The organism is Nonomuraea sp. 3N208 (assembly GCF_052245935.1).
In the GTDB taxonomy this organism is placed as follows: Bacteria; Actinomycetota; Actinomycetes; order Streptosporangiales; family Streptosporangiaceae; genus Nonomuraea.
Genome location: NZ_JBQQBR010000037.1, coordinates 55,993 through 110,517, shown reverse-complemented (window position 1 = coordinate 110,517; position 54,525 = coordinate 55,993). Strand labels below are relative to the sequence as shown.

At 68.5% G+C, this 54,525-nt stretch carries 60 protein-coding genes and 2 pseudogenes (2 of these 62 cut by a window edge); 22 read left to right on the top strand and 40 right to left on the bottom strand.

From position 1 onward, the window contains the following. From ACTWPT_RS43190 to ACTWPT_RS43180, 3 genes are all read right to left on the bottom strand, one after another. Window positions 1-137: the 5' end (the start) of an extracellular solute-binding protein gene (locus tag ACTWPT_RS43190; protein WP_443183367.1), read on the bottom strand. 1,126 nt of this gene lie to the left of the window's left edge; the window shows 137 of its 1,263 coding nt (coding positions 1-137); the start codon lies at window positions 135-137; its stop codon lies off the left edge, out of view. Window positions 138-337: 200 nt separating this feature from the next. Then, window positions 338-2,209 carry an acyl-CoA dehydrogenase family protein gene (locus tag ACTWPT_RS43185; RefSeq protein ID WP_443183344.1) on the bottom strand — a complete coding sequence of 624 codons (1,872 nt, stop codon included), beginning with the start codon at window positions 2,207-2,209 and terminating at the stop codon, window positions 338-340. 67 nt (window positions 2,210-2,276) lie between these two features. After that, the gene (locus ACTWPT_RS43180; protein ID WP_443183343.1) at window positions 2,277-3,491 is read right to left on the bottom strand and encodes an APC family permease; all 1,215 of its coding nucleotides are present in this window, start codon (window positions 3,489-3,491) and stop codon (window positions 2,277-2,279) included. A gap of 93 nt (window positions 3,492-3,584) precedes the next feature. Between ACTWPT_RS43180 and ACTWPT_RS43175 the strand changes: the two genes are divergently transcribed. After that, window positions 3,585-4,052, top strand: a complete 468-nt coding sequence (locus tag ACTWPT_RS43175) for an Lrp/AsnC family transcriptional regulator (protein ID WP_443183342.1) — start codon at window positions 3,585-3,587, stop codon at window positions 4,050-4,052. 98 nt (window positions 4,053-4,150) lie between these two features. On the opposite strand, the gene ACTWPT_RS43170 is transcribed toward ACTWPT_RS43175, so the two are convergent. Then, window positions 4,151-4,354 (bottom strand): hypothetical protein, encoded by a 204-nt coding sequence (locus ACTWPT_RS43170; RefSeq protein WP_443183341.1) that lies wholly within the window; start codon window positions 4,352-4,354, stop codon window positions 4,151-4,153. A gap of 218 nt (window positions 4,355-4,572) precedes the next feature. Continuing rightward, window positions 4,573-4,989, bottom strand: a complete 417-nt coding sequence (locus tag ACTWPT_RS43165) for a prevent-host-death protein (protein WP_443183340.1) — start codon at window positions 4,987-4,989, stop codon at window positions 4,573-4,575. A 252-nt stretch (window positions 4,990-5,241) separates the two neighbouring features. Between ACTWPT_RS43165 and ACTWPT_RS43160 the strand changes: the two genes are divergently transcribed. Next, window positions 5,242-5,382: a hypothetical protein gene (locus ACTWPT_RS43160; protein WP_443183339.1), complete on the top strand. Its 141-nt coding sequence runs from the start codon at window positions 5,242-5,244 to the stop codon at window positions 5,380-5,382. Between the two features lie 74 nt (window positions 5,383-5,456). Here ACTWPT_RS43160 and ACTWPT_RS43155 read toward each other — a convergent pair whose 3' ends face one another. From ACTWPT_RS43155 to ACTWPT_RS43140, 4 genes are all read right to left on the bottom strand, one after another. After that, complete coding sequence (locus ACTWPT_RS43155) at window positions 5,457-6,602, bottom strand: acetyl-CoA C-acetyltransferase (protein ID WP_443183338.1); 1,146 nt, start codon at window positions 6,600-6,602, stop codon at window positions 5,457-5,459. A 72-nt stretch (window positions 6,603-6,674) separates the two neighbouring features. Next, the gene (locus tag ACTWPT_RS43150) at window positions 6,675-7,328 is read right to left on the bottom strand and encodes a hypothetical protein (protein WP_443183337.1); all 654 of its coding nucleotides are present in this window, start codon (window positions 7,326-7,328) and stop codon (window positions 6,675-6,677) included. Window positions 7,329-7,351: 23 nt separating this feature from the next. Then, window positions 7,352-8,113 carry a class F sortase gene (locus tag ACTWPT_RS43145; RefSeq protein ID WP_443183336.1) on the bottom strand — a complete coding sequence of 254 codons (762 nt, stop codon included), beginning with the start codon at window positions 8,111-8,113 and terminating at the stop codon, window positions 7,352-7,354. Between the two features lie 5 nt (window positions 8,114-8,118). Further along, a complete protein-coding gene (locus ACTWPT_RS43140; protein WP_443183335.1) occupies window positions 8,119-8,301 on the bottom strand; it encodes a hypothetical protein in 183 nt (60 codons plus the stop codon). Here ACTWPT_RS43140 and ACTWPT_RS43135 point away from each other — a divergent pair. Continuing rightward, a complete protein-coding gene (locus ACTWPT_RS43135; RefSeq protein WP_443183334.1) occupies window positions 8,291-8,737 on the top strand; it encodes a hypothetical protein in 447 nt (148 codons plus the stop codon). The genes ACTWPT_RS43140 and ACTWPT_RS43135 overlap by 11 nt on opposite strands. 373 nt (window positions 8,738-9,110) lie before the next feature. Here the strand turns inward: ACTWPT_RS43135 and ACTWPT_RS43130 are convergent, their stop codons facing one another. Beyond that, a complete protein-coding gene (locus ACTWPT_RS43130; RefSeq protein WP_443183333.1) occupies window positions 9,111-9,896 on the bottom strand; it encodes a class F sortase in 786 nt (261 codons plus the stop codon). Beyond that, window positions 9,896-11,152, bottom strand: coding sequence for a hypothetical protein (locus ACTWPT_RS43125; protein ID WP_443183332.1), 1,257 nt, complete (start codon window positions 11,150-11,152; stop codon window positions 9,896-9,898). Before ACTWPT_RS43125 ends, ACTWPT_RS43130 begins: the two co-directional genes overlap by 1 nt. A gap of 304 nt (window positions 11,153-11,456) precedes the next feature. Between ACTWPT_RS43125 and ACTWPT_RS43120 the strand changes: the two genes are divergently transcribed. Both ACTWPT_RS43120 and ACTWPT_RS43115 read left to right on the top strand, forming a co-directional pair. Beyond that, window positions 11,457-12,602, top strand: a complete 1,146-nt coding sequence (locus ACTWPT_RS43120) for an acyl-CoA dehydrogenase family protein (RefSeq protein WP_443183331.1) — start codon at window positions 11,457-11,459, stop codon at window positions 12,600-12,602. 44 nt (window positions 12,603-12,646) lie between these two features. Further along, on the top strand, window positions 12,647-12,808 hold the full coding sequence (locus ACTWPT_RS43115; RefSeq protein WP_443183330.1) for a hypothetical protein: 162 nt from the start codon (window positions 12,647-12,649) through the stop codon (window positions 12,806-12,808). Between the two features lie 4 nt (window positions 12,809-12,812). Here ACTWPT_RS43115 and ACTWPT_RS43110 read toward each other — a convergent pair whose 3' ends face one another. Then, entirely contained in the window at window positions 12,813-13,244 is a 432-nt protein-coding gene (locus ACTWPT_RS43110) for a MarR family winged helix-turn-helix transcriptional regulator (RefSeq protein ID WP_443183329.1), read from the bottom strand. A 20-nt stretch (window positions 13,245-13,264) separates the two neighbouring features. Between ACTWPT_RS43110 and ACTWPT_RS43105 the strand changes: the two genes are divergently transcribed. Continuing rightward, window positions 13,265-13,621, top strand: coding sequence for a MarR family winged helix-turn-helix transcriptional regulator (locus tag ACTWPT_RS43105; RefSeq protein ID WP_443183328.1), 357 nt, complete (start codon window positions 13,265-13,267; stop codon window positions 13,619-13,621). Here ACTWPT_RS43105 and ACTWPT_RS43100 read toward each other — a convergent pair. From ACTWPT_RS43100 to ACTWPT_RS43090, 3 genes are all read right to left on the bottom strand, one after another. Beyond that, complete coding sequence (locus ACTWPT_RS43100; protein WP_443183327.1) at window positions 13,616-14,392, bottom strand: alpha/beta fold hydrolase; 777 nt, start codon at window positions 14,390-14,392, stop codon at window positions 13,616-13,618. The two genes, ACTWPT_RS43105 and ACTWPT_RS43100, sit on opposite strands and share 6 nt — an antisense overlap. Window positions 14,393-14,408: 16 nt before the next feature. Beyond that, window positions 14,409-16,631, bottom strand: coding sequence for a SpoIIE family protein phosphatase (locus tag ACTWPT_RS43095; protein WP_443183326.1), 2,223 nt, complete (start codon window positions 16,629-16,631; stop codon window positions 14,409-14,411). Between the two features lie 123 nt (window positions 16,632-16,754). Continuing rightward, window positions 16,755-17,456 (bottom strand): metal-dependent transcriptional regulator, encoded by a 702-nt coding sequence (locus ACTWPT_RS43090; RefSeq protein WP_443183325.1) that lies wholly within the window; start codon window positions 17,454-17,456, stop codon window positions 16,755-16,757. A gap of 137 nt (window positions 17,457-17,593) precedes the next feature. On the opposite strand from ACTWPT_RS43090, the gene ACTWPT_RS43085 reads away from it, so the two are divergent. Continuing rightward, window positions 17,594-18,211 (top strand): UdgX family uracil-DNA binding protein, encoded by a 618-nt coding sequence (locus tag ACTWPT_RS43085; protein ID WP_443183324.1) that lies wholly within the window; start codon window positions 17,594-17,596, stop codon window positions 18,209-18,211. A gap of 48 nt (window positions 18,212-18,259) precedes the next feature. Here the strand turns inward: ACTWPT_RS43085 and ACTWPT_RS43080 are convergent, their stop codons facing one another. Next, window positions 18,260-19,528 carry an MFS transporter gene (locus ACTWPT_RS43080; RefSeq protein ID WP_443183323.1) on the bottom strand — a complete coding sequence of 423 codons (1,269 nt, stop codon included), beginning with the start codon at window positions 19,526-19,528 and terminating at the stop codon, window positions 18,260-18,262. Window positions 19,529-19,538: 10 nt separating this feature from the next. After that, the gene (gene pdxH / locus ACTWPT_RS43075; protein WP_443183322.1) at window positions 19,539-20,192 is read right to left on the bottom strand and encodes a pyridoxamine 5'-phosphate oxidase; all 654 of its coding nucleotides are present in this window, start codon (window positions 20,190-20,192) and stop codon (window positions 19,539-19,541) included. 280 nt (window positions 20,193-20,472) lie between these two features. Here pdxH and ACTWPT_RS43070 point away from each other — a divergent pair, with 280 nt between their 5' ends. Beyond that, window positions 20,473-21,579, top strand: coding sequence for a citrate synthase 2 (locus ACTWPT_RS43070; protein WP_443183321.1), 1,107 nt, complete (start codon window positions 20,473-20,475; stop codon window positions 21,577-21,579). Window positions 21,580-21,813: 234 nt separating this feature from the next. Next, on the top strand, window positions 21,814-23,385 hold the full coding sequence (locus ACTWPT_RS43065; protein WP_443183320.1) for a peroxidase family protein: 1,572 nt from the start codon (window positions 21,814-21,816) through the stop codon (window positions 23,383-23,385). A 15-nt stretch (window positions 23,386-23,400) separates the two neighbouring features. On the opposite strand, the gene ACTWPT_RS43060 is transcribed toward ACTWPT_RS43065, so the two are convergent. Beyond that, entirely contained in the window at window positions 23,401-24,258 is an 858-nt protein-coding gene (locus tag ACTWPT_RS43060; protein ID WP_443183319.1) for a response regulator transcription factor, read from the bottom strand. 168 nt (window positions 24,259-24,426) lie between these two features. Here ACTWPT_RS43060 and serC point away from each other — a divergent pair, with 168 nt between their 5' ends. Continuing rightward, on the top strand, window positions 24,427-25,536 hold the full coding sequence (serC, locus tag ACTWPT_RS43055; protein WP_443183318.1) for a phosphoserine transaminase: 1,110 nt from the start codon (window positions 24,427-24,429) through the stop codon (window positions 25,534-25,536). A gap of 152 nt (window positions 25,537-25,688) precedes the next feature. Here the strand turns inward: serC and ACTWPT_RS43050 are convergent, their stop codons facing one another. The 8 genes from ACTWPT_RS43050 to ACTWPT_RS43015 all read right to left on the bottom strand — a co-directional run bounded on the left by ACTWPT_RS43050 (window position 25,689) and on the right by ACTWPT_RS43015 (window position 32,950). Then, complete coding sequence (locus ACTWPT_RS43050) at window positions 25,689-26,309, bottom strand: rhomboid family intramembrane serine protease (protein ID WP_443183317.1); 621 nt, start codon at window positions 26,307-26,309, stop codon at window positions 25,689-25,691. A gap of 236 nt (window positions 26,310-26,545) precedes the next feature. Further along, a complete protein-coding gene (locus tag ACTWPT_RS43045) occupies window positions 26,546-27,310 on the bottom strand; it encodes a crotonase/enoyl-CoA hydratase family protein (protein WP_443183316.1) in 765 nt (254 codons plus the stop codon). A 6-nt stretch (window positions 27,311-27,316) separates the two neighbouring features. Continuing rightward, window positions 27,317-28,090 carry an SDR family NAD(P)-dependent oxidoreductase gene (locus tag ACTWPT_RS43040; RefSeq protein ID WP_443183315.1) on the bottom strand — a complete coding sequence of 258 codons (774 nt, stop codon included), beginning with the start codon at window positions 28,088-28,090 and terminating at the stop codon, window positions 27,317-27,319. A gap of 48 nt (window positions 28,091-28,138) precedes the next feature. After that, a complete protein-coding gene (locus tag ACTWPT_RS43035) occupies window positions 28,139-28,477 on the bottom strand; it encodes an STAS domain-containing protein (protein WP_090946873.1) in 339 nt (112 codons plus the stop codon). 93 nt (window positions 28,478-28,570) lie between these two features. Continuing rightward, window positions 28,571-29,305 carry an energy-coupling factor ABC transporter ATP-binding protein gene (locus ACTWPT_RS43030; protein ID WP_443183314.1) on the bottom strand — a complete coding sequence of 245 codons (735 nt, stop codon included), beginning with the start codon at window positions 29,303-29,305 and terminating at the stop codon, window positions 28,571-28,573. Then, complete coding sequence (gene cbiQ / locus ACTWPT_RS43025) at window positions 29,302-30,057, bottom strand: cobalt ECF transporter T component CbiQ (protein ID WP_443183313.1); 756 nt, start codon at window positions 30,055-30,057, stop codon at window positions 29,302-29,304. The genes ACTWPT_RS43030 and cbiQ overlap by 4 nt, the downstream gene beginning before the upstream one ends. A gap of 3 nt (window positions 30,058-30,060) precedes the next feature. Continuing rightward, window positions 30,061-31,065 carry an energy-coupling factor ABC transporter permease gene (locus tag ACTWPT_RS43020; protein WP_443183312.1) on the bottom strand — a complete coding sequence of 335 codons (1,005 nt, stop codon included), beginning with the start codon at window positions 31,063-31,065 and terminating at the stop codon, window positions 30,061-30,063. Window positions 31,066-31,138: 73 nt separating this feature from the next. Then, window positions 31,139-32,950 (bottom strand): glycosyltransferase family 2 protein, encoded by a 1,812-nt coding sequence (locus ACTWPT_RS43015; RefSeq protein ID WP_443183311.1) that lies wholly within the window; start codon window positions 32,948-32,950, stop codon window positions 31,139-31,141. A 322-nt stretch (window positions 32,951-33,272) separates the two neighbouring features. On the opposite strand from ACTWPT_RS43015, the gene ACTWPT_RS43010 reads away from it, so the two are divergent. Both ACTWPT_RS43010 and ACTWPT_RS43005 read left to right on the top strand, forming a co-directional pair. Then, window positions 33,273-33,629: a hypothetical protein gene (locus ACTWPT_RS43010; protein WP_443183310.1), complete on the top strand. Its 357-nt coding sequence runs from the start codon at window positions 33,273-33,275 to the stop codon at window positions 33,627-33,629. 18 nt (window positions 33,630-33,647) lie between these two features. Further along, window positions 33,648-33,785: pseudogene (locus ACTWPT_RS43005) on the top strand (ClpX C4-type zinc finger protein); the annotation flags it as partial. A 463-nt stretch (window positions 33,786-34,248) separates the two neighbouring features. Here ACTWPT_RS43005 and ACTWPT_RS43000 read toward each other — a convergent pair. After that, a complete protein-coding gene (locus tag ACTWPT_RS43000) occupies window positions 34,249-34,731 on the bottom strand; it encodes a CHRD domain-containing protein (protein WP_443183309.1) in 483 nt (160 codons plus the stop codon). Window positions 34,732-34,757: 26 nt separating this feature from the next. Then, window positions 34,758-34,919, bottom strand: a pseudogene (locus ACTWPT_RS42995) (hypothetical protein); the annotation flags it as partial. A gap of 163 nt (window positions 34,920-35,082) precedes the next feature. On the opposite strand from ACTWPT_RS42995, the gene ACTWPT_RS42990 reads away from it, so the two are divergent. Both ACTWPT_RS42990 and ACTWPT_RS42985 read left to right on the top strand, forming a co-directional pair. Beyond that, window positions 35,083-35,508 (top strand): archease, encoded by a 426-nt coding sequence (locus tag ACTWPT_RS42990; RefSeq protein WP_443183308.1) that lies wholly within the window; start codon window positions 35,083-35,085, stop codon window positions 35,506-35,508. A 190-nt stretch (window positions 35,509-35,698) separates the two neighbouring features. Then, on the top strand, window positions 35,699-35,974 hold the full coding sequence (locus ACTWPT_RS42985; protein ID WP_443183307.1) for an isoamylase early set domain-containing protein: 276 nt from the start codon (window positions 35,699-35,701) through the stop codon (window positions 35,972-35,974). A gap of 27 nt (window positions 35,975-36,001) precedes the next feature. Here the strand turns inward: ACTWPT_RS42985 and ACTWPT_RS42980 are convergent, their stop codons facing one another. From ACTWPT_RS42980 to ACTWPT_RS42960, 5 genes are all read right to left on the bottom strand, one after another. Next, window positions 36,002-36,202, bottom strand: coding sequence for a DUF5713 family protein (locus tag ACTWPT_RS42980; protein ID WP_443183306.1), 201 nt, complete (start codon window positions 36,200-36,202; stop codon window positions 36,002-36,004). A 43-nt stretch (window positions 36,203-36,245) separates the two neighbouring features. Next, the gene (locus ACTWPT_RS42975; protein ID WP_443183305.1) at window positions 36,246-36,701 is read right to left on the bottom strand and encodes a hypothetical protein; all 456 of its coding nucleotides are present in this window, start codon (window positions 36,699-36,701) and stop codon (window positions 36,246-36,248) included. Window positions 36,702-36,840: 139 nt separating this feature from the next. Further along, window positions 36,841-37,482 (bottom strand): hypothetical protein, encoded by a 642-nt coding sequence (locus ACTWPT_RS42970; RefSeq protein ID WP_443183304.1) that lies wholly within the window; start codon window positions 37,480-37,482, stop codon window positions 36,841-36,843. A gap of 156 nt (window positions 37,483-37,638) precedes the next feature. After that, window positions 37,639-38,313, bottom strand: coding sequence for a hypothetical protein (locus ACTWPT_RS42965; protein WP_443183303.1), 675 nt, complete (start codon window positions 38,311-38,313; stop codon window positions 37,639-37,641). A gap of 937 nt (window positions 38,314-39,250) precedes the next feature. Continuing rightward, complete coding sequence (locus ACTWPT_RS42960; RefSeq protein ID WP_443183302.1) at window positions 39,251-39,712, bottom strand: MarR family winged helix-turn-helix transcriptional regulator; 462 nt, start codon at window positions 39,710-39,712, stop codon at window positions 39,251-39,253. Window positions 39,713-39,806: 94 nt separating this feature from the next. On the opposite strand from ACTWPT_RS42960, the gene ACTWPT_RS42955 reads away from it, so the two are divergent. Further along, the gene (locus ACTWPT_RS42955) at window positions 39,807-40,175 is read left to right on the top strand and encodes a VOC family protein (protein WP_127939518.1); all 369 of its coding nucleotides are present in this window, start codon (window positions 39,807-39,809) and stop codon (window positions 40,173-40,175) included. Window positions 40,176-40,722: 547 nt separating this feature from the next. On the opposite strand, the gene ACTWPT_RS42950 is transcribed toward ACTWPT_RS42955, so the two are convergent. Both ACTWPT_RS42950 and ACTWPT_RS42945 read right to left on the bottom strand, forming a co-directional pair. Next, the gene (locus ACTWPT_RS42950) at window positions 40,723-41,922 is read right to left on the bottom strand and encodes an aminoglycoside phosphotransferase family protein (protein WP_443183301.1); all 1,200 of its coding nucleotides are present in this window, start codon (window positions 41,920-41,922) and stop codon (window positions 40,723-40,725) included. A gap of 4 nt (window positions 41,923-41,926) precedes the next feature. Next, window positions 41,927-42,319: a hypothetical protein gene (locus tag ACTWPT_RS42945; protein WP_443183300.1), complete on the bottom strand. Its 393-nt coding sequence runs from the start codon at window positions 42,317-42,319 to the stop codon at window positions 41,927-41,929. Window positions 42,320-42,451: 132 nt separating this feature from the next. Between ACTWPT_RS42945 and ACTWPT_RS42940 the strand changes: the two genes are divergently transcribed. Beyond that, complete coding sequence (locus ACTWPT_RS42940) at window positions 42,452-43,180, top strand: FadR/GntR family transcriptional regulator (RefSeq protein WP_443183299.1); 729 nt, start codon at window positions 42,452-42,454, stop codon at window positions 43,178-43,180. Here ACTWPT_RS42940 and ACTWPT_RS42935 read toward each other — a convergent pair. Continuing rightward, on the bottom strand, window positions 43,153-44,460 hold the full coding sequence (locus tag ACTWPT_RS42935) for an L-fuconate dehydratase (RefSeq protein WP_443183298.1): 1,308 nt from the start codon (window positions 44,458-44,460) through the stop codon (window positions 43,153-43,155). The genes ACTWPT_RS42940 and ACTWPT_RS42935 overlap by 28 nt on opposite strands. 190 nt (window positions 44,461-44,650) lie before the next feature. On the opposite strand from ACTWPT_RS42935, the gene ACTWPT_RS42930 reads away from it, so the two are divergent. Together ACTWPT_RS42930 and ACTWPT_RS42925 are read left to right on the top strand one after the other, a co-directional pair. Further along, window positions 44,651-45,676, top strand: coding sequence for a zinc-dependent alcohol dehydrogenase (locus ACTWPT_RS42930; protein WP_443183297.1), 1,026 nt, complete (start codon window positions 44,651-44,653; stop codon window positions 45,674-45,676). Next, complete coding sequence (locus ACTWPT_RS42925) at window positions 45,673-46,434, top strand: SDR family oxidoreductase (RefSeq protein WP_443183296.1); 762 nt, start codon at window positions 45,673-45,675, stop codon at window positions 46,432-46,434. Before ACTWPT_RS42930 ends, ACTWPT_RS42925 begins: the two co-directional genes overlap by 4 nt. 228 nt (window positions 46,435-46,662) lie before the next feature. Here the strand turns inward: ACTWPT_RS42925 and ACTWPT_RS42920 are convergent, their stop codons facing one another. After that, on the bottom strand, window positions 46,663-47,130 hold the full coding sequence (locus ACTWPT_RS42920) for a substrate-binding domain-containing protein (protein ID WP_443183295.1): 468 nt from the start codon (window positions 47,128-47,130) through the stop codon (window positions 46,663-46,665). A gap of 70 nt (window positions 47,131-47,200) precedes the next feature. Here ACTWPT_RS42920 and ACTWPT_RS42915 point away from each other — a divergent pair, with 70 nt between their 5' ends. From ACTWPT_RS42915 to ACTWPT_RS42900, 4 genes are all read left to right on the top strand, one after another. Further along, the gene (locus ACTWPT_RS42915) at window positions 47,201-47,800 is read left to right on the top strand and encodes a helix-turn-helix domain-containing protein (protein ID WP_443183294.1); all 600 of its coding nucleotides are present in this window, start codon (window positions 47,201-47,203) and stop codon (window positions 47,798-47,800) included. Beyond that, entirely contained in the window at window positions 47,793-49,088 is a 1,296-nt protein-coding gene (locus ACTWPT_RS42910) for an MFS transporter (RefSeq protein ID WP_443183293.1), read from the top strand. The genes ACTWPT_RS42915 and ACTWPT_RS42910 overlap by 8 nt, the downstream gene beginning before the upstream one ends. 96 nt (window positions 49,089-49,184) lie before the next feature. Continuing rightward, a complete protein-coding gene (locus tag ACTWPT_RS42905) occupies window positions 49,185-49,577 on the top strand; it encodes a hypothetical protein (protein WP_443183292.1) in 393 nt (130 codons plus the stop codon). After that, the gene (locus tag ACTWPT_RS42900) at window positions 49,570-49,932 is read left to right on the top strand and encodes a hypothetical protein (protein WP_443183291.1); all 363 of its coding nucleotides are present in this window, start codon (window positions 49,570-49,572) and stop codon (window positions 49,930-49,932) included. The genes ACTWPT_RS42905 and ACTWPT_RS42900 overlap by 8 nt, the downstream gene beginning before the upstream one ends. A 185-nt stretch (window positions 49,933-50,117) precedes the next feature. Here ACTWPT_RS42900 and ACTWPT_RS42895 read toward each other — a convergent pair whose 3' ends face one another. The 3 genes from ACTWPT_RS42895 to ACTWPT_RS42885 all read right to left on the bottom strand — a co-directional run. Then, on the bottom strand, window positions 50,118-50,300 hold the full coding sequence (locus ACTWPT_RS42895) for a hypothetical protein (protein ID WP_443183290.1): 183 nt from the start codon (window positions 50,298-50,300) through the stop codon (window positions 50,118-50,120). 218 nt (window positions 50,301-50,518) lie between these two features. Then, complete coding sequence (locus tag ACTWPT_RS42890; protein WP_397117064.1) at window positions 50,519-50,998, bottom strand: peptidase inhibitor family I36 protein; 480 nt, start codon at window positions 50,996-50,998, stop codon at window positions 50,519-50,521. 465 nt (window positions 50,999-51,463) lie between these two features. Further along, window positions 51,464-54,525: the 3' portion of a protein kinase domain-containing protein gene (locus tag ACTWPT_RS42885; protein ID WP_443183366.1), read on the bottom strand. The gene runs 430 nt beyond the window's last position; only the last 3,062 of its 3,492 coding nucleotides appear in the window; its start codon lies beyond the right edge, outside the window; its stop codon occupies window positions 51,464-51,466.

Here is a 54,525-nt window from a genome sequence, read left to right as displayed (position 1 = left end):
GCCGCCACCATCTTGAGCGTGACCTGACCGCCGCCCGATGCCTGGGTTCCGCCGCCGTCGCCGGAGCCGCCGGAGCCGCAGCTGGACAGGACCAGCATCGTGGCAAGGCCGAGAGCGGCGCCGCCCACAAGCTTCATGTTCACTGGAGATACCGCCTTCTCGTCGGACGGGTGACGCTGGTCCGTACCAGCTACCGGACCCCGCCCTGGGGGGATGGGCACGCGCGACGCGCGTTTGCGCCAGAGTAGGCCAGCGTTCAGGAGGCGGTCTATACCGGCTTGTCTCGATTTGAAAACACTCTTACCAGTAAGTGCTCACAACCGGTCTAGACCGGACGTCAGAGGATCTTCCTCCGGACGTTCTCCCCGCCCTCCGGCGCGCCGATCCACGGCCCCTCGATGGACGGGTCGAGTATGCCTTCCTCGACGAAGCCGTAGCGGCCCTCCAGCACATAGCCGGCCAGCCGCGCGTCGTGGGCGTCACTGTTGTCCCAGAGCCGATCGAACAGTCCCTCCACGCGGCGTCGCGCCTGCTGGCAGAAGGTGTCGGCCAGCTCGTACGGCCTGCGCCCCAGGTCCTTGGCGTCCTCCTCGGCCTTGACGCAGGCGGCGGTCATGGCGAACAACTCGGCGCCGATGTCGACGATCCTTCCCAGGAAGGACTGCTTGTGCTCCAGCCTGCCCTGCCAGCGGGACATGCCGTAGAAGGTGGACCTGGCCAGTTTCCTACTGGTCCGCTCCACGAAACGCAGGTGCGCGGCCAGCGGGCCGAAGTCGGCGTACGCGGTGGGCAGGTTGCCGGTGCCGGCGACCAGCGTGGGCAACCACTTGGCGTAGAAGCGGCTGGCCCGCTTGAGCGCCTGAGTACGCTCCTGGCGGGACGCCTCCGGGTTGATCAGCTCGCCGGCGGCCGACAGGTGCGCGTCCACGGCCTCCCTCGTGATCATCAGGCGCATGATCTCGGAAGAGCCCTCGAAGATGCGGTTGATCCGCGAGTCGCGGAGCATCTGCTCGGCGGGCACGCCCCGCTCGCCGCGGGCGGCCAGCGACTCGGCGGTCTCATAGCCACGCCCGCCCCTGATCTGGACCAGTTCGTCGAGCGCCTGGTACGACATCTCCGTCGTGTAGAGCTTGGCCAGCGCGGCCTCGATCCTGATGTCGTTGCGCTTGTCGTCGGCCAGGCGGCTGGTGAGCTCCATGACGGCCTCCAGCGCGTACGCGGTGGCCGCGATGAAGGCGATCTTCGTGGCCACGGCCTCGTGCCGGCCGATCTTGTGCCCCCATTGCACGCGGGCGTTGCCCCACTCGCGGGCGATCTTCAGCGCCCACTTGGCGTTGCCCGCGCACGTGGCGGGGAGCGACAGACGGCCGGTGTTCAGCGTGGTGAGCGCGATCCGCAGCCCGTCGCCCTCGCGTCCGATCAGGTTCTTCGCAGGCACTCTGACCTGGGAGAACTCGGTGACGCCGTTCTCGATCCCGCGCAGCCCCATGAAACAGTTGCGCCGTTTGACCGTGATGCCCGGCGAGTCGGCCTCGACCACGAACGCGCTGATCTTCTTACCGGTCCTGGCCATGACCACGAGCAGGTCGGCGACGACGCCGTTCGTCGTCCACAACTTCACGCCGTCGAGCACGTAGTCGTCGCCGTCGCGGACGGCGGTCGTGGACAGGCGTGCCGGGTCGGAGCCGACGTCCGGCTCCGTCAGCAGAAATGCCGAAATTTCGCCCGCCGCGCACCTTGGCAGGAATTCTCGCTTCTGTTCTTCCGTGCCGAACAACTTCAGCGGCTGTGGCACGCCGATCGACTGGTGCGCCGACAACAACGTCGCCAGTGCCGGGCAGTACGAGCCCACCAGCATGAGGGCCCGGCAGTAGTACAGGTACGGCAGGCCGAGCCCGCCGTACTCCTCCCCGATCGTGATCCCGAACGCGCCGAGCCCTGCCAGCCCTTTGACGACCTCGTCGGGCACCTGCCCGGTCCGCTCGATGAGCGCCGGATCGACGTGCGCGTCGAGGTAGCGGCGCACCGTGCGGACGAACTCCTCGCCGCGTTTGGTCGCCTCGTCGGGCAGCGTGGGCGCCGGATACACCAGATCCAGCCGGAAGTCGCCCAGGAACAGCTGCTTGGCGAAGCTCGGCAGGGTCCATTCCTTCTCGCGGGCCTGTTCGCCGACTGCCCTGGACTCCGCGTACTTGGCGTGCTCGGTCATAGCACCTCCCGACGTTGCGCCGTCCTGTGCTTATGAGTAGTGCCCGCCTGACGGCGCCTTCCGCCGTTTATATGCCCTTTTTTAACAGACGGCGAGCGCCGGCCGCCTGCACGGCCGTCGCCACGAGCGCGAGCACGGCGGGAAGCACCAGGTAGACGCCGCAGAACGCAAGCGATGCGACCGACATCACGGCACCTACCACGGCCGTGTTCCTGTGCCGGCCCGCGGGCAACATCCGCACCGCCGCCACCACGCCCGCCGCCGTGACGGCGGCCAGGCACGCCGAGGTCGCCCGCATCAGCAGGTCCAGATCCACCGCCCACACGAGCACGGGCAGGCACAGGACGGCCAGCAGCCCGAGGCTCCGGTACGGCACGCGCCCGGGCGCCCCGCCTGCCTCGAACCAGCCGGGCAACGCCCCGTCCCTGGCCAGGGCGGCCCCGAGCCGCGCGGCTCCGGCGATGTAGGTGTTGACCGCCCCGAACGTCAGCAGCACGGCCACCACCCCGGTCACCGGACGGGCGGCCCCGCCGAGTCCGATCTCCAGCATCACGGTCAGCGGCACGCCGGTCATGTCCGCGCCCAGCACGCCCACGGAGGTCACGGACACCCCGAGATACAACACGGCGATCACGACGAGCGTCACCATCGTAGCCCTGACCAGCCCGTTCGTCCGATCGGCGAACTCGGCCGACAGGTGGCTGGCCGCTTCCCAGCCGACGAACGCGAACATGAGCACGCCGGCCGCGCCGGCCACGCCCGCGAAGCCGTACGGGGCGAAGGGGGTGAAGTTGGCCGGGTCGGCGTGCGGCGCGGCGCTGATCACGGCGGCGGCCAGCAACACGACGAGGAGCACGACGAAGCCGATCTGCAGCCGCCCCGAGGTCCGCAGCCCCGCCGCGTTGGCCGCGAAGGCGGCGATCATGATGAGCCAGGCGGCGAGGGTGCCGTCCACGCCGAGGCACGCCTCGACGTACTCACCGCCCACGAAGGCGCCGGCGACGGTGCCGATGGGGACGGCGCCGAAGAACCACCAGCCGGCCACGGCGGAGGCGCGCCGGCCGAACGCGAGCCCGACGAAGCTCGCCACCCCGCCGCCGTCCGGGTACCGCGCGCCGAGCGCGGCGAAGGTCAGCGCGACCGGGACGCTCAACGCCAGCAACCCGGCCCAGGCCAGCACGGAGGCGGGCCCCGCGGCGGCCGCCGCCAGGTGCGGCAGCACCAGCATCCCCGGCCCCAGCACCGCCCCGACCAGCAGCGCCGTCCCCTGCCCAGCGGTCATGCGTTGTGTCATAACCCCTGAAATTACTCATCTGCCCGGAAGTCACCGGCGCTTCCCGAACGAACGGCCGGACAGGCATGCAAATATCGCTCCATGGATGAACTTGATTCGGCCATCGTGCGGTTGCTCCAAACGGATGCTCGGCAGTCCAACCGGGAGCTCGCGCGACAACTTGGCATCGCGCCCTCGACCTGTCTGGAGCGAGTCAGGGCGCTCACCCGTCGCGGCGTGATCCGCGGCTACCACGCCGACATAGACCCGGCCGCGCTCAACCGCGGCGTGCAGGCCATGGTCTCGGTCCAGGTACGGCCGCTCAGCCGGGCGGTGATCAACGCGTTCAAGTCGTCGGCCGCCGAGATGCCCGAAGTGCTCAGCGTGTTCGTGCTCGCCGGCGGGGACGATTTCCTCCTGCACGTGGCGGTCCAGGACCTGGACACGCTGCACTCGTTCCTGCTGGACAAGCTGAGCAAGCGCAAGGAGATCGTCGGCTTCCGCACCTCGGTGATCTTCCAGCAGGTCCAGAAGGCCGTCCCGACCCGCCTCCCGGAGGTGACTCCGTGACCCTGCCGCCATCGACGCCTACATACGCGACACGCTGAAACCCACCGGCCTGGCCGGCGTTTCCTGCTACGGCGACGGTAGCGGCCGCTGGCCGCGCCTCAGACGCCTTCAGTCCAGTACTTTTGCAGCCTGGCGATGGCGTTCTCTTTGCTCATCGCCGCGACCTCGGCCTCCCCCAGACCCACTCTTGAGATCAGGAGGTGAACAAGGTCAGCGGGCAAGGCCTGCGACGGCGGCTCGGGCACTCCACGATCCGGCAGGGCCCCGTCCTTGACACAAGCCCAGAACGTCGCCTCGTCCACCTGTAGCTGATCGCGAAGAATGTGACCCCACATACTCCGGCCGTAAGTGCTTCGATCGGGAGGGTGAGAGATCCGAGTCCTCAGGATCCCGCCATCGGGGAGATCCAGCTCATACGTGACATGGTGGGTTCCCGTACCGCCGCGAGCATTCCGTACTGGACGCCATCCTTCGATCTGGCAGAACCGATCGTGGTCCTCACGTGTGGGTTGGGGCCAGATCACCGGGCCTTCCCCACCAGCCATTCACGCAGCTGATCGTCATCACTGAGGCTGATCAACTGCACCAGTCCCCAGTTCTCGCGGTGGTTCGGCGCATCGAGCAAGTGGTCCTGCCAGTCTTCGGCGTACTCACGTAGCGCACCTACCATCTCCGTGACAGCCTCATTGAAGGTCCGGCCGTCCGCCGCAATCGGCAACCCAGGGATGAAGATCGACCAACCACCATCCTCCGCAACCGTCTGCGCACGAGACGGAGTGACCGCTGCGAGGTAGTGGCGCAGTCTCTCGACATCCACGATGGCAGTTCTAGCCGACTCACGACGCACTGTTGCCACGCGGCCTCGCTCAGCTGCGTCCAAGAGCGCTTTAAGGTGCGCACGGGCCTCTGTATAGCTGTCGAAATGAACAGCGCTCATGACGGCACCTCCACTGGATCGTGCCTCCAGAATGCCGCGCGCAGATAAGTACGTCAAGTACGTGACGTACTGAGGGTGCCTGAATTAATTCGGTTGCGCGGGGTTCCGGATGCCCCGTACCTTCATGGACATGCGCCTTTACCTGTAATTCGCAGCTTCAGTCCGTCCCGTCCGACCGTCCAGACGCGGCAGCTGAGCATGTCGACCGGCCTTTCGTGTGCCGCGTCCGTGAGTTACGTAAAGGAGCTTCTTATGCGAGTTCGCGCAGCCAAGAAGGGCAAGAAGACCCCGGCCTTCCCCGGGCGGGAGACGCCTCCGGTGCCCAGGCAGATGCCCAGGATGCCGCAGCGTCCGATCGCGCCGCCCCGGCGCATCCCGTCCAAGGGCCGCTGAGACCACTACCTGGATGGGTAGTTAGCGCGAGCGCCGCCTCCCTTGTTACGCCCGGAGGCGGCGCTCGCAACCCCTTACAGTCTTTCGATGATCGTGACGTTGGCCTGGCCGCCGCCCTCGCACATCGTCTGCAGCCCGTAGCGGCCGCCCGTACGCTCCAGCTCGTGCAGGAGCTTGGTCATGAGGATCGCTCCCGTGCCGCCGAGCGGGTGGCCGAGCGCGATGGCGCCGCCGTTGGGGTTGACCCTGGCGGGGTCGGCCCCGAGCTCATGCGTCCAGGCCAGCGGCACCGGCGCGAACGCCTCGTTGATCTCCACGACGTCGATGTCGCCGATCGACAGGCCGGCCTTCTGCAGCGCCCGCCGCGTGGCGGGGATCGGCGCGGTCAGCATGTAGATCGGATCGTCGCCCATGAGCGCGAGCTGGTGGATCCTGGCCCGGGGCGTCAGCCCGTGGTCCTTGACGGCCTGCTCGGAGGCGATCAGCACCGCGCCGGAGCCGTCGGAGATCTGCGAGGAGGTGGCGGCGGTGATCTGTCCGCCCTCCTTCAGGGTCTTCAGCGAGGCCATCTTCTCCAGCGTCGTGTCCGCGCGTGGGCCCTCGTCGTCCTCGACGCCGTTGATCGGCTCGATCTGGTCCTTGAAGTGGCCGTTCGCGATCGCCTTGGCGGCCCGCTGGTGGGACTCGAGCGCAAACTGCTCCAGCACCTCCCGCGTGTAACCCCACTTCTCGCACATCAGCTCCGCGCCGCGGAACTGCGAGATCTCCTGCTTGCCGTACCGCTCGACCCATTTCTCGCCGAACGGGAACGGCATGCCCTTCTCCAGGGCGGCCGTGATCGAGGAGCCCATGGGGACGATGCTCATCGACTCGACGCCGCCGGCCACGACCAGGTCCTGGGTGCCGGACATCACGCCCTGGGCGGCGAAGTGGATCGACTGCTGCGAGGACCCGCACTGCCGGTCGATCGTGACGCCTGCGGTGGTCTCCGGCAGCCCCGCCGACAACCAGGCGTTGCGGGCGATGTCCATGCTCTGGGGGCCGAACTGCATGACGCACCCCATGATGACGTCCTCGACCGCCGCCGGGTCGACGTCGGTGCGGTCGATCAGTGCCTTCAGCGTGTGAGCGGCCAGGTCAGTGGGATGGACGGTGGAAAGGCCGCCCTTTTTCTTGCCGACCGGCGTGCGGACCGCCCCTACGATGTACGCCTCTGCCACAGTGCCTCCTGAGAACCGAGCTTTATTCGGTTACTAGTGGCAGAGTACAACAGAACGATGTTCGGCCGCTGCTCACCCTGGCGGCAGGAGGTCCTCCGCCGCGTCCACCCTGAACCGCCACCGGTCCACGACCAGCCCGTTCAGCGCGTCGGACAGCTCCAGCGCCAGCGTCCCCAGCTTGACCTGCTCGTCCCCGCGCAGCTCGATCGCGGTCAGCTCGGTGGCGAAGGGCAACAGCTCCTGTACGGCCGGGGGCTGGCCCTTCTGCGGGACCAGCACGGCCTTGATGTCGCCGGCGGTGAACGTGAACTCGTCGTCCTCCTGCGGCTCCAGCAGCGGCGCCAGCTCCTCGGCGGTCGGGCGGACCGGGAGGATGACCGCGGGACCCGTGTTCTCCTCGTCGACCGGGTCGGTCACCTCGCCCCGGCAGACCGCGAGCCCCTTGAGCCTGAGCGCGATGCCCTCGGCCAGGTAGCGGTCGAAGAAGTCCAGCGGCAGCGGCCCTTCCGCGGCCACCCGCACCGCCCAGACCTTCTCCAGCTCACCGCCCACCAGGTCGGCGTCCGCCTCCACGGCCGCGCACACACGGACGTCGGTCGCCACGATGTCGTCGCCGTCTTGCCTGGCACCCGGGTCGGCGAGCTGGACGATACGCAGCAGCTCGGCCGGATCAGGTTTGGCCGGCAGTGCCGCCGTGGGGCCAGTACGCAGTCTCCGCTTCGCCATCCAGCCCATGCCCGCCTCCGCGCTCAGCTTCGATAGGAGCTTGTCATCGTCGCGTAGACGATGATGTTGTCGGTGTAGTGCCCGGTACCCCGATCGTAGGTCCCGCCGCAGGTGATCAGGTGAAGTTGGGCGTTGTCCTGAGGCCCGTAGACCCGCTGGGTCGGGAACGTCTTCTTGTTCGCCTGCTCCACGCCGCCGACGGTGAAGACCGCCGTGGTCCTGTCCTGGCGCTTGACCTCGATGATGTCACCGTTCTTGATCTGGAACAACGCGCTGAACACCGCGCTGCGCGTCCTGGTGTCCTTGTGCCCGAGCAGCACGGCGGGACCCGCCTGGCCCGGGGTGGACATGTTCCGGTACCAGCCCACCAGGTTGGGGTTGTCCGGCGGCGGCACCTGGATCGTGCCGTCCGCGGCCAGGCCGACGGACTTGATCGGCGCGTTGATTCCCAGCCGCTTGATCACGATCCGGACGGGAGTGGACGGCATCATCGCCGGTGCCGGGTTGATCTGCGGCAGCGGCGGCGGCACGTCGGGGGCCGCCTGGAACAGCGCCTGCTCCGGCTTGCCGCTGGCCTGCTGCGACGGCAGTGCCAGGCTGTCCCTGTTGTTCGACGCGAGGCCGTACTCGTCCGGGGAGCGGAGCACGATCAGCAGCCCGGCCACCACGGTCGCGACGCCGGCGATGGCCGCCACGACCAGCACGGTCCTGAGCGCCGTGCTCCCCTTGTCCTCAGATGGAGGCGGTGCTGCCCCGCCGCCATCGTACGGGTAGTAGCCGGACACTTCGGTCAGCCCCGGGTGGCGTTACGGCGACGCATGACCAGCCCACCCACGGCCGCGGCCGCGACCAGCGCGGTGCCGGTCAGGATGAACATCCGCCCATCAGGGCCCATCTCGCCACCGGCTCCGGTGTCCGCCCCTTCCTTGGGGGTCTTGGACTTCTCGGTCTTCTCGGGCGGGGTGACGGTCACCGTCGCGGTGCTGGTCTTGGTGGGCTTGGGGGTGCTCGATGTCGGCGGCGTCGTGGTTGGCGTGTTCGAGGTGGTCGGGGTATTTGTGCCGGTGGCGGTGCTCGTGCCGGTGCCGACGACCAGGGTCGCGGCAGGGCCACCACCGGATGCCTGCGGCTGGCAGTTGTACAACGCGCTGTTGTTCACCTGGAGGGCGAAGCCTTCACCCTTAAGGGTGGCCGCCCCGCTTGCAGTCGGCGTGACCACCATAGTCATGGTCGGGATAGGTATGGCGGCACCGGGGGTGAGAGCCGTCGCCGGCGCCACGGTGCCAGTGGCCACGATGTTCGCCGAAGGCAACGGCGACCCGCTTGGGCTGACGGTCCCACCAGCCATCACGTTGCTGCCTGCAGTGATCTCAGCATTCGCCGTCAGGACGGGGGTTGCCGTTGGCTGAGAGATCTCCCACGTGAGAGTCGCCGTGGAGTTGGGACTGGGCCGCGTGGCCGGAGTCTTTATCTCCATCGAGAGCGTGACAGTCGAGGTGGCCCCTCCTGCGCCCGCCGAGCAGGTGTAGACCACGGGCACCGGGGCCGCGAGAGCAGCCACCACGGGTAGCCCACCGAAGATCCCTGCGCCTAGGACGGCCAAAGCGGATGTCTTGAGGGCGAGGCGGCGCCTCGCCTTGGACGTCAGCACTTCCATCTCCATTCAGCGCAGTATCAACAGTCGTGCCAGAATCCCAGCCCTTTGTCACGGTTAGGTTGAGATCTTACGAACTGTCCCTGTCAACTTCCGGTAAACCGCCAAATCCGCCACAACTACCTCGGTCACCCCTTCTTCTTGGACAACGTCGCGTACACGATGATGTTGTCCTGGTAGCTGTGCGCCCCCTTGTTGAAGACACCGCCACAGGTGATGAGCCTGAGCTGGGCTCCGCTGGTGTTGTCGTACACCCGCTTCGTCGGGAACGTCGACTTGCTCACCTGCTCGATCCCGCTCACCGTGAAGCGAGTGACCTTACCGTCCGACCGGTACACGTAGATCTGGTCACCCTTGGCCAGCTCTGACAGGCGGGCGAAAACGGCGGCGCCCTTTCGAGTGCTGACGTGGCCGTTGATGATCGAGGGTCCGGCCTCGCCGGGAACCGGCGAGAAGCGGTACCAGCCGGTCTGGTTCTGCTTGGTCAGCGGCGGGGTGCCCAGGTTGCCCTTGATGTCCACCGTGACCTGACCCACCGGCGCGTTCACCTTGATCTTGGGGATCTTGATGCGAGCCGGCCTGGCCTTGGCCTTGGCGGCCTTGGTCTTGGGCACCGGGATCGGAGCCACGGTCGGCACGGCGGCGAGCGGCGGCGGAGCGTCCAGACGGGCCGGGGTGAGACCGGACTTTCCGCCCGGGCCGACGGTCGGCGGCAGGACGAATGCGCCCGCGTTCTCGATCTGCACCGTGGACGGCTCATCCATGGCCGCGAGGCCCGGCCCTGAGCCGTCGTCCACCGCGGGCGCCAGCGAGAGCAGACCCACCATGACAGCGCCCACCCCGGCCAGCGAGCCGGCGATCAGGAGGCCCGGCAGCGCCTTGTTGAGCGGCGGCTTCTGCGGCTGCTCGGTCATCACTTCACACCTCCGGCGTGCGCGGCGCGGCGGCGCCACAACAGCAGGCCTCCGGCCGCACTGCCCATGATCATCGCGGATCCGCTCGCGATCAGCCCGTACGCTCCCGTGCCCACAGGTGGATCGGGCGCCTCACCGGTCTCCACTCCGCCCTTGGGGGTCTTGGCGACCTGCGGTCTCACATACTTCGTCGCCGTCGGCTTCACAGACGTCGTGGTGGTCGGCGTCGCGGTGCTCACCGTCCCGGGGATGACGCTCACGAGCCCCGGCTCCGTGTACCGCGACGTGGGGTTGCTCGTGGGCGTCGTCGTGGCGGTCGACGTGGTCGTGTTCGTCGGGCTGGTCGGCGGCGTGGTCGTCGGTGGCGTCGTGGTCGGACTCGTCGGGGGCGGGCTGCTCTGCCTCTCCCCGACGGTCACCACGATCGACCCGGGAGGGCTGGCGGGCTTGCACTTCGCGCTGTGGAACCCGGTCGGGACCTGGGCCGTGGCGGTCGAGACCTCGAACGCGTCCAGCCACGCCGGCTTTGCCGGATTGGTCGAGGCGTTCTCGACCTTGATGACGTGCTCGCCGTAGGTCATCAGGGCCGACTCCCACAGTTCCTTGCCGCCCTCGAGATCGTCATTGACCGGATCGTCGTTGGCGTCGCGCGAGGGGTCCACCGTGGCCCGCTTGATGCCGTCGACGTAGATGTTGACCGGTCCCGCGTCCTTGTCCGTCGGCCCGATGTACTTCACGCTCGTGCCGATGAAGGTCAACTCGGCGGAGGCGCCCAGTTGGGTGGTCTCGTGCACGTCGTTGTGCACGTGGTGTTCGGAGGACGGGCGGTCGTCCAGCGACGCCCATGTGCCGCTGTAGACGATCTTCATGTCGCTCGGGTTGTCGGCATCGTCACCGTCGTTGATGACCACGCTGTTGTCCGGCGGGGTGAAGTCGAGGTCGATGTCCTGCGGCGTGATCCTGATGGTGCCCGGCTTGTTGATCAGGCCAGGGTCGTTCAGCATCGGAGGCAGGCCCAGGGGGGAGTCGGGGCGCAGCGCTTTCTCCGGATCGGCGCTGCCCTTGGGCTGAAGGATGCCCTGCCAGTTGCTCTTGAGCTCGAGGTTCCCGATGGCATGCACCTGTCCGCCAGGGCCGAAGTAGCCGGGCGACTGCAACCGGCTGCCGTCACCGCTGTACTCCAGCTTCCAGGAGTAGTTGAGCGGGCCGCCGACCACGAGATCCGTCTCGAAGGTGAGGTTGGTGATCAACTTCACCGGACCGTTCCTGACAATGCTGCTAGAACCGGTATCGGTACAGATGTACTCGACAACGAGATCAGCCGGCGCCGCCGACGCGGGCAGATTCGGCAACACCGCTACACCTAACACCGCCACGGAACCAACCGATGCGGCGATCAACCCCTTGCGCCACCGACTCACGGGAGACTCCGATCACCCACAAATGTACCGAGGGTAGATCTTAGAGTCGAAAACACCCGTAACACATGTCGAAAGAGCCATCTTCCGACACTTGTGATGAAGCCGTGTCCAGCACCAGAATCCTGTTCGGGAGGCGAGGATGGAACGAGAGCTCTTCGACGAGGAACACCTGCTGTTCAGGGACACCGTGCGCGAGTTCATGGCCCGCGAGGTCGTGCCGCACCACTCGCAGTGGGAGAAGGACGGCATCGTCCCGCGCGAGGTGTGGAAGAAGGCCGGAGAACTGGGCATGTTCGGGTTCTCGGTCCCTGAGGAGTACGGGGGCGCCGGCGTCACGGATTTCCGGTACAACGCGGTGATCGTCGAAGAGATCATGCGTCAGGGCGCGACCGGGCTCGGCTTCTCCCTGCACAACGACATCATGGCCCCGTATGTGGTCGATCTGACCAATGACGAGCAGAAGCAGCGGTGGCTGCCTGGCTTCGCCGCCGGAGAGCTGATCACCGCGATAGCGATGAGCGAGCCGGGCGCGGGCAGCGACCTGCAGGGCATCAGGACCACGGCCATTCGCGAGGGCGACCACTACGTCGTCAACGGGCAGAAGACGTTCATCACCAACGGCATCAACGCCGACCTCGTGGTCGTGGTGGCCAAGACCGACCCGGAGGCGGGCGCCAGGGGGACGACGTTGATCGTCGTGGAGCGGGGCATGGAGGGGTTCGGCCGGGGGCGGAATCTCGACAAGGTCGGCATGAAGGCGCAGGACACCGCCGAGTTGTTCTTCGAGAACGTCCGCGTGCCCGTCGCCAACCGCCTCGGCCCGAACGACGGCGAGGGGTTCTTCCAGCTGATGCACAACCTGCCCCAGGAGCGCCTGTCGATCGCGGTGGCGGCGGTGGCCGCGGCGGAGGCCGTGCTGGAGCAGACCATCGAGTACTGCAAGACCCGCCAGGCCTTCGGCCGCAGCATCGGCTCGTTCCAGAACACCCGGTTCGTCCTGGCCGAGCTGGCCACCAAGACCGACATCGCCCGCCACTACGTCGACAAGTGCATCCTGGCGCTCAACGCCAAGCAGCTCACGGCGGTGGACGCGGCCAAGGCCAAGTGGTGGACGACCGAGCTGCAGAACAAGGTCATCGACCGCTGCGTCCAGCTCCACGGCGGGTACGGCTACATGACGGAGTACCCGGTCGCCAAGGCGTGGCTGGACAGCCGCGTCCAGACCATCTACGGCGGTACCACCGAGATCATGAAGGAGATCATCGGCCGGTCATTCGGGTTCTAGTTCATGGCGCGCGGGCTACCGCCCGACGCCGCATACTGGACAGCATGGACGGCGGCCTGATCCTCCTGGTCTTCCTGGCGTTGCTCGTCGCCTGGGGGCTCAATCGTGTGCGCCGGGCGTTCCGCCTGGGTCCCGTGGGCTATGCCGGCGTGATGATCGTGTTCATCATCGCCATGCTGCTCGTCTGGGGCCAGACCAGGCTCTAGGAATCTAGGGAATCGCCTCGACGAAGCGGGTGAGCAGGCGGGCGAACTCGGCGCGTTCGGCCGCCGACCACCCCTCCATCGCCGCCGCGAACGCCGCCTGCCTGCCGCGGTGGGCCTGCTCCAGCGCGGCACTCCCCTGGTCCGTCAGCTCCAGGCGCGACCTGCGCCCGTCCGCCTGATCGGCCTCGCGCCTGACCAGACCCGCTTCCACGGCCGCGGCCACGAGTCGGCTGGCCCGCGGCTGGTCCACGCTCAACGCCTGCGCGACCGCGGTCACGGTGACAGGCTCGCGGGCGCCCTCGATGACGTCCAGCACGTCGTACTCGGGCCCGGCGCCCTGGGCCTTCGCCAGCGCTCGCCTACTCTGCCTGCGCCTGATGGCGACCATCGCCTGCTCGATCGCGCGGATCTCGGCAATTTCCTTGTCTTCGTACATATAGTTGCTATTGTACATGCATGGAGAAGCACATCGGCTACTGGGTGAAGAATCTGGATACGGTGCTGGAGAGCGCCATGGACGACGCGCTGCAGATGTCACGGCGCGAGTGGCAGGTGCTCAACACCGTCGCCCATGACGCCCGGCCGGAGGAGCTGGCGCCGTTCACCGGTGTGGATGAGGCCGTGGAGCGGCTCACCGCGCGCGGGTGGCTGGCGGACGGCCGGATCACCGAGGCCGGCAGGTCCGCGCACGCGGAGATCGCCGAGCGGGTGCGTGGGTTCAGGCAGCGGGTGGGCGCGGGTGTTACCCCGGAGGACTATCAGGTGACCGTGGACGTGCTGCGTCGCATGGCCGCCAATCTCACGGCTTCATAAAGCTGAGGCCTCCAGGAGGACGCGGGCCACCAGGTCCGGATCGTCGCTCATCGGCACGTGCCCGCAGCCTTTCAGCAGCTTGACCCGCTGCCCCGACCACCGGGCCGCGCGTACCGCCTGGCGGCGGGGCAGCAGGCGGTCGTGCTCGCCCCACGCGATCGTGATCGGCGTCTTGGGCGGCGCGGGCGGCATCACCCCGGCGAACGACTCCAGCGTCTCGTCGAAGCCGGTCGACGCGGCCAGCGCCCGCGTGGCCGCGAGCAACGCGGCCGGCTCCATCCTCGACGGGTGGGCGACCAGCAGGCCGGCGGACAGGGCGCGGAGTATCGGGCTCTCCGCCGTCCTGACGGCCTGCTCGGGCGGCAACGCCCGGGCAGTGGCCCGCAGCGCGCGCAGCACGGACTGGCAGTAGAGCAGCTCCGCGCGGGACCAGAAGCCGGCCGGCGACAACGCGGTGGCCGTGCGTACGACACCGCGCGAGGCCAGCTCCAGCGCGATGTAACCGCCGAGCGAGTTGCCCGCCACGTGCGGCTCGCGGATGCCGAGCAACGCACAGAACGACTCGACCGCGTCGGCCAGCGACTCGGCGGTGTACGGGGTGCCGTCAGGCAGCCCCGGCGACGCCCCGAACCCGGGCAGGTCGATCGCGATCACAGTACGGGACGCGGCCAGGCGATCCATCACCGGCCACCAGGCCTGCCAGTGGTGGCCGATGCCGTGGATGAGGATCAGCGGCGGGCCGGCGCCGCGCCGTTCGAAGGCCAGCTCCATGCCGTCAGTGAATCATTCACCTGCCGCGGGTGGGAATCTCGAACCAGACCGCTTTGCCTTCCCTGGTCGGTCGCGAGCCCCAGCGTCTGGCCAGCTGGTCGACGAGGTAGAGGCCGCGCCCACCCTCGTCGTTCTCCCCCGCGCTGCGGATCCGGGGCAGGCGCAGGTCCTGGTCGAAGACCTCGACCCAGACCGCCTCGTCGCCCCTGCGCAGCCGCAGCGTGAACTCCTTGTCGCCGACCACTTCGTCCTCGAAGCCCGGCATGTCCCAGGACTCCTCGAACGGCAGCGGCGGCCCCTCCACGGCCAGCTCCCTGCGCGGCACGCTGGCGCTGGCGGCGTGCAGGACCACGTTCGTCACGACCTCGGAGACCAGCAGGCAGGCCAGCTCGGCCCGCTCCTCGGGTACGTTCCAGCTGGCGAACGCCTCCGAGGCCATCCGGCGCGCCTCGCCGACCATGATCGGCTGTGCGGGGAACGTGCGTTCCTCGACGTCGAGGTCCACGTCGCTGGAGCGGACGACCAGGATCGCCATGTCGTCGTCGATCTCGCCGGGCACCGCGACCGTGGCGGTGTCGGCGATGCGCTCGACATCGGCGTCGGACATCTTGGCGAGCTTTTCGCAGAGCACGCCGAGCGTCTCTTCGTCGCTCGGCATCCGGCCGTCGCGGCCGGGGCGGCGGTCGACCAGGCCGTCGGTGTAGAGGAGCAGCGCCGCGCCCGGCGGGAGCGTGCGGGTCTCCTCCTTGTAGACCAGGTCGGCGTGCATGCCCTTGGCGCGGACGCCGAGCGGCTGGCCGACCTCCTCGATGTCCAGCTCGACGCACTGACCGTCGACCAGCAGCAGCGGCGGGGCGTGCCCAGCGTTGGCGAAGGACAGCTGCCTGGACCAGGCGTCGTAGACCAGGTATTGGCAGGTCACGATGGGCGGGATGCTGACGTCGGCGCCGTTGTCGTCCTGCTCGGGGGTGGCGATGATGCGGGTCCACTCGTCGAGCCTGGCCAGGATGTCGGCGGGCGACTTGTCGTCCTGGGCGAAGGCCCTCAGCGCGGCCCGCAGCTGGCCCATGATGGCCGCCGCCTTGGCGCCCCGGCCCTCGACGTCGCCGATCACGATGCCGACGCGGCCGGCGGACAGCGGGATCACGTCGTACCAGTCGCCGCCGACCTGCGTCTGGATGCCCTGCCCGTGGGAGGCGAGCGGCGCCGCCGGGTAGTAGCGCACCGCGATCTCCAGGCCGTCGAGCTGCGGCAGCGCCCTGGGCAACAGGTATTTCTGGAACGACTCCGCCGTGTGCCGCTCTTCCTCGAACAACAGCGCGTTGTCGATCGCGAGCGCGACCCTGGTGGCGATCGCGCCCACGAAGTCGCGGTCGAAGGCGTCGTAGTGGGGGCTGCGGCGGTCGGTGAGGTTGGACAGCCCGAGGTACATCAGGCCGAGGGTCTCGCCGCGGACCAGCAAGGGGGCGACGATGGCCGAGGTCATGCCGATCTCGCCGCACAGCCGTGCGCTGTTGTCATGAGGCGACGGGTAACTGCTGCTGGAGAAGTCCTCGACGAGAATGGTCTCCTGGCGGCGCAGTGCCGTGTCCGCGTAGTGGCCGGAGGGGTAGCGGATCTCCGCGCCCACCGGCTTCCATGTTCCCGACGGCGGCGTCCACCCCTGCACGTGTTGTGAGACCCGGCGGACGAGCCGGTCACCCTCCATCAGTTCGATGAAGCAGTGGTCGGCGAACTGCGGGACGAGCATCTCGGCGACGCGCTTGAGCGTCTCCTCGACATAGAGCGAGCCGGCCAGCCGCTCACCGATCCGCTCGAGCAGCCCGAAACGGTCCTTCTCCCGCTCGTTGCTCCGCAGCGCCTCGCGGGCCACGATGACGATGCCCGTCACCGAGCCCGACGGGTGGCGCAACGGCACGGCCTGGGCGCGGACGTAGACGATGGTGCCGTCGCCGCGCTTGACGTCGAACGTGCCCTCCCACACGCCGCCCTTGAGCACGTGCTTGGCCAGCTCGACCGCCAGGGGGTGGTCCTTCTCCATGATCCCGAGGGACAGGACGGACGTTCCCCTCGAAGGGGTGCTGTCCGGACGGCCGAACAGCTTCTCGGCGAACAGGTTCCAGTAGAGGAGATTGCTGAAACGGTCGGTGACGACCACCGCCATTTCTGCATGGTCTAGCACGGATCCGGCAGCAAGGTGATCAGCCGCATCTTGTGACAGATCCCCCCAACGCTTCATCCGGAGACCACTCCTCGGGGTGGCGAGCATGCAAAGCGAACCACGAGCGCTCCTGCAACAGTCTTGGCCAGGGGAGAGTGGAGGGCCTCCCAGGTGGGATTCAACCAAGCAGCTGCGCGCGCGTCAGCGCTTGGAGACAAAAACGTGCGCGGCAACATCGCGCGGAAGCTCCGCGGGAGTGTCGTTCGCGTCACCGTCACCTGTCACCCGCACACCGTCGTCGCTCGCCGCGAGCGTGACCTCGCGTCCGGGTTGTATCCCAACTTGCTTGAGTTTAAGCATCACAGCAGGATCACTTTGCACTTGTTCGCTAATTCGGCGGACGACGACGGGTATATCTCTCGGTCCTGCCACGTCGCACATGGAGGACAGCTGGTTGGCGCCGGCCTCGGCCTCCTTGGCGCCCAGCTCGGCGAGCCCGGGGATCGGGTTGCCATGCGGGCACACCGTGGGGTTGTCGAGCAACGTCACCAGCCGCGACTCCACGGACTCCGACATGACATGCTCCCAGCGGCACGCCTCAATGTGCACGTCTTCCCAGGGAAGTCCGATCACCTGGGTCAGCAGGCACTCGGCGAGCCGGTGCTTGCGCATCACCCGGGTGGCCAGCTGGCGGCCGAGGTCGGTCATGGACAGGTGCCGGTCGCCCTCAACCCGGACGAGGCCGTCACGCTCCATGCGCGCGACGGTCTGGCTCACCGTGGGGCCGCTCTGCTGCAGGCGCTCGGCGATGCGCGCCCGAAGGGGGACGATGCCCTCTTCCTCGAGCTCGTAAATCGTACGGAGATACATCTCCGTCGTGTCGATCAGGCCGTGTGCGGTCAAGACAGTCCTCCCAACTGAATGGTACGCCGGTCGTGGCGTTTGGGTCCCCCTGGACGCTGACCCACCAGACCCAGGACTGAGCCCGTCCGCCTCGGGCACAGGCCTCAACAAGAACCCTATTGGGAGAACGACCGACGATGGATAAGGACGGCAACACCAGCGCGGCCCAGTTCCTTCCCGACAAGCTGGACCTCGAGTCGCTGCGGAGCGCCGCGGCCTGTTGCGAGGGGTGTGGCCTGTACAGGAACGCCACGCAGACGGTGTTCGGCGAGGGGCCGAGCCAGGCGACGTTCATGCTGGTGGGCGAGCAGCCGGGGGACCAGGAGGACCGTCAGGGGCATCCGTTCGTCGGTCCGGCGGGCCGCGTTCTGGACAAAGGGCTGGCGGAGGCCGGCATTCCGCGTGACGACGTTTACATCACCAACGCCGTCAAGCATTTTTCATTCGTGCCCAGGGGGAAAAGACGCATTCACCAGAAGCCGACGGCCGCCGAGATCACGGCCTGCCATCCGTGGCTCGACGCGGAGCTGGCCGTGGTGGATCCGGCGGTGATCGTGGTGCTGGGTGCGACGGCCGCGCAGGCGCTGCTGGGACGGACGTTCCGGGTGACGCAGCACAGGGGCGAGCCGGTGCCGCTCGGGCAGGCGCTCGCCGTGGCCACCATCCACCCGTCGGCCGTGTTGCGCGCGCCGGACAGGGACGCGGCGTACGCGGGCTTCCTGTCCGACCTCCAAGCGGCGGCCCGGGTGGCCTGACCGCCCGACCCCTGCCGTGGCCTGACGGACTGAGCGCGAGGCTGTGGCCTAATCCGGGGCGACCACCTGCTCTTTGGCGACCGTGCCCGCCCGGTAGTTCCTGAAGGAGGCCACGGACAGGCCCACGATCAGCACCGCGACCGCGCACGCCAGGCCGCCGCCGACCCACGCGCCGGCGAGCCCGAACGCCGTCGCCGTCCCCCCGGCCCGCAGGTCGCCCAGGCGCGGCCCGCCCGCCACGACGACCATGAACGCTCCTTGGAGCCGTCCGCGCATCTCGTCGGGCGCGTACAACTGCAGGATCGACTGCCGCCACACCGACGACACCACGTCCGCCGCGCCGCCGACGGCCATGAACGCCACCACCAGCCACAGCTCGTGCACCAGCCCCGCCGCGGCCACGGCCAGCCCCCAGACGGCGATGACGACGACCAGCGCCATCCCCTGCCGGGTGACCCGTCCCACCCAGCCGGAGAACAACGCGCCGATGACGGAGCCGCCGGCCATGGCGGAATACAGCAGGCCGAGTGCGATCTCCGACCCACCGAACGACTTGTCGGCCAGCTCGGGGAACAACGCCCGCGGCAGCGCGAACACCATCGCGATGATGTCCACCACGAACGACATGAGCAGCACCGGGCTCCTGACGATGAAGCTGAGCCCCTCCAGCACCGCCCGTGCACCCGGACGGCTCACCTCGCCCTTCGGAGGCAGTGAGGGCAGCCTGAGAGCCGCGTAGAGGCTGCCAGCGAAGAGGAGGGCGTCCACCGCGTACGCCGCGGCGAACCCGCCGGTGGACACCAGCACGCCCCCGACCATCGGGCCGACCACCGCGCCGATGCTGTAGACCAGCGAGTTGAGCGCGTTGGCAGCGGGCACCAGCTCGGGCTCCAGGATCCTCGGGATGATCGCGCCCCTGGTCGGCCCGGTGATGGCGAAGCCGGTGGCGTTCAGCGCGACCGTCGCGAAGATCAGGTAGACGTTCCCCAGCCCGAGCAGCGCCTGCGCCAGGATGAACAGGGTGGCCGCCCAGGCCACGAACGAGCCGATGATCAGCACCCTGCGCCGGTCCAGTGCGTCGGCGACCGCCCCGCCCCACAGGCCGAACACCACCAGCGGCACCAGGTTGGCCATGCTGAGCAGCCCGACCCAGAACGAGGAGTTCGTCAGCTCATAGACCTGCTGGCCGACCGCCACCACGGTGACCCCGACCCCGACGTGCGAGATGGCCTGGCCGAGCCAGATCCGCCGGTACGCGGGCACGCCCAGCGGCCGGGTGTCCACCAGTTGACGTTTGACGAGCTCCCCGAATGCCACTCCATGCACATTAAGGTGCGAGTCTCTCCAAGGCCCAGCCGGGTCGAGTCCGCCGGTAGCGAAGCCGGTCGTGCATCCGGTCGAGCTGCCCCTGCCAGAACTCCACCTCGACCGGGGCCACGCGGAAGCCGCCCCAGAAGTCGGGGACCGGAGGGTCGTCCGGCCAGCGGTCGGCCAGTTCGCGGTAGCGGGCGTCCAGCTCCTCCCTGGAGCGCACGACCGCCGACTGGCGCGAGGCCCACGCGCCGATGCGCGAGCCGTACGGGCGGGAGTTGAAATATCCGGCCGACTCCTCGTGGGAGATCTTGGCGACGGTGCCCTCGATGCGGACCTGGCGGCGGATGGGGTGCCAGGGGAACAACAGCGAGGCCCGGGGGTTCTCGGCCAGGTCGCGGCCCTTGCGCGACTCGTAGTTGGTGTAGAAGACGAATCCGCGTTCGTCGTAGCCCTTCAGCAGGACCGTCCTGGCGCTGGGGCGACCGCCTGCGGAGGCGGTGGCCAGGATCATGGCGTTGGGTTCCGGCAGGCCGGCGTCGACCGCGTCCTGGAACCAGACGGTGAATTGCGCGACGGGGTCGGACGCGAGATCTGATTCGAGCAGCGGCTCGCCCTCGTACGTACGGCGAAGCCCCGCCAGCACGGGCGGGCGCGGGGTGGCATCCACGAGACGATATTCTCGCGTGCTGCATGGAAGATCCCCGCACCCGCTGTGTCATGGCGATCTCATGCCGACTTCTGAGACCGCTCCTACCAGCGGGTTTGGCCTTACGGCGGGTCCCGAGACCGAGCACGACCTGGGAGGGGGTTAAATTGACCCGCCGGTATCTCGACATCAACAGAGCGGAGCAGCTCGGGGGGAGAGAGCCAACGACCCCCGAAGCGGCCGCGACCATGAGCACAGCTTTGCGTTGCCGAAACATGGCAAGAAAGGGAGGCGGCCGAGCATGTCCGACTTCAAACCCGGGCTCGAAGGCGTCGTAGCTTTCGAGACCGAGATCGCGGAACCGGACAAAGAAGGGGGCGCCCTTCGATACCGGGGCGTCGACATCGAAGAGCTGGTCGGCCGTGTCCCGTTCGGGGCAGTGTGGGGCCTGCTGGTCGACAACACGTTCCAGCCGGGTCTACCCCCGGCGGAGCCGTACCCCATCCCTGTCCACTCCGGTGACATCCGCGTAGACGTGCAGAGCGCGCTTGCCATGCTGGCTCCCGCCTATGGCTTCAAGCCGCTGCTCGACATCAGTGACGAGGAGGCCCGCGACCAGCTGGCGCGTGCTTCCGTGATGGCGTTGTCCTTCGTGGCCCAGTCCGCGCGCGGGCTCGGCCTGCCGATGGTGCCGCAGAGCCGGGTCGACGAGGCGAAGACCATCGTCGAGCGGTTCATGATCCGCTGGCGCGGTGAGCCCGATCCCAAGCACGTCAAGGCCATCGACGCTTACTGGACCTCCGCGGCCGAGCACGGCATGAACGCCTCGACGTTCACCGCCCGCGTCATCGCCTCCACCGGCGCCGACGTGGCCGCCGCGCTCTCCGGCGCCGTCGGCGCCATGTCCGGTCCGCTGCACGGCGGCGCCCCGGCCCGGGTGCTGCACATGATCGAAGGCGTCGAGCACCTCGGCGACGCCAAGAAGTACGTCCAGGGCGAGCTCGACAAGGGCAACAGGCTCATGGGCTTCGGCCACCGCGTCTACCGCGCCGAGGACCCGCGCGCCCGCGTGCTGCGCCGTACCGCCAAGGAGCTCGACGCCCCGCGTTACGAGGTCGCTGCGGCGCTTGAGCAGGCCGCGCTGGAGGAGCTGCACGCGCGCAAGCCCGACCGGGTGCTGGCCACCAACGTGGAGTACTGGGCGGCCGTGGTGCTGGACTTCGCCGAGGTCCCGTCCCACATGTTCACCTCGATGTTCACCTGCGCCCGTACAGCCGGCTGGGCCGCGCACATCCTGGAGCAGAAGCGCACGGGCAGGCTCGTCCGCCCCAGCGCGAACTACGTGGGCCCGTCCTCGCGTCCGCTCAGCGACGTGGCCGGCGCCGACGAGGTGGCCGGGAAGTACTAACCGATTCGTGGACGGCTACCGCGCGGCTCGCATCCGCGCGGTAGCCGTTTTTTCATGAGCATCGTGTGAACAGCACTAGGGGAAAGTTGTCCTTGACCGCCTCTTGTCATGGGATCAGCCTGAGCGAAGGCACCCCCCAGCCTCCCACCACCAGCAGGCCGGACACCCACCACCCAGCCGGTTGCTGACGCCTGCCTGCCCTCCTCCGGTGGGAGGCCCGCAAGGAGGCAAGTCATGCTCAAGTCCAGCGATGACCCGCCCAAGTCAGGCTTAAGCAGGCGAGGATTCCTCACCGGCGTGGGAGCCGGAGCCGCGGCCCTGACGCTCACCCCCGCTGAAGCGCTCGCCAAGGTCGTCACGACCCAGGCCGGCGGCCTGGCCACCTCTCCCGACAGGTTCGGCCGGATCTTCAACATCTCTCCGTTCGCCGACTTCAACGCGCCCACCCTCCGGCAGGCCCTCATGTCGATGGGCCGCCCCGGGGGCGTGATCGACGCCCTGGACCCGCTCCAGGAGGGCCCGATCCGGCTGATCACCAACCCGGAGCTCAGCCCCAACAACCTCGACAACGCCGCGCAGACCGCCGGCATAACGTTCCTGGGCCAATTCATCGACCACGACCTGACGTTCGACGAGACCTCGCCGCTCGGCGTCCCCACTGCTCCCGAGCAGTCCCCCAACACCCGGACGCCCGGCCTCGACCTCGACACCGTCTACGGCGGCGGGCCCACGGCCGACCCGCAGTACTACAACCCCTCCGACCCCGCCAAGTTCCGGTTGGAGAGCGGCGGCAGGTTCGAGGACCTGCCGCGGCTGCCGAACCGCAAGGCGATCATCCCCGACCCGCGCAACGACGAGAACCTGATGATCAGCGGCATGCACGCGGCGTTCCTGCTGTTCCACAACCGGGTGGTCGACCACCTGCGCGCGTCGGGGCAGACCGGCAACGTCTTCGAGGCCGCCAGGCAGCAGGTCAGGTGGCACTACCAGTGGATCATCGTGCGCGAGTTCCTACCATTGATCATCGGTCAGACCGTCGTCAACGACATCATGGCCAACGGGCGGCGGTTCTACCGGCCGGCAGCGGGCGAGCAGTTCATCCCGGTCGAGTTCCAGGGCGCCGCCTACCGGTTCGGGCACAGCCAGGTCCGGCCGTCCTACCGGGCCAACCTCGCGGGGAACGCCGACAACACGCCGTTCTTCGGGTTCATCTTCGACCCGGCGGGCCAGGGCCAGACCGATCCCGTCGATCTGCGCGGTCAGGCCAGGGCGCCCAGGCGCTTCATCGGCTGGCAGACGTTCTTCGACTTCGGCGACGGTGAGGTGCGTACCAACAAGCGCATCGACACCAAGATCTCCACGCCGCTGTTCAACCTGCCGCTGATCGCGATCCCGTCCGGGGACGCGCCGACCGCGCTGCCGCAGCGCAATCTGCTGCGGCACATCACCTGGTCGATGCCGTCCGGGCAGAACATCGCCCGCGCCGTCGGCGTGCCGGCGCTGGAGTCGCAGCACTTCCCCGAGCTGCAGCAGTTCGGGCACGGCCTGCCGGCCAGCACGCCGCTGTGGTACTACGTGCTCAAGGAGGCCGAGGTCCTGGCCGGCGGCACCCGGCTGGCCGGGGTGGGCGCGAGGATCGTTGGCGAGGTCTTCATCGGACTGCTCCAGCTCGATGCGACCTCCTACCTCAGGACCAACCCGTCCTGGCGGCCCACGCTGCCGCGCAGGACCGGTGGAACGGGCGACTTCCGGATGGTGGATCTGCTCACGTTCGCGCGGGTCGATCCGGCCAGCCGGGGGCAGTGAGCGGCTCCGCCGGGATCAGACCCGCTCGACCGGCGTCGGCGATTCCGTCGGAAGCAGTCCCGCCCGGTAGGCGTTGGCGAGCGTCTCCGACCTGTTGCGCGCGTCGAGCTTCCTGAACAGGCGGGCCCGCGTGCTCTCCACGGTCTTGCTCGCGATGTCCAGCAGGCGGGCGGTCTGCCTGACCGTGTGGCCCGCGGCGATCGCGACCAGCACGTCGTGCTCGCGGCCGGTGAGGTGTGGCGTGGGCAGGATGCGGCGGCACATGCTCGCGCCCACCACCACGTACTCGCTGGCCACCAGGTCGAGGACCGCGCAGAGGTGGTCGGCGACGTCCTCCAGCCACAGGACGGCGTACGCGCCGTGCGCCATGGCGTCCGCCACCGTGGTGGGACACGGTGGCGCGGACGGCACGGCGACGGCGCGGGCGCCGAGGCGTACCGACAGCAGCCAGTCCGCGGGGAGCGGGTCCACGAGCACCACCGTGAACCTGAACACTCCCGGCCAGGCCGCGGCGTCGTCGCCGGTGGCCGTGTCCCGCACGGTGCAGAGCGGCCTGCCGCCCCGGATCATGGCCCGCGTCACCACCTCCGTCGCCACGACGCACCTGGCGTGGAGCACCACGAGTTCGCGCCCGGACGACACGCGCGGGCGCGGCACGGCCGGGTGAAGGTCGAGCAGGTCGAGCGCGAGCCCTTGCGACACGGCCTGCGCCTGACCGGCGACCCCGAGCTTCTGGTAAATGTGCCGCTTGTGGTTCTCCACCGTGCAGCGGGCGATGTGCAGCCGGTCGGCGATCTCCTGGGCGCTGTGACCCGCACAGGTCAGGGAGAGGACCTGGAGCTCTCTGGCGGTGAGGCCATCCATGTCGACCATGGGCATCACGCTCCCGCGACTAGTGAGGAACGTGAGATGGAATAGGCGTTTCGTCAAGCCCCCGGCCCTCTTTCGGCCGCTGACCTGGGATCTTTTGTGAAAGTTTCACGGATCTCATAATCCGGACCCCGTGCGAGCCACTCCACGCCGGTCAGTACGCTGGGGCACGTGGCTGACATCGTGATTCCCGCTGACATCAAGCCCGCCGACGGCCGATTCGGCTGCGGGCCCTCGAAGGTGCGCACCGAGCAACTGGCCGCGCTCGCCGCCTCCGGCGCGAGCCTCATGGGCACTTCCCATCGCCAGAAGCCGGTCAAGAACCTGGTCGGCCGCGTACGCTCCGGACTCGCCGACCTGTTCTCGCTGCCCGAGGGCTACCAGGTCGTGCTGGGCAACGGCGGCACCACGGCGTTCTGGGACATCGCCGCCTTCGGGCTCGTCCGCGAGAAGTCGCAGCACCTGTCGTTCGGCGAGTTCTCCTCGAAGTTCGCCGCGGTCACCAAGAAGGCCCCGTGGCTGGCCGAGCCGAGCGTCATCAAGTCCGAGGTCGGCACCTACCCGACCGCGGTGACCGAGGAGGGCGTGGACGTCTACGCGCTCACCCACAACGAGACCTCGACCGGCGTCGCCATGCCGATCAAGCGCGTCGGCTCGGACGACTCGCTGGTGCTCGTTGACGCCACCTCCGGCGCCGGCGGCCTGCCCGTCGACATCACCGAGAGCGACGTCTACTACTTCGCGCCGCAGAAGAGCTTCGCCTCCGACGGCGGCCTGTGGATCGCGATCATGTCGCCGCGCGCCCTGGCCAGGGTCGAGGAGATCGCCGGGACCGGCCGTTACGTGCCGGAGTTCTTCAGCCTGCCGGTCGCGATCGACAACTCCGGCAAGGACCAGACCTACAACACCCCGGCCGTGGCCACGCTGTTCCTGCTGGCCGACCAGCTCGACTGGATGAACGGCAACGGCGGCCTGGCCTGGACCACCGCCCGCACGGCCGACTCCGCCTCGCGCCTTTACACGTGGGCCGAGAAGTCGTCGTACACCACGCCGTTCGCCGCTCCCGAGTTCCGCTCGCAGGTGGTCGGCACGATCGACTTCTCCGACGACGTGGACGCCGCGGCGGTGGCCAAGGTGCTGCGCGCCAACGGCATCGTCGACACCGAGCCCTACCGCAAGCTGGGCCGCAACCAGCTGCGCATCGCGATGTTCCCGGCCATCGACCCGGCCGACGTCGAGGCGCTGACGGTGTGCGTCGACTACGTGGTCGAGCGCCTCTGACGACGGCGCAGCAGCTCCTCAACTAGGGCGAGCGCGTCCGCCTCTGCGCACCTGGCCGGCACCGGCAGCCCGTCGGTGCCGGCGGGCGCTCCGTCCGCCTCCATCGACCGCCTGCTCTCGACGTCCCCTGCCGAGCACACGCGGTCGCATCTTTAATAGGCCGGGATCTCCCTCTTCTTGCGGCGCAGCACCCAGCCGGCCACCACGCCGCCGACGAGGCCGAACAGGTGTCCCTGCCAGGAGATGCCCTCCTGGTTGGGCAGCAGGCCCGCCAGGATTCCGTAGTACACGAGGCCCACGCCCACGGCGATGACGATGTCGAGCAGCCGCCGGTCGAACACGCCCCTGGCCATGATGTAGCCGAAGTACCCGAACACCAGCCCGCTCGCCCCGACCGTGTAGACGGCGGGGCTGGTCAGCCAGGTGCCCAGGCCGCCGATCACGATGATGATCAGGCTGGCCCACAGGAACTTGCGCACGTCCCGCAGCCCGGCAAGGAAGCCGAGCACCAGCAGGGGTATCGAGTTGGCGATGAGGTGGGGGAACCCGCCGTGCAGGAAGGGCGCGAACAGGATGCCGACCAGGCCCTCGGGGTCCCAGCCGAGGATGCCGAACTGATCGAGCGCGCCGTTGAGCACGAAGTCGACGCCCTCGACGACCCACATCACGACGAGCATGCCGACCACGATGATGAAGGCGCTCAGCGCGCCGGAGAGAAGGGCTCCGGCGCCGCGTTTGGCTGACTCGAACCTAGGACCCGAATAGTCGCTCATGCGCCCTCCTCCGGAGGTCGCATGAACGACAGTCGGCTGTGTTGGACTAGTCGCTCGCTGCGCTCGCTCATACGCCCTCCTCCGGAGGTCGCACGAGCGACAGTCGGCTGTGTTGGACTAGTCGCTCGCTGCGCTCGCTCATGCGCACTCCCGGTAGCTCGTCTTCTCCCTTTACCGTACGCAGGAAGAGCTATGGATGCGCTAAAGATCCCCCTCCCGGTTCGGGAGGGGGATTGCTATTCGCCCTTCCACTGGGGCGCGCGCTTCTCGGCGAAGGCCGCGGCGCCCTCCATGGCGTCCTTGGAGCCGAACACCGGACCGATGATCGCGCCTTGCTTGGCGAACATCTCCTCCAGCGACCAGTCCTGCGACTCGATGATCACCTTCTTGGTGGCGGCGAGCGCCAGCGGGGCATTGGCGGCGATCTTGCGAGCCAGCTCCAGCGCTCCCTCCACCGCCGCGCCCGGCTCGGTGATCCGGTTGACCAGGCCCAGCTCGTACAGGCGGGAGGCCGGGTAGTGCTCGCCGGTCAGCGCGATCTCCATGGCCACGTGGTACGGGATCCGCCGCGGCAGGCGCATGATGCCGCCCGCCCCGGCCACCAGCCCGCGCTTGGGCTCGGGCAGCCCGAACGTGGCCTGCGACGATGCCACGATGACGTCGCAGGCCAACGCGAGCTCGAACCCGCCCGCGAGCGCGTACCCTTCGACGGCGGCCACGAGCGGCTTCTTCGGTGGCGCCTCGGTCACCCCGCCGAACCCACGGCCCTCGACCACCGGGAAATCACCGGCCAGGAACCCCTTCAGGTCCATCCCCGCCGAGAACGTGCCCCCAGCGCCGGTCAGGACATATGCCGAAATGTCAGGACGTTCATCGAGCTCGTCCAGCGCCCCCGCGATCCCACGCGCCACCGCCCCATTGACGGCGTTGCGCGCCTTGGGCCGGTTGATGGTAATGATCGCGACATTGCCGGACTCCTCGACGAGCACTTCGTCAGACACGGGACCTCACTTGGGCTGGAAGCGGATGCCGCCGTCGAAGCGGATGACCTCGGCGTTCATGTAGTCGTTCTCGATCAGGCTGCGCACCAGGTGCGCGAACTCGTCGGCCCGTCCCATGCGCTTGGGGAACACCACCGGCGCGACCAGCTTGGCCTTGAACTCCTCGGCATTGGACGAGAAGCCGTAGATCGGGGTGTCGATGATGCCGGGGCAGATGGTGTTCACGCGTACGCCGATGGCGGACAGGTCGCGGGCCGCCGGCACCGTCATGCCCACGATGCCGCCCTTGGAGGCCGAGTACGCCAACTGCCCGGTCTGCCCCTCCAGGGCCGCCACCGACGCCGTGTTGATCACCACGCCGCGCTGCCCGTCGGCGTCGGCCGGCTCGGTCTTGGCGATCGCGGCCGCCGCGATGCGCATGAGGTTGAACGTGCCGATCAGATTGACCTCGATGACCTTGCGGTAGGTCGCCGGGTTGTGCGGGCTGCCGTCGCGGTTGACCGTGCGCTCCGCCCAACCGATGCCGGCGCTGTTGACCACCACGCGCAGCGGCTTGCCGGTGGCCACGGCGGCGTCCACGGCCGCCTGCACCTGCTCGTCGTCCGACACGTCCGTCTTGGCGAAGACGCCGCCGATCTCGTCGGCGACGCTCTTGCCGCGCTCCTCATTGAGGTCGGCGACGACCACGGTGGCGCCGGCGCGAGCCAGCTCGCGGGCCGTGGCCTCACCGAGGCCGCTGGCGCCGCCGGAGATGATTGCTGCAGATCCGTTCACGTCCATAGACCGGACCCTAACCCGGCGACCGAATGAAGTTCTACTCGGGGGTCGTCAAATCTCGCCCACGGCGCTGTCCACGTCGGAGTACACCTTGATCCGCCGGTCCAGCCCCGTGGTGCGGAGTATGCGTGCCACGGGCGCCTGCGGTGCCGCCAGCGAAACGCCGCCGCCCTCCCCCGTGGCCAGCCGCCAGGCCTCGATCAGCACCGACAGCCCGCTGGAATCCATGAACGACAGCTGCTGCAGGTCGAGCACGAGCCTGGCGCCGTCCTGTTTGATGGCGTCGCGTACCTCATCGCGGAGGAACGGCGCGGTGAACAGGTCGAGCTCTCCCTCAACGGCCACCACCACGGCGTCTCCCAGGGCATGTCGCGCAAGCCGCAGCTTCATTTAGCCCCTCCTCGATGAGTCACTGTACTTCGACATCCCCGAATACCGGGCATCCACAGCCGGATAAAGAGGTCCAATGTGGCCTGAACGGCCTCACACCGCCGGGATGGCGAAACCGTACGGGAGCTCCAGGCGGTGCTGGGCCAGCAAATCGGCGTCCGCCAGCAGCTCGGGAGTGGGCCCGTCGGCGGCGATCACGCCGTCGGAGAGGATGAGCGAGCGCTCGCACAACTCCAGCGCGTACGGCAGGTCGTGCGTGACCATGAGCACCGTCACGTCCAAGGAACGCAGGATCTCGGCCAGTTCCCTGCGCGCCGCCGGGTCCAGGTTGGACGAGGGCTCGTCGAGCACCAGGATCTCCGGCTCCATGGCCAGCACCGTCGCCACCGCCACCCGGCGGCGCTGGCCGAACGACAGGTGGTGCGGCGGCCGGTCGATGGCCTCCAGCATGCCGACCCGCTCCAGCGCGTCCTTGACCACCCGGTCCAGGTCCTCTCCCCGCACCCCCGCGTTGGCCGGGCCGAAGGCGACGTCGTCGCGGACCGTCGGCATGAAGAGCTGGTCGTCGGGGTCCTGGAAGACCAGGCCGACGCGCTGCCTGACCTCTGTGAGCGTGTCCTTGCGCACAGGGGTGCCGGCGACGGTGACAGTGCCGTGCCCTGGGGTGAGGATCCCGTTGAGGTGCATGACCAGCGTGGTCTTGCCGGCGCCGTTCGGGCCGAGCAGGGCCACCCGCTCGCCGCGGGCGATCGACAGGTCCACGCCGAACAACGCCTGCGTGCCGTCGGGGTAGGCGTAGGCAAGCTGCCTGACGTCGAGAGATTTCACAGACCGAGTCCCAACACTGCGAGTGCCGCGGCGGGCAGAGCGAGAGCGGTGCCCCATTGGGGGCCGGATGCCGACATGTCATGAATTATCGGCATGCTGCCGGAATATCCCCGGCTGAGCATCGCCAAATGCACCCGCTCGCCCCGCTCGTACGAGCGGATGAACAACGCCCCGGCAGACCGCGCGATCACGGGGATGTGCCGGAAATTTCGGGCTTTGAACCCGCGGGACTCCCTCGCCACCCGCATCCGCCGCATCTCCTCCATGATCACGTCCATGTACCGCAACATGAACATGGCGATCTGCACGAGCAGGCTGGGCAGCCGGAGCCGTTGCGCCCCGATGAGGATGGCCCGCGGCTCCGTCGTGGCCGCCAGCAGGATCGAGGCGGCCACTCCCAGCGTGGCCTTGGCCAGGATGTTCCAGGCCGCCCAGAGACCGGGCACGCTCAGCGAGACCCCCAGCACGGTGACCCGCTCCCCCAGCCCGATGACCGGGATGAGGAACGCGAACAGCACGAAGGGCACCTCGATCACCATACGCCGCACCATGTATGTGGCCGGCACCCGCGCCACCGCCGCGACGACGCCAAGCAACACCGCGTAGGCCGCGAACGCCCAGAACCGCTCGCGCGGCGTGGCCACCACGACGACCGCGAACGCGAAGACCGCGAGCAGCTTGCACTGCGGCGGCAGCCGGTGCACGACAGAGCGGCCCGGCAGGTAGAGCTGGTGATGATGCCCGGCACCCACGTCTCACACCTTGATCTTGCTACGGCTCCTGGCGGCATAGGCCGTGCCGCCGGCGACGAGCAACACGAGCCCGACGCCGACGATCCCGGCCACCCCCACGGGGATCCCGCCCACCTCACCGTAGTCGGCCAGCGCCCACCCGCCGAACACGTGGTCGGCCGTCCGGTCCAGGAAGCCCTTGCTCTCGGCCACCGACTCCAACCCATCAGGCGAGGAGGAGGCGAAGAACGACACCAGTCCGGCCAGCACCAGCGTCACCCCGAGCCCACCGAGCAGGAACGCCCGGCCGGCGCCGCGAACGGTGACCGGCTCAGGCTCACCCACGGTCGTCGTCCCCTCGGCGCCGCGCAGGAGCAGCGGCTTGGCCAGGCCGCGGGCGCCGTACACGAGGTCGGGCCGCACGGCGAGCACTGCGCCGACGGTCAGTGCCGTGATCACGCCCTCGCCGATGCCGATCAGCAGGTGCACACCGCCCATCGCGGCCGCCACCGCCGACACCTCGATCGGCGCGGTGCCGCCGACCCAGAACAGCAGCGTGAACACCATCGCCGAGGCCGGCACGGAGATCAGCGCGGCCAGGAACGCCGCCAGCGTGATCCCGCCCTTGCCCCTGGCCAGCCCGCTGACCAGCCGGAAGACAGCCCAGCCGACCAGCACCCCAACGATGCCCATGATCGTGATGTTGACGCCGAGCGCGGTCAGCCCGCCGTCGGCGAAGAACAGGCTCTGGACGAGGAGGACCACGGCGATACACAGGACGCCGGTATAGGGCCCGACGAGTATCGCGGCCAGCGCCCCGCCCATCAGGTGGCCGCTGGTGCCCGCGGCGACGGGAAAGTTGAGCATTTGCACGGCGAAGATGAAGGCGGCCACGAGCCCGGCCATGGGCGCGGTCCGGTCGTCGAGCTCGCGCCGCGCCCCGCGAAGGCACACCGCGACCCCGGCGGCCGCCACCACTCCGGCTGATATAGACGTAACTGCATCGAAGAAGCCATCGGGTACGTGCACGACCATGCCTCCAAGAGGACGAACAAGCGCTCCTACCCTAAGGCATCGTCTTGCACCTGCACATAGATTGCAATTAGGGCATGATCTTTTTAACAATCGCCCCAGGCGTCAGCCGTCGTACGACCGTGCTCAGCCGCCCCTTCCCCGACGTCGCGTACGGTCGCACGCTCCGCAGCAGGGCGGCGAACCTCCACCGGCGCGGCGGCGCGACCGCCTCGGCGTCGGCCTCGATCCTGAACCGCGCGGGCGGCCCGCCCAGATCGAGCTCCAGATAGGCGTCCCAGGTGCCGGGCGCGAGCTTGCCCACCGCGGGCCTGGCCGTGAACCCGCCGCCGGGCAGCGCCGTCACCGGCTCGGTCCGCTCCCGGCCCGTGCGGCGCTCGCGCCAGACGATCCACCTGATCGCCGCGGCCGCCGGCGTGGTGCCCGCGACGGCGATCTCGCCGTCCACCACCAGCCGGCGCCCGAGCCCCCACCTGGTCCTGATGAGCCTGGCCGTGCCGGGCACCCCGACCACGTGCCCGCCGACGTCGATGCTCAGGTTGCCGTTTTCTCTGGTGAAGTACGGCAGGACCGCCCGGTCGCGGACCAGCCGGGGCCGCGGCAGGGTGATGCCGCTGTCGCGCTCCGCGCCGAGCCTGCCGAAGCGCACGACCCCCTCCAGCTCGACCGCCACCCGCAGGTCCCAGATGCCGGATTGGAGGGTGTTCGCCTCGACGCGGGCGGTGAACTCGACGCCCTTGCGTTGCGCGGGCACGACCAGCTCGGTGTGCGGGGCTTCCCGGGACCGCAGCACCACGGCCACGCCGTCGTCCCTGCTGATGCCGTCGAGCCCGGCCGCGCCCGTCACGACCAGGTGGTCGCCGTCCCAGCGCAGCCCGGTCAGCCTGCGCCGCACGGTGGCCTTCTCGATGCGAGCCAGGCGCACCAGCCGATCCATGTCGTCCAGCGCGCCGACCCGCTGCCTGTCGATGCTGCCCAGCCGCTCGTGCACGCCCGGCGTGTACCACTCGTCGCAGAGGGCGGCCACCTCCCGCGCGATGTCCTTGCGCCGGATGTCGTCACTCTCCAGGAACACCGCTCCGAGCTGCGCGAACGCGTCCAGTCTGAAGTGCCTGCGCAGCAGGTGGTCGCGGAGCGGGCCCGGCTCGACGTGCCTGGCCATGAGCCGGATGGGCTCCCTGATCATGGCGAGCCAGGCGAGCGGGTCCCTGCTGCCCGGCTGCTGCATGACGCTGCTGCCGTCGGGCCTGGCCACAAGGTGGTAGCAGTCGTAGTCGGCGACCACGGAGATCACGCGGGCGTGGCAGTAGGCGTGGACCGTGAAGACGATGTCCTCGCCGATCGGCATTTCCTCGCCGAACCTGATGTGGTGGCGTTCGAGCAGATCCCTTCTGAACAACTTGAAGCAGCACAGGCTGTTGTAGACGGCGCTGTCGCCGAGTTCCGCCCGGTCGGCGTTGTGCTGGAACATCGACGCCGGCGCTCGGCGGCCGTGTCCCACGATCTTGCCGAGGACGATGTCGGAGCCGTTCCTGTCGCCCATGGCTACCATGCGTTCCAGCGCTTCGGGGCCGAGATAGTCGTCGGCGTCACAGAAGAACACGTAGCGCCCGGTGGCGTGCTCGAGGCCGACGTTGCGCGGGCGGCCCGCGCCGCCGCTGCGCTCGACGTGCACCACCCGGATGCTGTCCTTGTGATAGGTGGCGTAGAGGTCGAGCAGGTCGGCGCTGCCGTCTGTGGAGCCGTCGTCGATGACGACGATCTCCTTCTTGACCCGCTGCACGAGCACGGACGTGAGGCACCTGTCGAGGTAGTCCCGGCAGTTGCGTGCGGGGATGACGACGCTGACGTCCACCCCGTCGTCATTGCCTGTCGCCGGCATCGCCACCACTCCCGGGCTACGGTCCGCTGTCGCTCCGTCTCAGTATGTGACCAACGGTCGCCGTCATGGGGCCCGATCGCGCGTCTTCATCCCCAGCTTTTGCTGAGACCGGATATTCACGGGCATTCTTCGAATAAGCCCCGGCAAGGTAGCCAAATACCACATTCAGCCGCCACCGAACGAGCTTCAGGAAAGAGGTTTTCCCACCCAGGAGGAGAAACCTCTCCGGCAGGTGCATGGAGGTCTCCCCCGACGGCCCGAGTGATCCGCTCGCAAGGGTTGCGCGTCTACAGTTAGGCAACCTTGACCGGGAGGTGGCGGGATGGGATCTGATCTCCGCAGGCGGACGGCCGGATCGGCCGTGCACACTGCTGAGTTCATCGTCTCTTCGGCACGGCTGACGGAGCTGCACGAATGCTCTGCGTTGCTGCGCCGTACGAGGATGCGGGCCGCAGAGATCGTCGACGAGGCCCGCACATTGCTGGCCAGGGCCGAGGGCCTCGGCGACGCCGATCGCATCCTGCGCCTGCGCGCCCAGGTGGAGGAGGCACGCCAGGCGTACTCCAAGGTGCTGACCGCGTACGTGACGATCTGCCGCAGGATCACCGAGGAGCGGCAGGCCATCTTGCAGGCACAGATGGAACGAGATCGGCGCGAAGGGTTGTCAGGTGCCGCCTGACAGGTCTAGTGTCAGGCCATGCCTGACTGGAAGGACAAGATCCGCTGCTCTTTCTGCCACAAGAAGAGCGCGGACGTGAAGAAACTCATCGCCGGTCCCGGTGTGCACATTTGTGACCAGTGCATCGACCTGTGCAATGACATCCTCACAGAGGAACGACGCGTCGCCTCCACCGAGCCGCGGCTCCCCATGTGGGAGTCGATGACCGAAGAGCAGATACTCGAGCACCTTCCGAAAATCGCGGCCGTGCAGGCGCAGGTCGACGACAATCTGCGCGACTGGGTGGCGCACCTGCGCGGCAGGGACGTCAGCTGGGAACGCATCGGCGCCTCGCTCGGCATGACCCGTCAATCGGCATGGGAACGATTCAGAAGCGAGACGTAGGCGTCAACCGTTGTGACTCGTGGGGCGTCGTTAAGTCAGGGAGGCCCATTATGCGCGTCCTTGACGGCCTCGCGGCGTCGGATCTGGAAGAGCTCCAGCTGGGGCTGGTTCTCATCCTCGCGCTGCACGAAGAGGCAGAACGGCTAGCCGCCGAATGAACGGGCTCCAGCTCCCCGGCCGCACCGGGGAGCTGGAGCAGGGGGTTGGATCACCAGGGCCTGTCAGGCCCGAACCGCTACCCGAGCTGGCCGCGGATGGCACCCGCCGGGAACTTCTTGTTGTGGACGTTGACGTAGTACAGGTGCGGCCACTTCACGATGCCGCGCAGCTCGCGGAAGGTGAGGACGAGTTCGGCGTTCTTCTTGTTCTGGTGCTTGACCGCCTCGACGCAGCCTCTCGCGAAGCCCTTCGCCGGGGCCTTCAGCGTGACGACGATCGGGCCCGCCACACCCTTCTTGCCCGCGTGGATGTGAGCGGCGGCGGCCGGCCTGATCTTGCGGGCCGTGATGAAGTAGCAGAGCTTGCCGTCGCGGACCTGGTAGGCGAAGACGCCGAAGCCGTTGCGGTCACCCGGTCCGGGGACCTCCTGCTTGCCGGTCATCTTGACCCGGTTGATGTGCGGATGTGCGCTATCCGCACTGGCCGCGCCGGGGAACGCGACGAGTACGGTGGCGGCGGCAGCGGTAGCGAGGGTTGCGGCTGCCAATTGTCTACGCATGGGATGAATTCCTCTCCCATCGGACTTCAGGACACCCCCCATACGACCGGGCGGGAGACGCGGTTCATCCGGGTAAGAGGAAAGCCGCCCTGCGGTAAGCCGGCTTTCACCCATGCCGATCCGCTCATTCGGCCTTGCTTCTGGCGCGGAAGGCGGCGGTCTTTGACGCGGTTCTGGCAGGCCGTCGAGCAGAACCTGCGGGTGCCGTTGCGGGATTGAGCTAATGAACTCTGGGGATCGGGGTTGAGCCACTATCCCGCCGACCCACTCACCGCACAGGAGATCATGCAGCGCGCAGCCGAATGAGGGTGCGTCTTCCCTGCGGTGCGTATTGCTGGTGGAGTGGACAGTGTGAGCAGAGGGCATCGCGCGGTGCCGCACATCGCCGGCATCGCCGTGGAGGCTTGGGCGGACACTCGGGAGGAGTGCCTGGCAGAGGCGGTGCAGGCGCTGGTGGAGACGTTTGCCGACGTGGGCGACGCCGTCCCGGACGACAGTGTCGTGTTCGTCTCGACGGAGGAGACCGACGAGGCGCTGCTGGTCGGCGTGCTGGACGAGACCATCTATCAGGTGGAGGCGTGCGACCGGGTGGCGGTGGACGTGTCCGTCGACGAGCGCACCAAGGCCACCAAAGGGCAGGTGGAGGTGCGGCTGGCCACCGTGCCGGTCGCCGCGGTGAACCGGGTCGGCTCAGTGCCCAAGGCGGTCGCCGTCTACCACCTGCGCTTCGGCAAGACCGACGGCGTGTGGCGGGCGCACGTGAATATCGACATCTGATCGAGCCCGCGAGCTGGACGACCTGTCCGGCCTTACCGCTCGCACGGACATCCAGCCCTGCGCACTTCCCTGCAGAATGCTGATTTGTGAATTCTGGTGAAATGTAGGTTACGAGCTGTGTGTCCTATTCCTCCCGACTCTCCGGCCCCATCAAGCTAGGGCCATTGCCCACCCCCTGGGAGGATTCGCAATGCTGAGGCGTACGCCCCTGTTCGGCAAGAAGACCCGCATCACCTTCGCCCTTCCCGTGCACCAGCCCGCCGGCATCGTCAGCGTCGTCGGCGACTTCAACGACTGGTCCCCCGGTCACCACCAGCTCCTGCCGCGCCGCAACGGCATGCGTACCGTGTCGGTGATCCTCCCACCGGGGATCCACCGCTTCCGTTATCTGGCGACCGATGGCATGTGGTTCGACGACGACTCAGCCGACCACATCGACCAGCACGGCAGCCTGCTTCACCTCTGACGGCGTTTGATCAGCTCCCCCGCGGCCCTACGCCTCACGTCTCCTGGCGGCTTCGCGCTCGTTCGCCCGCGTACGACACGTGGTAGTGCGAGCGCGTGGCGCGTGCGGCAAGTCCGCCGGCGCCGAGGTCCGTCCATCACACTGCAGCAGGATCGCCTTCCCCTTGTCGACGACATGATCGGGGAAGTACCCGTCCTCGTACCTGCCACGGAGAAAGGCATGGTTCACTACCTGCTGATTTGTCGGCCGCACCGCAATCAATCCCCTTCCTCTACGGCTGCTCGAGGCGCATGAAGGTGGCCCCCTGAGCGGCCGCGCGGGCGCCGAGGACGTGGCCGTCGCACATCCTCGTCTCCGTCCCGGCCCGGTCGATCACCTTCCACGTCACCGGCTCCTGGCACGGTTGGCCGAGCCGGTTGTAGTTCCAGGTACGACGGCACACCCGGCACGTGGAGACGCCGGCGCTGGAGGAGAGTGTGTTGCCGTGTTCGGGGCAGACGCTCCACGGCATGCCGCACGGCTGGGACTGGCTCCTGGCCAGGTCTGCGGCCGCGCGCTGCAGGTCCTCGGCGCCTCGAGCCAGCAAGTTGGCCGCCTGCACCGCCACGGCGAGGTGCTCGCCTTGCGGCGATCCGTTCGTGGCACTGTCACAGAGTGCCCGAACCTCGGCGGTCAGCGCCTCGGCGCGGCTCGCCAGGGCGCGCAGGTGCGCGGGAGTGACGGTCATGCAGGCTCTCATCTCGCAGGGCAGGTTGCTGATCTGGACCCTACGTCGTGTCCGGCGGAACCGTACCGACCGGCGGCAGAGCCTCCATAACGGCTGCGCCACGACGAAACGTCCCGAGCGACGCACCGTTCTCTCTACGTCATTCTTGGCCCGTAAGCGTGACCGCAGAACCGGGCACAAAGTCCGACAGCGCGTACCAGGTGGTGGCACCCACCGTGACGGGACCGCGCTCCCAGGTCAGCGGTGCGACAGGGCGCAGGACGTCGGCCGCCCAGGCTTTGGCGTCTTCGTCGGTGACGATCCGCGGCCGGGGAATCCGGCTGACCACGCCGAGCAGGTGCCAGCCGCCGGGATGGCGGTAGAGAGCGTACTGCTCGACCAGCAGGCCGCTGGTGGTGTGCCACCCGCCGTCCGGATCAGCCTCGTCGAAGGGCTCCCAGGGCCGCAGCCGGGCGGCGACCTGGCGAGCGGCCCAGGACTTGGCCTGGGGTGTGGTGGAGACGCGCGGCATGCGGGCAAGCAGGGTGCCGGCCACCAGATGCCGCCGGTGCCGGCGCAGCACGTATACGCTGCCTGTCTCCGCCGGCGTGGGAGCAGCACGTTCAGGTGCCCGGAGTCCCGGATCGACGCGTCGCGAGACCACCGTGTCCAGCAGGCCGACGGCGCCCGTGTCGCCGAGGACATGGTGGAACGACGCGGTGTCGGAAAGGTCTACGGCCAGGTCCGGCAAGGTGTCGGAGAGCTCAGGGCGATGATCGTCGTGCTCGCCGGTTCCAGTCACCTCACCGACGATAGATCCGCTCCGGCCGAATGATCCAGCAATAAGGCATCTCCGGCGAAGGGCAGGTTCTCAGCCTCAGCGTCCCCGCGATGAACGGCGAACGCGCGGCACGCGCGTGACAGCGGAGCGAGCGGCGCAACGCCGAAGTGTGCACGATCAGTTTTCTGCCAGGAGAAACATCGCAGCCAGTTCGCCGGCCAACTCAGCGACGTCTTGAGAGCCATCGACATCCAGGACCGGCAAGTCCTGCTTGAGAGCTTGGCGTCGCACCTCCTCGTCCCAGAGCTCGTCGCGGGCCAGCCGCTTCACCATCGCTTCGGCGTGGTCGCTGTTTCCCCAGTTGGCTCGTGCTCGGGCTGGGTCAGCGAATCGGGTTCCCAAGGTATGGCGACGGAATTCGGGTGTTGGCAGCAGAAATACGGCTTGCTCACGCCACGTCAGCCACGGCGCGACGTGCGCAGGCAAGGTACGGAAATCGTCGACCAGCACGGGTCGGTCGATTGGCAGGGTGAGCAGGTCTTCGATGACGAACCCGAATGTCTCGCCGTGCAGACTGGGCATGGCCTGGAAGATCTCCTCTGGTGTGCGACCCGTCCATCTGTGTTCCAGGGGCGTTTGAAGCAATGCGCACAGATAGGGCTGTCTCTGTGGGGTACGCCGCTGGATGTAGCGATGTTCGGCCAGATCGCCGTCATACACGAACACGTCATACCGTTCGGCCAAGGCCCGGCTCAGGGTGCTCTTGCCCGCGCCGGTGCCTCCAGCGATCCAGCGGACATGCGCGAGCCGACGGATGAAATCGGCAGAGTCATGTTGGTTCAGGATTGTCATCCCTGGCAGTCTCGCAAAATCGAGCAGCTGGAAACAGTCTTGTTCTCGCATCCTGTGCTGGTGAAGATTGAAGGAGAGGACCGTGCGTGCATGCCGCCGACCCACACGACTGCCCGCGGCAGCATGCCTAGCAATCACGCGCTCGGTACGCCGATCTCGGCGTCCAGGAACGTTGTCAGCAACCCCGTTAGCAAGATCCGCCCCGCTGGGCGATAGGGCGCAGCCCATCTTCGTGTGTACGTTCACCGGCCGCCGTACCTCGATCATCGGTTGCCCTGCGAATCACAGACGGGCCTGTGCCAGAGGAGCCGGTCTGCTTGGGCTCTGCCTGGGTCGTGGCTTTCGTACGATCGAAGGGTGAGGGATCAAGAAGCCGGGGGAGTTTCAGCGACCAAGCGAGTTTTGTCTGTCAGCGCGGTGCTGGTCGGAGACCTACTCCTTCTATTGATGGCGGGGTGGGTTAAAAGCAGTGTTCACCTTCGGGGGAGCTCTGTGATGGAGCCAGTGTGGTGTGACGGGCGAGGAGACCCGACTTCCGCAGAATGGCTGGCGGAAATGAATTTCCGTTCCGCTGCTGCTTACACGTCATCGGCGGTCGTGGCCTTGATTCTGTTGGCGGGTGCTGCTGTGGCGTGGAGGCGTCGCCGAAGGGACATCGCGTTGGTGCAAGTCTTTCCGCTCCTGCTGGTTGCCGCATTCGTCATCACCTGGACGCCGTACACACCTGTGTGACATGAGACGAGGCGCGGCGAGGCCGGTGTGCGGCGGGTGGCCCGGTGTCCCACCGCCGGCGGGGATCGGCCCCAAGCCGCACGCCCGGGACAGCGGGCGGAGGTCCGTGCGGCGGCGCGCCGCAGGCCAAAACCTCGGGATCAAGGACTCCGAGGCCGAGTCCGCCGCCAAGGCCGGCTGACCCCGCCGCAGCCGTGGGGTGCGGTCATTCGTCGAGGGCGGCGGCCATGCGGTCGAGGTCGGCCAGCAGGGCGTCCAGGCGGCGGGCTGGGATCGCGCCGATCATGCGCCGCTCGATGTCGTAGACCGCGGCGCGTGCCGCCGTCAGGTGGCGCAGCCCCTCGTCGGTGAGGTGCACCGGCAGGGCCCGGCCGTGGTCGGCGGTGGCGGGGCGGGTGACCAGGCCGCCGTCCTGCAGACCGCGCAGCACGACGCTGGAGGACTGCCGGGTGACGAAGGTCCCCCGGGCCAGCTCCGAGCCGGAGATTCCCGGGCGCTCGTCCAGCAGTTCCAGGCAGGCGTACTGCGGCACGGTCAGGCCGTGCTCACGCAGCGCCTTGTCCATCGCCCCGCGCAGCGCCGCGGCAGCCCGCTTGAGCCGGTATCCCACGTGCTCGGTGACGTCCCCGGCCGCGTGGGGAGGGACGGGCTTCCCCTTCTCTGTCATGTCAACATTTTGACATAGGCGGCGGGCTGGACATACCGTGACCTATGTCAAAGTTCTGACATCAGGATGCGGATTTCCCACCCAGGAGCACTTCATGACCGCCACCGTCACCGGCCCCGACTTCCTCGCACTGCAGGTACGCGACCTTGAGGCGGCCGCCGCCTTCTTCGAGCAGCACCTCGGCCTGGTCCGGGCCCCGGCCGCACCCCCGCACGCCGTGGTGTTCGCTACCCGGCCGATCCCGTTCGCCGTCCGCGAGCCGCTGCCCGGCGTCGACCTCGACAGCGGACGGCCCGGCCTCGGCGTGGCACTGTGGCTGGCCGCCGACGACGCCCAGGCCCTGCACGACCGGCTCGCCGCCGCGGGCGTGCCCATCCTCAGCGCGCCGCAGGACGGCCCCTTCGGCCGGATGTTCACCTTCCTCGGTCCCGAGGGCTACGCCCTCACGGTGCACGGAGGGTAAGAAGGCGAAACGTCGAACAGCGCAACAATAGGAAGAGGACGGCGAGCCCGACGAGGAGAACCGAGCCCCTGTGGCCTCGCTTGCCGCGTTCGGCACCGGGACGTTCGGCGGGAGCTTGCCGATCGTCCCGGTGCAGGTCGGGTAGGCGTTGGGGGAGAGCTTGACCACGCCGGCCACCGACCAGTTGCCCAGCGGGGGACGCTGCCGACGGCGTAGACGGACCCACCGATAGCCTGAAGACTTAGACAGGCGGGATGCGATTGGCATCCGGGATGCAAGGCGGCGTGTAGTCGAGGCGCCCCGATCTACAGAGCAGCGCTCACCCGCACCTGAAAAGGTTCTTCTCATAGAAACTTCAGGTATGTGCCGGGTTCCGGCTCTTCCAGCGGCGGTTGGTTCAGCCGGCTCGAGTCGGGCCTGCCAGGCGCGCTTCGGGCGAGTGCTCGGGCCGCAGCGTGGCGGTGGTGGAGAAGGGGAAGTAGCGGCCGCCGTCCCAGTCGTCCGGTGGATCCGGCTCCCCGCCCAGGCACGGCCGTCGATCAGATCGTCAATCCGTGATCACGACGGAACGCAGGGCGGCGCGGATGCTGGTGGCCGGGTCGCCGAGGTGGTAGATCCGCTCCGACGGTTCGATGCCGTCCAGGAACTCCTGGTAGCGGACGGCGTAGACCAGGTGGGACAGCGGTTCGGCGATCGCGAGTGCCAGAGCCGGATCGCAGCCGGGCACGTGGGCGGACCAGGCCTCGATCCAGGCCTTGGCAGCGGCGGGTCGTTTGGCGGGGGGCAGCCAGTCACGGGCGCGTATTCCGTCCAGCACCGGGTTGCCGAGGTGCGCGTCAGCGAAGTCCACCACAGCCGGCGGGCCGCCGTCGCTGCGCCAGTTTCCCGGGTGGAAGTCGCCGTGCACGATCGTGTCGGGCAGTCCGCACTCGGCCAGCATGGGCCACCGTTCGACCAGCTCGTACGCTCCCGCCAGCTCCTCGGCGGTCAGCTCGCGGCCCACGTCACCGGCGAGCAGATCGCGGACCTGGTCGGCGACGACGGGTCCGCGCCGGTCCGGCAACCCGGGCGGAAACGCGCGTGCCAGGCGGGCCTGAGCGGCGACCAGTCGCGTCACGGCGCTATGGATGATCTCGACGGGGGCGTCCCAGCAGTCCTCGCCGGGAAGGTGCTCCAGCAGGACCCGCCGCGGTCCCGACGCCACGACCGTGGGAACCAGGCCCGGGTCCAGGGCCGCGAACGCGCCGATGACGGCGGCCTCGTCGGTGGCGAAGTGCGGCGTGGCCTTCAGCCATACCGGCCCTTGGGCGGTGGGCAGGAGGAACAGCCCGGCCAGATTCCAGGTCCTGCGTTGCTGGATCGACCCCGTCAGCGGTCGCCCGGCCGTGCTCAGCGCGTCCGCCGCCCAGCCGAGCAGCTCCCGCAGCCCGTCGATCCGCGCCCACGGCGCCCGCAGCCGCTCGGGCCTGTCCAGCACCGCATGATCGGCGGGCAGCGGGGCCCGCAGCCGCCCGGGCGCGGGCCGCTCCAGCGCTTCGACGTGATAGGTCACATGACCATCGCGGGCGCCTTCGCCGCCGTCCACGTCCAACAGGCGCAGCACAACTACGTCCACGCCGAGCGCCTGGCGCAGGTGCGCGACGACCGGCTCCACATCCGCCCACCACGGCACATCCACCGCGAACGGGCCGATGACACCGAGTCGATCGTCACCCGATGTGATCCATGCGCTGACTGTCCTGTCCATCCGCTCAGTCTGAGCGCCCCCCGCGACGGCCGCCACGGAATATCCGGCCGGTGCGGCGAGCTCCATGGTCGCCCGCCACACCTACACCCGTTCGGGATCTGGCGTCGTAGGCCCAGAAGAACGCCGCGAAGACCAGCCCCTGTTGCATCGCGGTCAGTTGGAAATCCTCCCCCATGAACGGCAGCGCGACGCTGAGACTCGCACGGTCGAGGTAATTGATCGACAGCCCGGCGAACGCCAGCCAGATGATCGTCCATCGGATCCTGGTCGTCCCGTGCGTGACCTGACCGGTTGGGGATGCGCTTGCGTCATCGCGACACCCTCCTTCGTGCGGGGAGCAGCCGCCGGGAAGCCCTGACGAATGGCGTGACGAACCCGGACGGCTTTCCGGAATCATCTGATGAATGTCGTGTTAAGTCGAGGTTCTCCGGGCATCTGGGGGAGACATCGGCAATCGCCTGCACGATTGATCTGATGATTGACCCTGTGATACGGCCGTGCGCCTCGACGTTGGCTTTAAACTGGTCAGATGACTACCCGCGAGCCGCGCGCATCGCAATCCGACATCGTGGTCGAGGGCATCAAGCGCATGATCATCAACGGCGCGCTGTCGGCGGGATCCCGCCTTCCCGTGGAGAAGGACCTGGCCGCCCAGCTCGGCGTGTCACGCAGCTCGCTCCGCGAAGGGGTCCGCGCGCTGGTCATCACCGGAGTGCTGGAGACCCGGCAGGGCGACGGCACTTACGTGACCGCGCTCGACCCGGGGATACTGCTGAGCCCGATCGGTTTCCTGGTCGACCTGCACCGGCCGGAGAACGTCGCCGACCTGCAGTCCGTGCGGCGGGTGCTGGAGACCGAGGCCGTGGGGCGGGCCGCGCTGCGCATCACCGACGAGGAGCTCGACCGGGCCGAGCAGATCCTGGCGTCCATGGAGCTACTGCTCCAGGCCGAGCCGATCGACCACGAGGCGGTCATGAACGCCGACATCACGTTCCATCGCCTCATCGCCGCGGCGTCACACAACACGACCCTGGTAGCGCTGATCGAGGCGCTGGCCAGCCGTACGGTACGGGCACGCCTGTGGCGGGCCATCAACGCCGAGGGGGCCGAGTTCGACACCCACAAGGAGCATCAGGCCATCCTCCAGGCGCTCAGGACACGGGATCCCGATGCGGCCCGGCTGCGGATGGGTGTGCACCTGCTCGCCGTGGAGCAGTACCTGTCGGCGAATCAGGACTCCGTGGCCCTGGTCCAGTAGTCGCCGTCGGGGAAGGAGAACGTCGCCAGCGTGGCGTCGTACATCTGGGCGCTGTAGCCGGGGCGGGCCGGCAGCATGTAGGCGCCGTTCTTGACGACGCACGGGTCGACGAAGTGCTCGTGCAGGTGGTCGACGTATTCCGTCACCCTGCCCTCGAGCGAGCCCGACACGGCGACGTAGTCGAAGATCGACAGGTGCTGCACCAGCTCGCAGAGGCCGACGCCGCCCGCGTGCGGGCACACCGGCACGCCGAACTTCTTGGCCATCAGATAGACCGCGAGAATCTCGTTGACGCTGGCGAGCCTGGCCGAGTCGAGCTGGCAGAAATCGATGGCCTCGGCCTGGAACATCTGCTTGAACAGGACCCGATTCATCCCGTGCTCGCCGGTGGCCACTCCGATGGGCGTGACGGCCTTGCGGATCGCGGCGTGGCCGAGGATGTCGTCGGGACTGGTGGGCTCCTCGATCCACAGCGGCTCGAACTCCGCGAGCGCGCGTACCCACTCGATCGCCTGCGGCACGTCCCAGACCTGGTTGGCGTCGATCATCAGGCTGGCGTCGGAGCCGATGACCTCGCGGGCGATGCGCAACCGGCGGATGTCGTCGTCGAGGCTGGCGCCGACCTTCAGCTTCACATGCTTGTATCCGGCCTCGACGGCTTCCTGGCACAGCCGCCGCAGCTTCTCGTCGGAGTATCCGAGCCAGCCCGCGCTGGTCGTGTAGCACGGGTAGCCGGTCTCGGCCAGCTCGGCGACGCGGTCGGCGCGGGTCGGCTCCAGCTCCTTCAGCAGCTCTACCGCCTCGTCGCGGGTGAGCACGTCCGACAGGTACGACAGGTCGGCGACGTCGGCCAGCTCCTCCGAGGTCATGTCGGTCAGCAACCGCCACAGCGGCTTGCCGGCGACGCGGGCCGCCAGATCCCACACGGCGTTCATGACGGCGGCCATGGCGAGGTGTTCGACGCCCTTCTCCGGCCCCAGCCAGCGCAGTTGCGAGTCGGACTTGAGGTGGCGGTAGACGCCGCCCAGGTCCGCCACCACGTCCTCCACGGCCATGCCGACCAGGGGTAGGCCACGCTGCTTGGCGGCGAGCACGCAGATGTCGTTGCCTCTGCCGATCGTGAACGTGAAGCCGAAGCCGGACAGATCCGGGTCGTCGGTCCTGATCACGACGTAGGCGGCCGAGTAGTCGCCGTCCTTGTTCATCGCGTCGGAGCCGTCCAGGCTCAGCGACGTCGGGAAGCGTACGTCGAAGGCGTCCACGCTGATGATCGCGGTCATTCACTCTCCAGCGGAGCTCGTACGGTACGTCACAATCTGTGACATCAGATCAGCCGTTGCCAGAATACATCTGATGAATACCCCTGTAGCGCTGGAGACATACCGGCAAACCCCATGAGAAGCCCATCTTTCATCTGATGTCTGTTGTGTATGCTGCTGCCGGAACACCAGAGCGATGGGAGCCCGAACGGTGCTAACCGCCAATTACCTGGGGAATCAGCAGATCGGCATCCGTGAGGCGGATCCGTCGCCCCCGAGGGCCGGCCAGGTGCAGATCGAGGTCGCGTACACCGGAATCTGCGGCACGGACCTGCACATCCTCCACGGACACATGGACGCCAGGGTCAAGCCGCCCGCCATCATCGGCCACGAGATGAGCGGAGTCATCGCCGCCGTGGGCGACGGAGTTGCCGGGTGGGCCGCCGGCGACCACGTCACCGTCATGCCGCTGGACTGGGACGGCTCCTGTCCCGCGTGCCGTGCGGGCAACCAGCACATCTGCCAGAACCTCACCTTCGTCGGCATCGACTCCCCCGGCGCGCTCCAGGGCCTGTGGAACGTCGACGCCGATCTCCTGGTCCCCCTGCCCAAGACCCTCCGCCTGGACCACGCGGCCCTGGTCGAGCCCGTGGCGGTCGCCGTCCACGACGTACGGCGAGCCGAGCTCGTGCCGGGCGATCGCGCGGTGGTCGTCGGCGGCGGCCCCATCGGCGTGCTCATCGCCGCGGTCGCCAGGCACGAGGGCGCGGACGTCGTGGTCGTCGAGATAGACCCGCGACGCAGACAGGCCGCCGTGGCCATGGGGTTCCGCGTGCTCGATCCCTCGGCCACCGACCAGGTCGCATGGGTCGAGGAATGGACTCAGGGAGCCGGCGCGGACGTGGCGTTCGAGGTGTCCGGCGCGGCGGCCGCAGTCCTGGGCGTGACGGACCTGGTGAAGGTACGGGGCACGGTCGTCGTAGTGGCCATCCATCCACAGCCGCGGCCGGTCGACCTGCAACGCCTCTTCTGGCGCGAGCTGCGCCTGCTGGGCGCGCGCGTCTACCAGCGCGCCGACTTCGAACGCGCCGTCGAGTTGCTCGCCACGGGGGTGATCCCGGCCGGCGAGCTGATCACCGAGATCGTGCCGATCACCGGGACGGCGGACGCCTTCGCCGCCCTGGAGTCGGGGCGGGCCATGAAGATCCTCGTGAACGTCTCTGGGGGTACGGCATGAGCCGCGAACTCTTCGACCTGACCGGGAGCACGGCCGTCGTGACGGGCGCACGCCGCGGCATCGGCCTGGCCATCGCCGAGGCGCTGGCCAGGGCGGGCGCCGACATCATCGGTGTCAGCGCGGCCATGGAGCCGTCGGGCAGCGAGGCGGCGCGCCGCGTGGAAGCGGCGGGACGGACTTTCACGCCGCTCCAGGCCGACTTCTCCGACCGGGCGGCCGTCAGCGCGCTCGCCGCCCACCTCGAGGGGCTCGGTGTCGACATCCTGGTGAACAACGCGGGCACCATCGAGCGGGAGCCCGCCGCCCAGCACCCGATCGAGCTGTGGGACCGGGTCATCGAGACCAACCTCAACAGCCAGTTCGTGCTCAGCCAGGCCGTCGGCCGGTCGATGATCGAGCGAGGCCACGGCAAGATCATCTTTATCGCGTCGCTGCTGAGCTTCCAGGGCGGCATCAACGTGCCCGGCTACACCGCTTCCAAGTCGGCGCTCGCGGGGCTGACGAAGGCGCTGGCCAACGAGTGGATGCCGAAGGGCGTGAACGTCAACGCCATCGCCCCCGGCTACATCGCCACGGACAACACGCAGGCGCTCCGAGACGACCCCGAACGCAGCAGATCCCTTCTGGAGCGCATCCCGGCCGGGCGATGGGGGTCGGCGAGCGACCTCGGCGGTGCCGCGGTGTTTCTGGCGAGCCGCGCCTCCGACTACATTTCCGGCGTCGTGCTGCCCGTGGACGGTGGCTGGCTCGCCCGCTGACGTCCACGCCGCGTTGCTCGGCGGCGAACCCGTCGAGCGGTCGCGGAGGATCTCACGCGCAAGGAGATCCTGGACCGGTTCGTGCGGCCGCCCCGCCAGGCCGTCGACGGGCCGGTGGCGTCGCGGCTGCTGGTCAAGGATTGGACACCGCACAGGATGCGGCACGGCCACTCCACGCTGCTGGACGAGCTGGGGACGCCGGTGCGGTTGCGGGACGATCCGAAGAGGTCAGGCGCTGCGGCGGACGACAAGCGAGTAGTCCGTGACGGCCTCGGTCGGGTGCTCGGCCGGGCCGTCCTGGATACGCTGGGCGAGCAGGTCGATGGCTGTTTCGGCGATCTGCCGGCAGCCCGGGTCGATGGTGGTGAGGCTCGGGTTGGAGTACGCGGAACCGGTGACGTTGTCGAAGCCGACCACGATGTCCTCAGGGACTCGAATGCCGCGCGAAGCGAGGATGTGCAGTGCCCCGAAGGCGAGTGTGTCGTTGAAGCAGAACACGCCGTCGATGGGGACGCGGGAATCGAGCAGCCGAGTCATCTGAGCCGAAGCACGGTAGTTGTCACCGGAGGGGCTGCGGCAATCACGCTCATGAGCCGGCGACTGACCCGGAGGCAAGCAGGCCGGGCATGGACCAAGCGTCAGCCTGACCCAGCCCAGGCAGCCTGATCCGCATGTGTATCTGCGCAACAAACACACCTTGATCGGTCTGCATCACATTCCAAAGGTTTCCTTGACATCTGATCGTGATTGACCCAGGATTCCAAGCATGTCTTTGGAATCCTGGAGGAAGCGGCCACGACGGGTACTCGACGACCCGGCCGCCATGCGGGCATTCGCCCATCCCGTCCGCCTGGCACTGCACGAGCTGCTGATGCGGGCCGGCGCCACAACCGCCGCGGACGCCGCCCGCGAGGTCGGCGTCAGCCAGGCACTGGCCTCCTACCACCTGCGGCAACTCGCCAAGTACGGCTTCGTGGAGCAGGCCGAGGCACGCGACGAGCGGGAACGGCCGTGGAAGGCGACATCACTGACCCAGGAGTGGTCCGACGCCGAGTCCACCCCCGAGACCTCGGCCGCCCGCGGCCTGCTGGAACAGGTCATCGCCGAACGAGCGCTGTCACGACTGGCCGAATGGCAGGAGCGCCGCACGGCCGAGCCGGACGCGTGGCGGAAGATCGGCGGGATCGGCAGCTCCTACCTCTACGTCACACCCGACGAACTCGCCTCGTTCGACGCCGCGTTCAATCGGCTGCTGGAGCCACTGATGGCGCGGATCGCCGACCCGTCCGAGCGGCCGGAGGGGGCCCGGCCCGTCCTGCTGGCCACGCTCCTGGTTCCGCTCCCGACCACCGGCACCGGTGACTGACACCAGGGACGCCACCTTGCCGGGAGAGGAACCGGCGGGGGAGGCCACGAGCGCTCTGGCGAAGTCGACCGAGGAGGCGCCGGGCGGGATCCGGAGCCTCCTCGGGAAGAATCAGGACTACCGGCGACTACTCACGGCCGGGCTGATCTCCCAGACCGGCGACTGGGTCATCAGCACCGGCCTGGCCTACCACGTCTACGTACTCACCGGATCCACACTGTCCAGCGCCACCATGCTGCTGGCCGCCCGGTTACCGGACGTCCTGCTCGGCTCACTGGCGGGCGTGCTCGCCGACCGATTGGACCGCCGCAGGCTGCTGGCGATCACGGACGTGCTGCTCGCGCTGGGGCTGCTGCCTCTCCTGGCAGTACGTGAACCGGGCCAGGTGTGGATCGTCTACGCCGTCGCCTTGTGGACAGGCGTGCTCAGCACAGTCCTGTTCCCCGCCCAGAAAGCCCTCGTGCCACAGATCGTGGCCGCCTCGCAGCTCGTCAGGGCCAACGCATTACACGGGCAGACCGGCCAGGCCGCCAGACTGCTGGGAGCGCTGGCGGGCGGGGTCGCGGTCGGCGCGGGCGGGCTGGCTGCCGTCGTCTGGATCGGCGTGGCCGGCTTCCTGATCTCCGCACTCCTACTGGCACGCCTGCGGACGCCGGCTCGACGCGCCACGGCCGCGACGACAATGGGCGGGCAATGGGTCTCCGGGCTGCGGCTGGCCAGAACGAACCGCGGCGTGCGCCTGCTGTTGGCATACATGGTGATCACAGGGCTGGGCGAGGGCATCTTCGCGACGCTCGCGGCGCCGTTCGTGGCCAACGTGCTCGGCGGAAAAGGGGACGCCTACGGGCTGTTCCTGTCGGCGCAGGCAGTCGGCGGGATCGTCGGCGGTCTGGCGATCGCCGCCCGCCCGGGGAACGCCACCCCGCGAGCGCTGTTCGGATGGGGAACGGTCGTCTTCGGCTTGGCCGACCTGGCGCTGTTCGCCTACCCACTCCTGACGCATGAGCTATGGCCGGCCATCGCGCTGATCGCCCTGGCCGGGCTACCGGCCGCGGCAGCGATGGCGGGACTCACCACATTCGCCCAAACGGCCACCAGCGGCGACCGGTTAGGCGCGGTCTTCGGGCTCCTCATCAGCGCACAGGCCGCCACGTCGCTGCTCGGGATGGCGCTGGCGGGCGTGCTCGGCGAACGGCTCGGCATTGTCCCAACGCTCTGCCTGCACGCCGGCGGGCTGATTACGGCGGGACTGCTCGTCGCGGTGAAATCAGAACGTCATACCCATTGACCCGCGATGACGTGTGCTTATACCGCCCTCTTCGCGATTCGCTATCTAACGTCTTCTCTGATCTCGAACCGATCTCTCGGTTCCTCAAGATCACATATGGAGTTCGAAGACACCCTTTTACCAGTGGAGCAACCGCTGAACCGAGACGAACTCCTCATGCTCCTCGACACAGCAACAGGAGCATGCAGAGCGGCCCGCGCCGCTCTCGCCGACAACGGCCAGGTCACCATCTGGGACGGAGACGTGCCAGCGTCCGAACTGGCCACGACCTACAGGCGACGGCTCCGCCTCACCACGAAACAAGGTGCCCAAACCCGGGCCCTTCAGCAGACGGTCGACACTCTCAACAGCCTCGATCAATCCCCAATCCGGCTCCGCTCCATCACCTCAGCCGACCGAACCTGGACCTACATCCTGTTTCTCACACCGGACACCACCAAGGTCATAGCCTGCACTGGAGTTCGCCGGAGAGGATCCGAGGATGACTGAACTGACCGACATGAGCGAGCGCGAATACTTCAACCAGTTCGCCAGGCGCACCGGCATGTTCATCGGCCGCCCATCGCTGAAGGGTGTGACCGCCTTCTTGATCGGCTACGACCAAGCTGCTCGCCGACATGGCGGACCCGGGCTCGACGGCTGGCGCGAATGGCTGATGGCCCGCCATCAAGTCGGCACCAACCTCGTCTGGGAGGCCCAGATCCAGCAGATCGCCCTCGGCGAGGCAGGAGTCAGACCGGACCTCACTCCGGAAGAGGAGACCCAAGTCACCGACGTCCTCTTCGACCTGCTCGACAAGTTCCTGGCCGACCAGGAACGAGCCCGCCAGAACCCGCAGACCTGAGCAGAACCGCACCCACTGATCGGAATGCGCGCGAGCTCGTGACCCACCCGCGGGCTTGGCCGATCCGATCGCACAGTCACGGGTGACATAAAGCCTGCCTATGTGACAACTACCGTGCTTCGGCACATGCGCAGGCCGACCCAACTGACGTCCGCCATCTATCGTTCACAGCCGCCAACTACAGATCACAGGCACATCATCGCAACGGCGCCGTCGGACTGATGCCACTCCGTGGCGATCCCGACGCGCCGCTTGTCGAAGGGGATGCCGTTCGCCTCGAGGCGTTCCACGTACCCGTTGAACCGCAGTGACGCAGCACTGATCGCGCGGCCGCGACGCACTACCTCATAGACCGCAATCGCCGACATCGACCCCAACCCCTCCGGCGGCGGCGGCGGTGTTGGCCATCGTGACGTGATCGACCGGACCGTCGAAGATGCGGTCGCCCAGCAGCACCAGCGGCCGGGCTGTTCACCCAGCGGTTGCCGGCCGGCGGCGCGGCGACCCTGGGCTCCTCGCTGGTGGTGCTGGCCGGCGGGCTCGCGTTGCGGGCCCGCCGTGCTGTTCAGCGTCCAGCTCTGACCGCTTAAAGGTAGCCGCGGGCGGCGTAGTCGTAGCTGTCGTTGAAGCGGACCCAGGCCTTCTTGCCCTCGAAGGGCTCGAACTGATCCGGCTGCCACTTCTTCTTGTTCTTCAGGAAGTAGGTGGCGGCCTCGCAGCCGCCGCGCGCCCAGAACGAGGAGACCTTGTCCCGCCAGTAGGCAGTGAAGTTGAACTTCTTGCAGTTCGCGGCGGAGGCCCGCCACGCGCCCATCGCGCCGCGCCAGTACTGGTGCTCATAGACGCAGTAGTAGCCGGCCGGGCAGGACTTGGCGGTGGCCGCCAGCACCACGCGGACGTCGCCGCCCTGCCACGAGATCTCGTTGTTGCCGACCTTCGTCCCGCCGGGGAACGCGGCCATGTAGGCGTCGACCCGGGCGCTGCTTGAGGCTGCCTGGGCCGGGAGCGCGCCGCCGGCGATGACACCGGCGCCGATGACGATGGCGGCCACTCTCATGAAACTCATTTCGTCTCCCTCTTCGTGTGGTGAACAGGAAGATAGGCAGGCCGATGTTGAGCCCGTGTTGAGTGCGTGTTGACCCCGCTCGGGTCAGTCCGCGGACAGGAACGCCAGCGCCTCGCGGAGCATGCCGCGGGCGTGCTGTTCGGGCAGTCCATGGCCGGCGACCCAACCGAGTTGAGATGGGCACGGCGGGTACCGCTGGCCGTTGAGGCTGTGCTCGTCGTGCTGGGCGCAGTACTCCTGGTGATGCTCTCGTTAGGAGTGGGCCGGGTCCCCGCAAGGGCTCAACCCAGGGGGCGTTCTTCGCGTGGCTGCTCTTGCTAGCCCTCGCCCCCGTCCCTCACCGGCACCGTGTCGCGCCACAACGAGCTGCCGTTGTGATAGCGAGCCGCCCGGACTTCACGAGCCCGGCTGTCTCGCCACCCTCCGAACGTGTTCGACATCGCTTGCGCCGCTGGTGGCGCTCGCTCAGCGCCCACCACGGCGTTCGCTACCGGATGTGGACCCGCGGGCTGCCGATTGTGCGGATCGGCACAGCGTGAAAGGCTCGACGCCGGGCAGGTGGCGGGACCATTCAGCGGCGGTGAGTGTACGGCCCGCGCGTGCGCACACGGTCGCGGCCACGTGCCGCTCGTCCACGTCATGCACGCGCACGGTGCCGTCGACGGCGGCGGTGTGGAGTTTCGTGCCGTCCGCCGAGAACGCCACCCACCCGACGCCGACCTCATTCAGGCTCCGCTTACCGTCGAAGACGATGCCCAGCGGTTGCCGGCTCGGCACGTCCCACAACCGCACGCGCATGCCCTCCTCGTACGAGGCGATCGTGCGCCCGTCAGGTGACCAGGCGAGCACGGCGGCCTCGCTGCCCGGCACCGCGGAGAACTGGGCGATCCGGGTCCTGACGTCGCCGTCCCACAACGTGAGCCGGTCCGGGCCGGCGAAGGCCACCTGACGGCCGTCCGGGCTGAAGGCGAAGGGGCCGTCGAGCTGGCCGGTCCCTGGCGCGGGAGGGCGGGTGGCGCCCATCGCGGGATCGATGAGCTGGAACGGGTTCCCGGTCACCAGCAGCCGTCCATCGGGGCGGAAGGCCACGTAGCCCGCACCGCGCCCGGTCTTCGCCCGTGCAGATCCCCGTTCAAGGTCCCACAGCTCGACGCGGCCGGGCTCTCCATCACGTGACACGGCCAGAGTGCGGCCGTCCGGGCTGAACGCCAGGGCCTGCGCGCCCTGCCCGCCGTTACCCGTCAGCTTGAGCCTGGCCGACACCTCGCGCCTGGCCAGATCCACGATGGAGATCTTGTCGCCGCCGGCCAGGGCGAGGCGGCGGCCGTCGGCGCTGAAGGCCGTCGCGGCCCCCGTGCCCGACCAGCCGACCGGCGCGATCAGCGGCCGTCCCGTCGCCGTGTCCCTGACGTCGATCCTGTCCATGTTGACCTCGGTCAGCACGCGCGCAGAAGGGTCCAGCACCACGCTAGTGCCGTCGCCGGAGGTGATCGGCCGGTCGAACACCATCGCAACGTCCTCGGTGTAGACGACGCCGCGGTCGCTCAGAAAGCGGACGGCCCGGCCGGCGAGGTCGAAGCGGAGTTGGGCGACGAAGTCGGGCATGGCCCGCTGGTACACCGTGGTGAAGCTGGAGCGCCGCTGTAACTTCAGCGCGCTCTGTCCCGCCCAGGCGGCGATGAACTCGTCGCCGAAGGCGAAGGCCACATCCGTGGCATATTCGTCCTCCTCGCCCATCACCTCCTGCCCGGACGGCAGCTCGAACACGCGCAGCCTGCTCTGCTCGTTCGAAGGCAGAACCTCGACGGTCACCAGCATCCTGCCGTCGTCACTGAAGGCGACATCGTTGACGACGCCTCTGTCCGGGCGAATTGACGGTATGCGCGTCCTCTTGCCACGGCGAAGGTCCCACAGCTCCGCCGTCGTGCCCTTGACCGCGTAACCGTAGCGGCCGTCCCTGCTGATCGCGTTGATCGCGGCTCCTGAGGGGGCGGTGAGCCACTTACGCGTGGCGACGTCCCACCATTCCTGCAGGGCTCTACCGGGGAAGGCCAGGTAGTGCCCGGACCTGTCGAACTCCAGATCGCCGCCCCACTGCTCACCGGTCCTGCGCGGGATGGGATCGCCGAGCGGCCGGCCGGTCCGCGTGTCCCACAGCCGTGCGGTCTTGCCGTCCATGAGGGCCAGGGTGTGCCCGTCGGGGGCGAGCGCGGCATGGAGCACGCCCGTGCCCACTCCCGAGAGCGTGCCGATCCGCCGCTTGCCGGGAACGTCCCAGATCCTGGCCGTGCCGCCGCTCACCGACACGAGCGTGCGCCCGTCCTGGCCGAGTGCCTGCACCGTGTCGGCCGTGTAGTCGGGGTCGGCGAAGACGGAGGTTGTGCTCTGCGAGAGCGAGTCGTAGAGCGCGCCTCGGACCTCGGGCAGTCCCGGGCTCAGCCGCCAGCCGGCCACGCTCAGCAGCATCGCGGCCTGGGGGTCGCTCTTCCGCAGGTCGGCGGCGCGCAGCGCGAGCGCCTGCGCCAGCGCGTTGTCACGCTGACTGTTCGACTCCCTGCGCAGGTATTCGGCGGTGCCGAACCCGCCGAGCGCGGCCACGAGCAGCACGGCCAGGGCGGCCGCGACCAGGCGGCGCCTCCTGGCCCTCGTGCGCGCCTGGCTGGCCGCCGCGTCCAGGAACTCGCGTTCGCGCCGCCCCAGCGTGAAGTCCTTGCGTGCGGTGGCAGCCCATTGGAGCATCCTGTCGAGCGCCGAGCCGTGCAGCAGGTCGGCCGGTTTCCTGCCATGTGACTCCCACAGCGCGGCGGCGTCGGCGAGCCGCCTGTGCAGGGGGAGCCCCTCCCGGTTGCCCGCCACCCAGTCGCGCAGCCTGGGCCAGGCGTGCAGCAGGCCGGGCGCGGCCAGTTCGCACGCGGCGCCGGTCGTGGTGACCAGGCCCGCGGCGGCGAAGACGCTGAGCATGCCGTCCACCGCCTGCGTGTCCGGCAACTCGTCCCTCTCGACCGTCCGGACCGAGTCGCCGTCGATCATGCGCAGGAACACCTCGGGTACGCTTGCCCGCTCCGCCTCGGTCAACTCGCCGTACAGCTCCTCGGCGATCGCGCCCAGATCTGGGGCGGCCTCGCTCCTGAGCGTCCCCGCCAGCGTGTCGCCGCGGGAGAGCAGGTCGCCGGCGCCGTCTCCGAGCAGCCTCAGCAACACCTCGCCCGCGGCGGGCCGGTCCGCGGGATCACGCGCGAGCGCCGCGGAGACGAGCGGCCCCAGCGGCTCGGGTAGCCCGCGCACGTCTGGCTCGAACTCCAGCACCCGCCCGATGACCGCGACAGGCTCATCCGCCTCGATCGCGTCCTTGCCCCGCGCCGCGAACAGCACCACCATCGCCCACGCCCACAGGTCGGCCGCCGCGTTCGCGGTTCGCCCCTCGAACACCTCCGGCGGCATGTAGCCCGGCGTGCCCATGATCGGGCCACTCGCCGTCGGGCCCACCTCGCGTGCCACGCCGAAATCGATCACCCGCAGCCCGTCAG

Bases quoted from the DNA above. Each gene is read 5' to 3' on its own strand.
- ACTWPT_RS42900 (WP_443183291.1), top strand. From the start codon at position 49,570: ATGACTGAACTGACCGACATGAGCGAGCGCGAATACTTCAACCAGTTC.
- ACTWPT_RS43010 (WP_443183310.1), top strand. From the start codon at position 33,273: ATGGGATCTGATCTCCGCAGGCGGACGGCCGGATCGGCCGTGCACACT.
- ACTWPT_RS43050 (WP_443183317.1), bottom strand. From the start codon at position 26,309: ATGAGCGACTATTCGGGTCCTAGGTTCGAGTCAGCCAAACGCGGCGCC.
- ACTWPT_RS42955 (WP_127939518.1), top strand. From the start codon at position 39,807: ATGACCGCCACCGTCACCGGCCCCGACTTCCTCGCACTGCAGGTACGC.
- ACTWPT_RS42940 (WP_443183299.1), top strand. From the start codon at position 42,452: ATGACTACCCGCGAGCCGCGCGCATCGCAATCCGACATCGTGGTCGAG.
- ACTWPT_RS43070 (WP_443183321.1), top strand. From the start codon at position 20,473: ATGTCCGACTTCAAACCCGGGCTCGAAGGCGTCGTAGCTTTCGAGACC.
- ACTWPT_RS43100 (WP_443183327.1), bottom strand. From the start codon at position 14,392: ATGGAGCTGGCCTTCGAACGGCGCGGCGCCGGCCCGCCGCTGATCCTC.
- ACTWPT_RS42975 (WP_443183305.1), bottom strand. From the start codon at position 36,701: ATGACCGTCACTCCCGCGCACCTGCGCGCCCTGGCGAGCCGCGCCGAG.
- ACTWPT_RS42985 (WP_443183307.1), top strand. From the start codon at position 35,699: ATGCTGAGGCGTACGCCCCTGTTCGGCAAGAAGACCCGCATCACCTTC.
- ACTWPT_RS43095 (WP_443183326.1), bottom strand. From the start codon at position 16,631: ATGAAGCGTTGGGGGGATCTGTCACAAGATGCGGCTGATCACCTTGCT.
- ACTWPT_RS42960 (WP_443183302.1), bottom strand. From the start codon at position 39,712: ATGACAGAGAAGGGGAAGCCCGTCCCTCCCCACGCGGCCGGGGACGTC.
- ACTWPT_RS43000 (WP_443183309.1), bottom strand. From the start codon at position 34,731: ATGCGTAGACAATTGGCAGCCGCAACCCTCGCTACCGCTGCCGCCGCC.
- ACTWPT_RS42895 (WP_443183290.1), bottom strand. From the start codon at position 50,300: ATGTCGGCGATTGCGGTCTATGAGGTAGTGCGTCGCGGCCGCGCGATC.
- ACTWPT_RS43035 (WP_090946873.1), bottom strand. From the start codon at position 28,477: ATGAAGCTGCGGCTTGCGCGACATGCCCTGGGAGACGCCGTGGTGGTG.
- ACTWPT_RS42965 (WP_443183303.1), bottom strand. From the start codon at position 38,313: ATGACAATCCTGAACCAACATGACTCTGCCGATTTCATCCGTCGGCTC.
- ACTWPT_RS42890 (WP_397117064.1), bottom strand. From the start codon at position 50,998: ATGAGTTTCATGAGAGTGGCCGCCATCGTCATCGGCGCCGGTGTCATC.
- ACTWPT_RS42905 (WP_443183292.1), top strand. From the start codon at position 49,185: ATGGAGTTCGAAGACACCCTTTTACCAGTGGAGCAACCGCTGAACCGA.
- ACTWPT_RS43180 (WP_443183343.1), bottom strand. From the start codon at position 3,491: ATGACCGCTGGGCAGGGGACGGCGCTGCTGGTCGGGGCGGTGCTGGGG.
- ACTWPT_RS43040 (WP_443183315.1), bottom strand. From the start codon at position 28,090: ATGGACGTGAACGGATCTGCAGCAATCATCTCCGGCGGCGCCAGCGGC.
- ACTWPT_RS43015 (WP_443183311.1), bottom strand. From the start codon at position 32,950: ATGCCGGCGACAGGCAATGACGACGGGGTGGACGTCAGCGTCGTCATC.
- ACTWPT_RS43065 (WP_443183320.1), top strand. From the start codon at position 21,814: ATGCTCAAGTCCAGCGATGACCCGCCCAAGTCAGGCTTAAGCAGGCGA.
- ACTWPT_RS43060 (WP_443183319.1), bottom strand. From the start codon at position 24,258: ATGGTCGACATGGATGGCCTCACCGCCAGAGAGCTCCAGGTCCTCTCC.
- ACTWPT_RS42915 (WP_443183294.1), top strand. From the start codon at position 47,201: ATGTCTTTGGAATCCTGGAGGAAGCGGCCACGACGGGTACTCGACGAC.
- ACTWPT_RS43175 (WP_443183342.1), top strand. From the start codon at position 3,585: ATGGATGAACTTGATTCGGCCATCGTGCGGTTGCTCCAAACGGATGCT.
- ACTWPT_RS42925 (WP_443183296.1), top strand. From the start codon at position 45,673: ATGAGCCGCGAACTCTTCGACCTGACCGGGAGCACGGCCGTCGTGACG.
- ACTWPT_RS42935 (WP_443183298.1), bottom strand. From the start codon at position 44,460: ATGACCGCGATCATCAGCGTGGACGCCTTCGACGTACGCTTCCCGACG.
- ACTWPT_RS43110 (WP_443183329.1), bottom strand. From the start codon at position 13,244: ATGTACGAAGACAAGGAAATTGCCGAGATCCGCGCGATCGAGCAGGCG.
- ACTWPT_RS43105 (WP_443183328.1), top strand. From the start codon at position 13,265: ATGGAGAAGCACATCGGCTACTGGGTGAAGAATCTGGATACGGTGCTG.
- ACTWPT_RS43150 (WP_443183337.1), bottom strand. From the start codon at position 7,328: ATGGCGAAGCGGAGACTGCGTACTGGCCCCACGGCGGCACTGCCGGCC.
- ACTWPT_RS43165 (WP_443183340.1), bottom strand. From the start codon at position 4,989: ATGAGCGCTGTTCATTTCGACAGCTATACAGAGGCCCGTGCGCACCTT.
- ACTWPT_RS42950 (WP_443183301.1), bottom strand. From the start codon at position 41,922: ATGGACAGGACAGTCAGCGCATGGATCACATCGGGTGACGATCGACTC.
- ACTWPT_RS43115 (WP_443183330.1), top strand. From the start codon at position 12,647: ATGGACGGCGGCCTGATCCTCCTGGTCTTCCTGGCGTTGCTCGTCGCC.
- ACTWPT_RS43130 (WP_443183333.1), bottom strand. From the start codon at position 9,896: ATGACCGAGCAGCCGCAGAAGCCGCCGCTCAACAAGGCGCTGCCGGGC.
- ACTWPT_RS43120 (WP_443183331.1), top strand. From the start codon at position 11,457: ATGGAACGAGAGCTCTTCGACGAGGAACACCTGCTGTTCAGGGACACC.
- ACTWPT_RS43085 (WP_443183324.1), top strand. From the start codon at position 17,594: ATGGATAAGGACGGCAACACCAGCGCGGCCCAGTTCCTTCCCGACAAG.
- ACTWPT_RS42945 (WP_443183300.1), bottom strand. From the start codon at position 42,319: ATGATTCCGGAAAGCCGTCCGGGTTCGTCACGCCATTCGTCAGGGCTT.
- ACTWPT_RS43185 (WP_443183344.1), bottom strand. From the start codon at position 2,209: ATGACCGAGCACGCCAAGTACGCGGAGTCCAGGGCAGTCGGCGAACAG.
- ACTWPT_RS43160 (WP_443183339.1), top strand. From the start codon at position 5,242: ATGCGAGTTCGCGCAGCCAAGAAGGGCAAGAAGACCCCGGCCTTCCCC.